Origin of the sequence: Sulfitobacter sediminivivens (assembly GCF_042611115.2) — a bacterium.
In the GTDB taxonomy this organism is placed as follows: domain Bacteria; phylum Pseudomonadota; class Alphaproteobacteria; order Rhodobacterales; family Rhodobacteraceae; genus Sulfitobacter; species Sulfitobacter sediminivivens.
The window spans coordinates 1-55,795 of the sequence record NZ_JBHGAR020000010.1 but is presented as its reverse complement, the minus strand read 5'-3'; the positions used below and the strand labels follow the sequence as shown (position 1 = coordinate 55,795).

At 56.3% G+C, this 55,795-nt stretch carries 58 protein-coding genes, 1 tRNA gene and 1 other RNA gene (1 of these 60 cut by a window edge); 17 read left to right on the top strand and 43 right to left on the bottom strand.

Annotation, left to right across the window (positions count from 1 at the left end):
* The 12 genes from ACEWL3_RS11725 to clpS all read right to left on the bottom strand — a co-directional run.
* Window positions 1-274: the 5' portion of a DUF309 domain-containing protein gene (locus ACEWL3_RS11725; protein ID WP_386183058.1), read on the bottom strand. 182 nt of this gene lie to the left of the window's left edge; only the first 274 of its 456 coding nucleotides appear in the window; its start codon is at window positions 272-274; its stop codon lies beyond the left edge, outside the window.
* Complete coding sequence (locus ACEWL3_RS11720; protein ID WP_386183060.1) at window positions 258-1,082, bottom strand: alpha/beta fold hydrolase; 825 nt, start codon at window positions 1,080-1,082, stop codon at window positions 258-260. The genes ACEWL3_RS11725 and ACEWL3_RS11720 overlap by 17 nt, the downstream gene beginning before the upstream one ends.
* On the bottom strand, window positions 1,079-2,620 hold the full coding sequence (locus ACEWL3_RS11715) for a benzoate-CoA ligase family protein (RefSeq protein WP_386183062.1): 1,542 nt from the start codon (window positions 2,618-2,620) through the stop codon (window positions 1,079-1,081). The genes ACEWL3_RS11720 and ACEWL3_RS11715 overlap by 4 nt, the downstream gene beginning before the upstream one ends.
* 71 nt (window positions 2,621-2,691) lie before the next feature.
* Entirely contained in the window at window positions 2,692-4,509 is a 1,818-nt protein-coding gene (locus ACEWL3_RS11710; RefSeq protein WP_386183064.1) for a feruloyl-CoA synthase, read from the bottom strand.
* 18 nt (window positions 4,510-4,527) lie between these two features.
* Window positions 4,528-5,295 carry a crotonase/enoyl-CoA hydratase family protein gene (locus tag ACEWL3_RS11705; RefSeq protein ID WP_386183066.1) on the bottom strand — a complete coding sequence of 256 codons (768 nt, stop codon included), beginning with the start codon at window positions 5,293-5,295 and terminating at the stop codon, window positions 4,528-4,530.
* A 4-nt stretch (window positions 5,296-5,299) separates the two neighbouring features.
* On the bottom strand, window positions 5,300-6,619 hold the full coding sequence (locus tag ACEWL3_RS11700) for a TRAP transporter large permease (protein WP_114879959.1): 1,320 nt from the start codon (window positions 6,617-6,619) through the stop codon (window positions 5,300-5,302).
* Window position 6,620: 1 nt separating this feature from the next.
* Window positions 6,621-7,202 (bottom strand): TRAP transporter small permease, encoded by a 582-nt coding sequence (locus ACEWL3_RS11695; protein WP_386183069.1) that lies wholly within the window; start codon window positions 7,200-7,202, stop codon window positions 6,621-6,623.
* 78 nt (window positions 7,203-7,280) lie between these two features.
* The gene (locus ACEWL3_RS11690; RefSeq protein ID WP_254693161.1) at window positions 7,281-8,321 is read right to left on the bottom strand and encodes a TRAP transporter substrate-binding protein; all 1,041 of its coding nucleotides are present in this window, start codon (window positions 8,319-8,321) and stop codon (window positions 7,281-7,283) included.
* 267 nt (window positions 8,322-8,588) lie between these two features.
* Window positions 8,589-8,665: transfer RNA gene (locus ACEWL3_RS11685), tRNA-Met, on the bottom strand.
* 111 nt (window positions 8,666-8,776) lie between these two features.
* A complete protein-coding gene (locus ACEWL3_RS11680) occupies window positions 8,777-9,577 on the bottom strand; it encodes an SDR family NAD(P)-dependent oxidoreductase (protein WP_386183071.1) in 801 nt (266 codons plus the stop codon).
* Between the two features lie 21 nt (window positions 9,578-9,598).
* Window positions 9,599-10,591 carry a class I SAM-dependent methyltransferase gene (locus tag ACEWL3_RS11675; RefSeq protein WP_386183073.1) on the bottom strand — a complete coding sequence of 331 codons (993 nt, stop codon included), beginning with the start codon at window positions 10,589-10,591 and terminating at the stop codon, window positions 9,599-9,601.
* Between the two features lie 3 nt (window positions 10,592-10,594).
* Complete coding sequence (gene clpS, locus ACEWL3_RS11670) at window positions 10,595-10,936, bottom strand: ATP-dependent Clp protease adapter ClpS (RefSeq protein ID WP_114879963.1); 342 nt, start codon at window positions 10,934-10,936, stop codon at window positions 10,595-10,597.
* Between the two features lie 91 nt (window positions 10,937-11,027).
* Between clpS and ACEWL3_RS11665 the strand changes: the two genes are divergently transcribed.
* Entirely contained in the window at window positions 11,028-11,747 is a 720-nt protein-coding gene (locus ACEWL3_RS11665; RefSeq protein WP_386183076.1) for an HAD family hydrolase, read from the top strand.
* A gap of 227 nt (window positions 11,748-11,974) precedes the next feature.
* Window positions 11,975-13,432, top strand: coding sequence for a D-alanyl-D-alanine carboxypeptidase family protein (locus ACEWL3_RS11660; RefSeq protein ID WP_386183078.1), 1,458 nt, complete (start codon window positions 11,975-11,977; stop codon window positions 13,430-13,432).
* Between the two features lie 10 nt (window positions 13,433-13,442).
* Here the strand turns inward: ACEWL3_RS11660 and ACEWL3_RS11655 are convergent, their stop codons facing one another.
* Complete coding sequence (locus ACEWL3_RS11655; protein WP_386183080.1) at window positions 13,443-14,321, bottom strand: LysR family transcriptional regulator; 879 nt, start codon at window positions 14,319-14,321, stop codon at window positions 13,443-13,445.
* 254 nt (window positions 14,322-14,575) lie between these two features.
* On the opposite strand from ACEWL3_RS11655, the gene ACEWL3_RS11650 reads away from it, so the two are divergent.
* Window positions 14,576-15,103 carry a cysteine hydrolase family protein gene (locus ACEWL3_RS11650; RefSeq protein ID WP_386183082.1) on the top strand — a complete coding sequence of 176 codons (528 nt, stop codon included), beginning with the start codon at window positions 14,576-14,578 and terminating at the stop codon, window positions 15,101-15,103.
* A 177-nt stretch (window positions 15,104-15,280) separates the two neighbouring features.
* On the opposite strand, the gene ACEWL3_RS11645 is transcribed toward ACEWL3_RS11650, so the two are convergent.
* From ACEWL3_RS11645 to ACEWL3_RS11625, 5 genes are all read right to left on the bottom strand, one after another.
* Complete coding sequence (locus ACEWL3_RS11645) at window positions 15,281-16,861, bottom strand: ABC transporter ATP-binding protein (protein ID WP_386183084.1); 1,581 nt, start codon at window positions 16,859-16,861, stop codon at window positions 15,281-15,283.
* Window positions 16,858-17,964, bottom strand: a complete 1,107-nt coding sequence (locus ACEWL3_RS11640; protein WP_386183086.1) for an ABC transporter permease — start codon at window positions 17,962-17,964, stop codon at window positions 16,858-16,860. The genes ACEWL3_RS11645 and ACEWL3_RS11640 overlap by 4 nt, the downstream gene beginning before the upstream one ends.
* On the bottom strand, window positions 17,964-19,058 hold the full coding sequence (locus ACEWL3_RS11635) for a microcin C ABC transporter permease YejB (RefSeq protein ID WP_386183088.1): 1,095 nt from the start codon (window positions 19,056-19,058) through the stop codon (window positions 17,964-17,966). The genes ACEWL3_RS11640 and ACEWL3_RS11635 overlap by 1 nt, the downstream gene beginning before the upstream one ends.
* 9 nt (window positions 19,059-19,067) lie before the next feature.
* Window positions 19,068-20,999 (bottom strand): extracellular solute-binding protein, encoded by a 1,932-nt coding sequence (locus ACEWL3_RS11630; protein WP_386183090.1) that lies wholly within the window; start codon window positions 20,997-20,999, stop codon window positions 19,068-19,070.
* 192 nt (window positions 21,000-21,191) lie between these two features.
* Entirely contained in the window at window positions 21,192-21,695 is a 504-nt protein-coding gene (locus tag ACEWL3_RS11625) for a c-type cytochrome (RefSeq protein WP_386183092.1), read from the bottom strand.
* 130 nt (window positions 21,696-21,825) lie between these two features.
* Between ACEWL3_RS11625 and ACEWL3_RS11620 the strand changes: the two genes are divergently transcribed.
* On the top strand, window positions 21,826-22,668 hold the full coding sequence (locus ACEWL3_RS11620) for a prephenate dehydratase (RefSeq protein ID WP_386183094.1): 843 nt from the start codon (window positions 21,826-21,828) through the stop codon (window positions 22,666-22,668).
* Window positions 22,669-22,734: 66 nt separating this feature from the next.
* Here the strand turns inward: ACEWL3_RS11620 and ACEWL3_RS11615 are convergent, their stop codons facing one another.
* From ACEWL3_RS11615 to nudC, 3 genes are all read right to left on the bottom strand, one after another.
* Entirely contained in the window at window positions 22,735-23,334 is a 600-nt protein-coding gene (locus tag ACEWL3_RS11615; RefSeq protein WP_386183096.1) for a short chain dehydrogenase, read from the bottom strand.
* 259 nt (window positions 23,335-23,593) lie between these two features.
* Complete coding sequence (locus tag ACEWL3_RS11610) at window positions 23,594-24,061, bottom strand: SRPBCC family protein (RefSeq protein ID WP_386183098.1); 468 nt, start codon at window positions 24,059-24,061, stop codon at window positions 23,594-23,596.
* A gap of 86 nt (window positions 24,062-24,147) precedes the next feature.
* Window positions 24,148-25,116: an NAD(+) diphosphatase gene (gene nudC / locus ACEWL3_RS11605; protein WP_386183100.1), complete on the bottom strand. Its 969-nt coding sequence runs from the start codon at window positions 25,114-25,116 to the stop codon at window positions 24,148-24,150.
* Window positions 25,117-25,279: 163 nt separating this feature from the next.
* Between nudC and ACEWL3_RS11600 the strand changes: the two genes are divergently transcribed.
* Both ACEWL3_RS11600 and ffs read left to right on the top strand, forming a co-directional pair.
* On the top strand, window positions 25,280-27,127 hold the full coding sequence (locus tag ACEWL3_RS11600) for a 5'-nucleotidase C-terminal domain-containing protein (protein WP_386183101.1): 1,848 nt from the start codon (window positions 25,280-25,282) through the stop codon (window positions 27,125-27,127).
* 37 nt (window positions 27,128-27,164) lie between these two features.
* Window positions 27,165-27,262: signal recognition particle sRNA small type (ffs, locus tag ACEWL3_RS11595), an RNA gene on the top strand.
* A 115-nt stretch (window positions 27,263-27,377) separates the two neighbouring features.
* Here the strand turns inward: ffs and ypfJ are convergent.
* Window positions 27,378-28,217, bottom strand: a complete 840-nt coding sequence (ypfJ, locus tag ACEWL3_RS11590) for a KPN_02809 family neutral zinc metallopeptidase (protein WP_386183103.1) — start codon at window positions 28,215-28,217, stop codon at window positions 27,378-27,380.
* A 64-nt stretch (window positions 28,218-28,281) separates the two neighbouring features.
* On the opposite strand from ypfJ, the gene ACEWL3_RS11585 reads away from it, so the two are divergent.
* Both ACEWL3_RS11585 and ACEWL3_RS11580 read left to right on the top strand, forming a co-directional pair.
* On the top strand, window positions 28,282-28,644 hold the full coding sequence (locus ACEWL3_RS11585; RefSeq protein WP_114879978.1) for a YidH family protein: 363 nt from the start codon (window positions 28,282-28,284) through the stop codon (window positions 28,642-28,644).
* 38 nt (window positions 28,645-28,682) lie between these two features.
* Window positions 28,683-30,425, top strand: coding sequence for a DNA polymerase III subunit gamma/tau (locus ACEWL3_RS11580; RefSeq protein ID WP_386183105.1), 1,743 nt, complete (start codon window positions 28,683-28,685; stop codon window positions 30,423-30,425).
* 4 nt (window positions 30,426-30,429) lie between these two features.
* Here ACEWL3_RS11580 and ACEWL3_RS11575 read toward each other — a convergent pair whose 3' ends face one another.
* Window positions 30,430-31,026, bottom strand: a complete 597-nt coding sequence (locus tag ACEWL3_RS11575; RefSeq protein WP_386183107.1) for a histidine phosphatase family protein — start codon at window positions 31,024-31,026, stop codon at window positions 30,430-30,432.
* Between the two features lie 179 nt (window positions 31,027-31,205).
* Between ACEWL3_RS11575 and ACEWL3_RS11570 the strand changes: the two genes are divergently transcribed.
* Together ACEWL3_RS11570 and recR are read left to right on the top strand one after the other, a co-directional pair.
* Window positions 31,206-31,550, top strand: coding sequence for a YbaB/EbfC family nucleoid-associated protein (locus ACEWL3_RS11570; protein ID WP_386183109.1), 345 nt, complete (start codon window positions 31,206-31,208; stop codon window positions 31,548-31,550).
* Window positions 31,551-31,604: 54 nt separating this feature from the next.
* Window positions 31,605-32,198, top strand: coding sequence for a recombination mediator RecR (gene recR, locus ACEWL3_RS11565; RefSeq protein WP_386183111.1), 594 nt, complete (start codon window positions 31,605-31,607; stop codon window positions 32,196-32,198).
* Window positions 32,199-32,288: 90 nt separating this feature from the next.
* Here recR and ACEWL3_RS11560 read toward each other — a convergent pair whose 3' ends face one another.
* The 3 genes from ACEWL3_RS11560 to ACEWL3_RS11550 form a co-directional block, all read right to left on the bottom strand.
* A complete protein-coding gene (locus ACEWL3_RS11560) occupies window positions 32,289-33,467 on the bottom strand; it encodes a type III PLP-dependent enzyme (protein ID WP_386183113.1) in 1,179 nt (392 codons plus the stop codon).
* Window positions 33,468-33,738: 271 nt separating this feature from the next.
* Window positions 33,739-34,839 (bottom strand): endonuclease/exonuclease/phosphatase family protein, encoded by a 1,101-nt coding sequence (locus ACEWL3_RS11555; protein ID WP_386183115.1) that lies wholly within the window; start codon window positions 34,837-34,839, stop codon window positions 33,739-33,741.
* A gap of 124 nt (window positions 34,840-34,963) precedes the next feature.
* Entirely contained in the window at window positions 34,964-35,728 is a 765-nt protein-coding gene (locus ACEWL3_RS11550) for a DUF1013 domain-containing protein (protein ID WP_386183117.1), read from the bottom strand.
* Window positions 35,729-35,852: 124 nt separating this feature from the next.
* Between ACEWL3_RS11550 and ACEWL3_RS11545 the strand changes: the two genes are divergently transcribed.
* Window positions 35,853-36,497 (top strand): ribonuclease T2 family protein, encoded by a 645-nt coding sequence (locus ACEWL3_RS11545; RefSeq protein WP_386183119.1) that lies wholly within the window; start codon window positions 35,853-35,855, stop codon window positions 36,495-36,497.
* Window positions 36,498-36,511: 14 nt separating this feature from the next.
* Here the strand turns inward: ACEWL3_RS11545 and ACEWL3_RS11540 are convergent, their stop codons facing one another.
* Entirely contained in the window at window positions 36,512-37,498 is a 987-nt protein-coding gene (locus tag ACEWL3_RS11540; RefSeq protein WP_386183121.1) for an NAD(P)H-quinone oxidoreductase, read from the bottom strand.
* Between the two features lie 140 nt (window positions 37,499-37,638).
* Here ACEWL3_RS11540 and ACEWL3_RS11535 point away from each other — a divergent pair, with 140 nt between their 5' ends.
* Together ACEWL3_RS11535 and ACEWL3_RS11530 are read left to right on the top strand one after the other, a co-directional pair.
* Complete coding sequence (locus ACEWL3_RS11535) at window positions 37,639-38,871, top strand: ANL family adenylate-forming protein (RefSeq protein WP_386183123.1); 1,233 nt, start codon at window positions 37,639-37,641, stop codon at window positions 38,869-38,871.
* On the top strand, window positions 38,865-39,968 hold the full coding sequence (locus ACEWL3_RS11530; protein WP_386183217.1) for a thiolase family protein: 1,104 nt from the start codon (window positions 38,865-38,867) through the stop codon (window positions 39,966-39,968). Before ACEWL3_RS11535 ends, ACEWL3_RS11530 begins: the two co-directional genes overlap by 7 nt.
* On the opposite strand, the gene ACEWL3_RS11525 is transcribed toward ACEWL3_RS11530, so the two are convergent.
* The 4 genes from ACEWL3_RS11525 to ACEWL3_RS11510 all read right to left on the bottom strand — a co-directional run bounded on the left by ACEWL3_RS11525 (window position 39,957) and on the right by ACEWL3_RS11510 (window position 42,657).
* Window positions 39,957-40,502, bottom strand: coding sequence for a biotin transporter BioY (locus tag ACEWL3_RS11525; RefSeq protein ID WP_386183125.1), 546 nt, complete (start codon window positions 40,500-40,502; stop codon window positions 39,957-39,959). The two genes, ACEWL3_RS11530 and ACEWL3_RS11525, sit on opposite strands and share 12 nt — an antisense overlap.
* A 77-nt stretch (window positions 40,503-40,579) precedes the next feature.
* Window positions 40,580-41,176 (bottom strand): energy-coupling factor transporter transmembrane component T family protein, encoded by a 597-nt coding sequence (locus ACEWL3_RS11520; RefSeq protein WP_386183127.1) that lies wholly within the window; start codon window positions 41,174-41,176, stop codon window positions 40,580-40,582.
* Window positions 41,151-41,885 carry an energy-coupling factor ABC transporter ATP-binding protein gene (locus tag ACEWL3_RS11515; RefSeq protein WP_386183129.1) on the bottom strand — a complete coding sequence of 245 codons (735 nt, stop codon included), beginning with the start codon at window positions 41,883-41,885 and terminating at the stop codon, window positions 41,151-41,153. The genes ACEWL3_RS11520 and ACEWL3_RS11515 overlap by 26 nt, the downstream gene beginning before the upstream one ends.
* A gap of 85 nt (window positions 41,886-41,970) precedes the next feature.
* Window positions 41,971-42,657 carry a COQ9 family protein gene (locus tag ACEWL3_RS11510; RefSeq protein ID WP_386183131.1) on the bottom strand — a complete coding sequence of 229 codons (687 nt, stop codon included), beginning with the start codon at window positions 42,655-42,657 and terminating at the stop codon, window positions 41,971-41,973.
* 114 nt (window positions 42,658-42,771) lie between these two features.
* Between ACEWL3_RS11510 and rpsU the strand changes: the two genes are divergently transcribed.
* Together rpsU and ACEWL3_RS11500 are read left to right on the top strand one after the other, a co-directional pair.
* Window positions 42,772-42,972, top strand: a complete 201-nt coding sequence (gene rpsU, locus ACEWL3_RS11505; protein WP_114879993.1) for a 30S ribosomal protein S21 — start codon at window positions 42,772-42,774, stop codon at window positions 42,970-42,972.
* 240 nt (window positions 42,973-43,212) lie between these two features.
* Window positions 43,213-43,704 (top strand): fasciclin domain-containing protein, encoded by a 492-nt coding sequence (locus tag ACEWL3_RS11500; RefSeq protein ID WP_386183133.1) that lies wholly within the window; start codon window positions 43,213-43,215, stop codon window positions 43,702-43,704.
* 130 nt (window positions 43,705-43,834) lie between these two features.
* On the opposite strand, the gene ACEWL3_RS11495 is transcribed toward ACEWL3_RS11500, so the two are convergent.
* Window positions 43,835-44,296, bottom strand: a complete 462-nt coding sequence (locus ACEWL3_RS11495; protein ID WP_114879995.1) for an Lrp/AsnC family transcriptional regulator — start codon at window positions 44,294-44,296, stop codon at window positions 43,835-43,837.
* 138 nt (window positions 44,297-44,434) lie between these two features.
* Here ACEWL3_RS11495 and ald point away from each other — a divergent pair, with 138 nt between their 5' ends.
* Window positions 44,435-45,553, top strand: a complete 1,119-nt coding sequence (ald, locus tag ACEWL3_RS11490) for an alanine dehydrogenase (RefSeq protein WP_386183136.1) — start codon at window positions 44,435-44,437, stop codon at window positions 45,551-45,553.
* A 56-nt stretch (window positions 45,554-45,609) separates the two neighbouring features.
* On the opposite strand, the gene mscL is transcribed toward ald, so the two are convergent.
* Complete coding sequence (gene mscL, locus ACEWL3_RS11485) at window positions 45,610-46,044, bottom strand: large conductance mechanosensitive channel protein MscL (protein WP_386183138.1); 435 nt, start codon at window positions 46,042-46,044, stop codon at window positions 45,610-45,612.
* Window positions 46,045-46,192: 148 nt separating this feature from the next.
* Between mscL and ACEWL3_RS11480 the strand changes: the two genes are divergently transcribed.
* Complete coding sequence (locus ACEWL3_RS11480; protein ID WP_386183140.1) at window positions 46,193-46,894, top strand: glutathione S-transferase family protein; 702 nt, start codon at window positions 46,193-46,195, stop codon at window positions 46,892-46,894.
* 30 nt (window positions 46,895-46,924) lie between these two features.
* On the opposite strand, the gene ACEWL3_RS11475 is transcribed toward ACEWL3_RS11480, so the two are convergent.
* The 10 genes from ACEWL3_RS11475 to ACEWL3_RS11430 all read right to left on the bottom strand — a co-directional run.
* A complete protein-coding gene (locus tag ACEWL3_RS11475; RefSeq protein WP_386183142.1) occupies window positions 46,925-47,536 on the bottom strand; it encodes a dimethylsulfonioproprionate lyase family protein in 612 nt (203 codons plus the stop codon).
* Between the two features lie 111 nt (window positions 47,537-47,647).
* Window positions 47,648-48,091, bottom strand: coding sequence for a YtoQ family protein (locus tag ACEWL3_RS11470; RefSeq protein ID WP_386183144.1), 444 nt, complete (start codon window positions 48,089-48,091; stop codon window positions 47,648-47,650).
* A 20-nt stretch (window positions 48,092-48,111) separates the two neighbouring features.
* A complete protein-coding gene (locus ACEWL3_RS11465) occupies window positions 48,112-48,540 on the bottom strand; it encodes a GNAT family N-acetyltransferase (RefSeq protein WP_386183146.1) in 429 nt (142 codons plus the stop codon).
* Window positions 48,537-50,936, bottom strand: a complete 2,400-nt coding sequence (gene pheT / locus ACEWL3_RS11460) for a phenylalanine--tRNA ligase subunit beta (protein WP_386183148.1) — start codon at window positions 50,934-50,936, stop codon at window positions 48,537-48,539. Before pheT ends, ACEWL3_RS11465 begins: the two co-directional genes overlap by 4 nt.
* A gap of 147 nt (window positions 50,937-51,083) precedes the next feature.
* Window positions 51,084-51,881: a CE1 family esterase gene (locus ACEWL3_RS11455; RefSeq protein WP_386183150.1), complete on the bottom strand. Its 798-nt coding sequence runs from the start codon at window positions 51,879-51,881 to the stop codon at window positions 51,084-51,086.
* A 586-nt stretch (window positions 51,882-52,467) separates the two neighbouring features.
* Window positions 52,468-53,541 carry a phenylalanine--tRNA ligase subunit alpha gene (gene pheS / locus ACEWL3_RS11450; protein WP_386183152.1) on the bottom strand — a complete coding sequence of 358 codons (1,074 nt, stop codon included), beginning with the start codon at window positions 53,539-53,541 and terminating at the stop codon, window positions 52,468-52,470.
* Between the two features lie 147 nt (window positions 53,542-53,688).
* A complete protein-coding gene (gene rplT, locus ACEWL3_RS11445; protein WP_114880007.1) occupies window positions 53,689-54,054 on the bottom strand; it encodes a 50S ribosomal protein L20 in 366 nt (121 codons plus the stop codon).
* A 15-nt stretch (window positions 54,055-54,069) separates the two neighbouring features.
* Window positions 54,070-54,270: a 50S ribosomal protein L35 gene (rpmI, locus tag ACEWL3_RS11440; protein ID WP_114880008.1), complete on the bottom strand. Its 201-nt coding sequence runs from the start codon at window positions 54,268-54,270 to the stop codon at window positions 54,070-54,072.
* Window positions 54,271-54,549: 279 nt separating this feature from the next.
* On the bottom strand, window positions 54,550-55,182 hold the full coding sequence (locus ACEWL3_RS11435; protein WP_386183154.1) for a hypothetical protein: 633 nt from the start codon (window positions 55,180-55,182) through the stop codon (window positions 54,550-54,552).
* Window positions 55,183-55,474: 292 nt separating this feature from the next.
* Window positions 55,475-55,795, bottom strand: a 321-nt coding sequence (locus ACEWL3_RS11430) for an ankyrin repeat domain-containing protein (protein WP_435000907.1), incomplete at its 5' end; no start/stop codon positions are given.

Genomic DNA, 55,795 nt, shown 5'->3' with positions numbered 1-55,795 from the left:
ATGCCTGCACCATATCGCGTTCCGCAGTGCCGTCTTGCGTCTGCATCCAAACGGCTTCAAGCACCTCATGGCATTCCCAGAAATATCCGGCGTTCAGATACGCAAGGCCTGTTGTCCAGGCTGTGGTATGGTGCAATTGCGCGGCCGGGATTTCAGATGTCACAGTCTGTTTGATCTGATCAAACCAGTCTTCGGGATGGCGCGCGTTCTTGCCCGGGACATAGGCGTGGGTTGGCACCGCGATGCCGTGCGGCAGATCAGCCAACGCGCACATCTGCCTGCTCAATTCGTCCCAGACGGTTGCAAAACTCGAAAATTGCAGCGTCTGTTTCGGCTGGATATTCAAGGTGCGGGGCATGCCCACAGTTGTCCAGAACAAGCGCCTCGAACGGGGAATAGATCCGCGTGTCGATCTCATCAATCTGGGCCAATGTGCCGTAAGGGTCATCGCGGCCCTGAACGGCCAGCACCGGGATGCGCCAGTGATCAATGACATCGGCCACATTCCATTCGGCAAAGTCGGGGTCCATCCACGCATCGTGCCAGCCCCAGAAAGCCACATCAGGGTTCGCGTGATATGGTGCCAACCGCGTCTTGAGGTCCCCGGTCTGATAGGTTCTTCCGGCGGCCGCAATTGTGGCCAATCCGGTTGGTTCGGTAAAGAAATGGGGTGCGATCAGGATCAACCCCCGCACCCGCATATCCGATACCGACCCCGCATAAATCGCAGCGATGGTGCCCCCATCGGAATGCCCGATCAGGATCGTCTGTTGCACACCCAGTTCATCCAGAACGCCACCTAGGACCTCGGTCGCCTCGCGCGTCTGATAGTCAAGCGGTCGCGGTAGATCGGTACTGTCAGATGCACCATACCCCGCCCGCGAATACGCCAGAACCCCAAGACCTGTTGCGGCAACCAAACGTTTCGGCAGGTCGCGCCAAAGGGCCACGGAACCCAATCCCTCGTGTAACAGCACCAGCGTCATAGCTTTGTCAGGCGGCGGCCCCCAGCAGGCATATTCCAGCGTTTTTCCACCCGCGATCAGCCGTGCGTCCTGTTCATTTGTCCAGGCGGCTGTCATGTCCTGTCGCTCCTAAGCTTGAACCGTTGAATTTTACCTGTTGCCGTTTTGGGCAGGTCTTCGACCACTTCAATCCAGCGGGGGTATTTCCATTTTCCGACCTGGGTTTGGACATGGCTCTTCAACTCGGCCAGCAATGCGTCATTTGCCTCGCCCGATTGCAGCACCACAAAGGCTTTTGGTTTGTCCAACCCGTTTTCATCCTGAGCGGCGACAACTGCGGCTTCCAAGACCTGCGGATGGCTGATCAACGCACCTTCGACTTCAAACGGGGACACCCAAATGCCCGAGACCTTGAACATGTCGTCCGTCCGTCCGCAATAGATATAGCGCCCGTCTGCGCGGCGTTCGTATTTGTCACCGGTCCGCGTCCAGACACCCTCAAACGTGCTGCGGCTTTTGTCGCGCTGGTTCCAATAGCCTGTGGCGGCAGAATGCCCGTTTACCAGCAACTCCCCCAGTTCGCCCACACCCACCTCTGCGCCCGCCTCATCCACCAGCCGCAACTCATACCCCGGCACCGCAATGCCGGACGTGCCATAAACGATGTTGCCCGGCGCGTTGCTCAAGAAAATATGCAGCATCTCAGTTGATCCGACGCCGTCCATGATGCCCACACCCATATGCGCTTCCCACCGTTTGCCAATATCTTCGGGCAAGGCTTCGCCTGCGGAAATACACGTCCGAAGCGGTACATTCGGGGCACCCGTTTTGTCCATGTGTGCCACCATGGCGGCATAAAGCGTCGGCACGCCGCAAAAAATCGTCGGCTGATGTGCCGTAATCGTATCGATCATGCCCTGTGGCGTCGGCCTGCCTGTGAACAGGACAGAGGTTGCACCGACAGACAGAGGGAATGTCATCTCATTGCCCAAACCATAGGCGAAAAAGAACTTGGCGGCAGACAGGACGAGGTCATCTTCGGCAATCTGCAACACCTGCGCGCCGTAGGTATCGGCAGTGGCCTTAAGCGCGGAATGAACATGCGCCACACCTTTTGGTTGCCCGGTTGAACCAGATGAATAAAGCCAGAATGCCACCTCATCCGCACTGACAGGCAGCGTGGCTTGCGGCGCAGCGCCTTTCAGAAAGGCGTCATACCGTGTGCCCCCCTGCGCGGCATCGCCGATCACAACGACATGCCGCAGATAAGGATTATCTGTCAGAGCGGGTGCAATCACCTCCCATAGCGGCGCCGAGACAAACAGAATGGCCGCCCGGCAATCGCGCAGGATCACATCATAGACCGGTGTGCCCAGCAACGTGTTCAGCGGCACAGGAACCACACCGGCCTTGATCGCGCCCCAAAACACCTGCGGAAATTCGATCTGATCAAGCACCAGCATCGCTGCGCGTTCTTCTGGGCGAATACCGGCTTGGGTCAGCGCACCTGCAACAATCGCGGCCCCTTGTGCCATTTCGCCATAGCTCAGCGACCGGCCTGTCTCAGCCTCCAGATACGCGCTTTTGTCAGCGCGCCCTTCGTCCAGATGACGGTCGACAAAAAACGTTACCGCGTTGGCTTTGACTGACAGCATATGGTCCCCCTTGAATAGGCATTCTGCATTATGCCGCGCAATTCGCAAATCATCTGCGAAGTTACGGCACTTTAATGCATAACGGAGATGCGCGCGGGCGTCGTCGGATCATAAAGCACTTCAATCAGATCTGCCCGGCGTTCCAACAATTTTGCAAAGTTAATATTGCCTTTTGCTGTCGCTTCGCCAGCAGCCATTGACGGGGGATCAGTTAAGATCAAGGCGCAGGTCACCCGCGTTGCACTGCCCGTCGCTTTTGCTGCAAGGGTGGTCAGGCGCTCTGCAAGCTCTGCGTTCAATGCGTCACAGTGCATCACCCCATCCGCTTCTTTCGCATCCCAGCCCTGCGCTGCGATTGCGGCCCGGTTTGGCACAATCAACGCGCCCAGCGCCGCGCGTCCCTGCCCGGTGATCACGACATCCTGCGCAAAGGGGGCAAGCACCGCCAACAACGCCAGCCGCAGATTGGCGGCCTGAACCCAGGTGCCTGTCGCCAGTTTAAAATCCTCATCAAGCCGACCGTCGAAATGCAGGCCTTTATTGACGTCATCAGCATCAACAAAGCGCATTGCGTCACCCGTCCCAAAGAACCCTTCATCATCAAAAGCTTTCCGCGTCCGGGCCGTGTCATTCAAATACCCGGGCGTGACATTTTCCCCTTTAACGCGCACTTCGCAACGTCCTTGCGCATCCGGTACCAGTTTGAGCGTCACACCGGGCATCGGCACACCCACGATCCCGGCCCCTTTTGCATGGGCGTGGTTGATCAGCGCCGCAGGCGCGGTTTCGGTCAGGCCCCATGACGTGGTGATCAACGGCAACTGCCCGCAGGTGTCCAGTGCCAGCCGTTCAAGCGCCGCCCAGGTGTCCTGAGACAATGACGCGCCAGCATAAAAAATCATATCAAGATCGGCAAAGTATATATCGCGCAATGCCTTTTCGCGCTCCAATGCTGTGACCAGCTGCGTAAATCCGACAGGCACATTAAAGCTGATCGTGGCCGATTTTTGGCCAAGATTTTCAAGCGTCAGGTCGAACAAGCCCGGCGCAGGTTTTCCAGCGTCGATATAAAGGCTGCCGCCGTTGGCCAGCATCAGGTTGAAATTATGTGATCCGCCAAAAACATGGTTCCACGGCAACCAATCCACAATGCAGGGCGGGCGCGTTTGAACAAAGGGCAGACAGGCGGCAATCTGGGCCTGATTGGTCGTCATCATCCCCATCGTCGTCAGCACCCCCTTGGGGTCCGAGGTTGAACCGGACGTCAGCAGGATTTTGGTCAGCGTATTGGAAGCAATCGCCTGAAATGCCGAACCAATGTCAGCGCTGATGGGGCGCAGAAACTGCGCAAAATCCGTTGCACCACTGTCGCCGGGCGTTGAACTCAGCACTTCAACCCCGTCGAAAACTTCCAACGCCAATGCGCCCGCATATTGTGCGGAATCGTCGGCAAACACCATCCCCGGCTGGACCAGACGCGCGGCATATTCCAACCGTGGATGCGCCGCAGGGATCAAGCTGTATTGCTCGGCCACCGGGGCAGTGGGTATGCCGACATACTGCGCTGCAAGGGTCAGCAACCCGTGATCAATGCCATTTCCCGACAAAATCATGATGGGCCGATCAGGCCCCAGATCGCGCGAGATAAGATGCCCCGCGATCGCCTGCACATTTGCAAGCGCCTCACCATATCGGACCTCCCGCCAGCCTTTGCCAGACCGTTCCGCCAGAAACACCCGGTCCGGGGCGATTTCTGCCCAATGATGTAACCAGTCGCCACTGCACCGCGCAACCGGCCCCATTGCATAGGCGGACCGGAGCAGGATCGTGCCATCAGCCCGGTCTTCGCGCAGCACGTTATGTGGTTTCAGGTTGAGATGTGCCGTCATATCAAACCTCTCATTGTGTTATCTGAAGGTCGGTGGCCGCTTCTCCAGAAACGCCGCCAGACCTTCCAGTGCATCCGGGCTGGTCTGCGCCAGAGCGGCACAAAGGCTCTCGGTGAATAACCCGTCGGCGCGGGACATGTCATCAATGCGGCCAATCGCCTGGATCATCATGTAGTTGGCCAAAGGCGCATTGCCTGCAATCTGTGCTGCAATCTTGCGCGCCATCGGCAGCGCTTCGTCCGCACCAACGGCGTAATGAGCAAGCCCCAGTGCAACCGCATCGTCGGTACCGTACTTGCGACCGGTCAACATCATCTCGATCATCCGGTCCGCGCCAAGGATGCGCCCGACCCGTACCGTGGCACCACCTCCCACAAAAATCCCACGCCGCCCCTCGGGCAGCTGAAAGATGCAGTCAGGTTCGGCAATGCGCACATGGGTCGCTGTGGTCAGTTCAAGCCCACCACCGATCACCGCGCCAAACAGCGCCGATACCACAGGCAGTCCAGACAATTGAATGCGGTCCATTACCGCCTGCCACCCCCGCGAATGTTGCAATGTCCCTTCCGCATCGCGGGCCTGATGCTCGCTCAGGTCCAGCCCGGCGCAATAATGCCCACCGGACCCCACCAGTATAGCAACGCGAACGTCCTTGGGTGGATTGGCAAAAAATGAATCAAGCTCAGCCAGCAACTGATCGTTCATCGCGTTGCGTTTGTCAGGCCGGTTCATGGTCAGCGTGGCAACCGCACCATCAATGTCAATTTTCAATGCGCCGTCAGACATGCTGCTACTCCGGCAACAGGAACAAGGTGATTGCAGGGAACAGGACAAGGATGATGACCCGCACGATGTCAGACCCGACAAACCACATTACCGCCTTGTAGGTTTCCGTCATGGGTGTTTGGCGGTCCATGGAATTGATGATGAACAGGTTCATCCCAACCGGCGGCGTGATCAACCCCACCTCGACCACGATCAGCACCAGTATACCAAACCAGATCGCCAGATGTTCGGGCGTCATGCCAAAATCCATCGCCGATATGACCGGGAAAAAGATCGGCACGGTCAGCAGAATCATCGAAAGGCTGTCCATCAGACATCCGAATATCAGATAAAAAATCAGGATCATCGACATGACAAGCAGCGGGCTGAACCCTTGCGTCACAACCCAATCGGCCATGAACTGCGGCACGCCAGACAGCGCCAGAAAACCGTTATAGAACGCCGCCCCCAACACAATGAAAAAGATCATCGCAGTGGTGCGCGCTGTGCCAAGCAGGCTGTCGCGCAAGATACTCCAGTTCAGGCTGCCAGACACCAGCGCCACCAACCCGGTGCCGGCGGCCCCAATGGCAGACCCTTCGGTTGGGGTGAACCAGCCCAGATAGATACCACCCACCACTATAAAGAAAATCACCAAGACGGGCCAGGTATTGGCCAGCGCCTTGAACCGTTCGCCCATGGGGACAGCAGGCCGCGTCCCCGCCGACTTTGGATTCAAGCGCACATAGATCGAGATAGTGATGATGTATCCGATGGCCGCCAGGATGCCCGGAATGAAAGCAGCCAGAAACAGCTTGGCAATATTCTGTTCCGTCAGGATCGCATAGATCACCAGGATCACCGAAGGCGGGATAAGAATACCCAGCGTGCCGCCAGCCGCCAATGTGGCAGTCGAGAAACCACCGGAATACCCATATCGCTTCAGCTCAGGCAACGCGACCTTGGACATGGTTGCGGCGGTGGCCAGTGACGACCCACAGATCGCACCAAAGCCTGCACAGGCCCCAACAGCCGCCATAGCGACTCCACCCCGCCTGTGGCCAAGAAAGCTTTCTGCGGCCTTGAACAGGGCCTGTGACATGCCTGACAGCGTTGCAAATTGTCCCATCAACAAAAACATCGGAATGATGCTGAGCGAATAGCTGGAAAAGGTCGTGTAAGTCTCTGACTTCATCTTCGCCAACAGCGGGGTCGGATTGCCACCCATCGCCATAAACCAGCCACCAAAACCACACAGCAGCATCGCCAGCCCGATCGGCGCACGCAAAAACACCATGATCAGCAGAATGGGGAACGACCAGAAGCCCAGTTCAAGATTGCTCATCTCAATGGCCCCCATGCTCGGACGGCAGGATACTGCGGCCCATCACCGCCTCCCCCAGACGCATCGCGGCGCAATAGACCGCCGTGACACAGGCCACGAGGCCCGCAGCAAAACTAAAGGCGTAGGCCCACCAGACCGGGAACTGCAAAAAGAACGTTGTCTGACCATTTCGGATATAGCGTTCCATCCCGCCAAACAATTGATTGACGATCAGCAATATCACCGCGGCCAGAACGATTTCCCAAAACGCGGCGATCCAGCGATTTGCACGGGGCGGCAGGAAAGAAGTGAAGATGTCGACAGTCGCGTGCGCCCCATAAAGCTGACAGATCGGCAGGAACGAGAAAATCGCAAAGGCAACACCGGCCTCCAGCAATTCATAGTTGCCGTTGATTTCCCCCACGCCCAGATCCAGCAGCCACTGCGCCAACCCGGTCAGATTCTGCTGAAAGAAGTCACCATGCATGAGCTTGTTAAGCGACCGGCCAATGATCGAAAAGGTCGTCATCACGATCAAAACGATCAGCACAAGCCCCCCGGCCAAAGCGGTGACGCGGGCAAGGGTCTGGATCAACCTGTGCATGTGAAGTCTCGCATAATAGTGATAAAAAATCTGCGGCAGGAGGCCCTGCCGCAGATCATGGTCATGTCGTTGAACCGGTTACTTGTCGTAAGCGTCCATCAGCATCCGCGCCTCGTCGATCAGCGCCTGACCGTCGATGCCTTTGGTCTGCATATCCGCAATCCATTCGTCATAGATCGGCTGTGCCGCGTCTTTCCAGACCTGCGTTTCCTCGGCATTCAGGGTCACGATGTTGTTGCCACGGTCCGCTGCCAACTTGCGCGCAGGACCATCAGAATCTTCCTGCGTGCCACCGGCAAAGATCGAAAATTCCAGACCTGAATTGTCATCGATGACCTTTTGCAGATCCGCAGGCATGCTGTCGTATTTGTCTTTGTTCATCGCCAGAACAAAGGTCAGTACGTAAAGCGCGTTACCAGTGAATTCGGTGTGGTTGCTGACCAGTTCCGGCACTTTCAACGCGGCGGTCACTTCCCATGGAATGGTGGTGCCGTCGATCACACCTTTTGACAGACCCTCAGGGATCGCCGGAACCGGCATGCCGATGGGTGTAGCACCGGTGATTTCCAGCAAACGGTTCGCAAGCCGCGATCCACCACGGATTTTCAGACCCTGCATGTCGGCAGGTGTGCGTACTTCCTTGTTGGTGTGGATCAGGCCCGGACCGTGCACCCATGTACCCAGGATGTGCACATCCTTGAACTCGGTGTCTTTCATGTGTTTTTCAAACATCTGCCAGTAGGCAGAAGATGCCGCGCGGGCATTTGTCATCATGAATGGCAGCTCAAACACCTCGGTGCTTGGATACCTGCCGGGCGTATAGCCCACAACGGTCCACACGATGTCTGCAACACCATCAATCGCCTGATCCATCAGCTCGGGTGGGGTTCCGCCCAATTGCATGGAAGGATAACGCTCAACCTTGATGCGCCCTTCACTGTCGGCCTCAACCTTGTCAGCCCAGACATCCAGCACCAACTTGGGCACGTTGGCTTGTGGTGGCAGAAATTGGTGCAGGCGCAGTGTCACGTCCTGTGCCAGTGCCGGCGCTGCACCTAGGCCCATTGCAAGTGCGGCCGCACCCGCCAGACCCAAAAACGCTTTGCGTGTCATTTTCATTGTATTCTCCCTTTATTCGGCATGCGACAGTCGCTGAGGCACTTTCCGACGTTTCGTCTTTTTTTCCTGACGCTAAGCGACTGACTGTTTTTTGTCACCACTCATTTTGAACATAGCCATTATGAACCGCGGCGACGCCATACTCACGTCTGAGAGCCGCATCAAGCGCAGTTGTGTTTGTAACTATCAAGGCCAAACCGGCCTTCAATGTCGCAATTTTCAAGCCTTAAGCATCTGAAATTGCCATGGCGCAATCGGGTGAAAATGTGGTGGCGTTACCTGGATTTGAACCAGGGACCTAACGATTATGAGTCGTTCGCTCTAACCAACTGAGCTATAACGCCATCGGCGCGTGGACTATGCCAGTGCCGGGGTGCCGTCAAGGGCCAAATCCCAACCCGACACAATGATCATCGCCGCGCCAACAATTATTCTGAGTGTTCCCCAACGCGCTACTAGTGCGCTGGCGCTGTCACAGCATCCAGCAGGCTGCGCCCCCCGTCGATCACGATGATCTCTCCGGTCATAAAGCCTGAACTTTCAGCGGCCATAAACTGCACCGCATGGCACAGCTCATTCGGGGCGGCAATCCTGCCCAACGGCGTGTGTTTGCGGATGTCATCACGCCACTCCCGGTTGTCCGCCACAGATTCTCTCAATGACGTGCTCATCACCGATCCAAACGAAATGGCGTTCACCCTGATCCTGTGAGGTGCCAAAGACAGGGCCATAGACCGGGTCATTTGCTGCACCGCTGCCGACGCAATGGAATAGCCCATCAATTCAGGCTGGATCTGACGCGCGGCGATGGAACTTAGGTTGATGATGGAGCCAATTTGCCCTTCAGGCTGATCCGCTGTCCGCTTCATCATCCGTTTGGCCACCATTTGTGACAGCTGCAAGGCTGTCATCAAATTCTGCTCTAGCAAAGTCGCAACCGAAGTGTCTTCCACATCCAAGGCGTCTGTCACCAACAGCAGTCGGGAGGCGTTGACCAGAATATCAACCTCCTCAAAGGCATCTATCGTCGCGGACAGCAGGTTCGCAAGCGTCAGCCGCTGGCGCAGATCGCCTGAAAAGGTCCGTATGTTTCCATCCTCGGGTTCATCCCCCAAGGCTTCCATCAGCTTCTTTTCATCGGAATCCGCGCACATCACATTTGCGCCCTGATCCGCCAGATGCCGTGCAATCGCAAGGCCGATGCCTGCTGCGGCACCCGTTACGATTGCCGTTTTGCCAGTGATCGAAAAAGACATCCTTGATCCTTTCGGGAGATGTTACCGCCGTGCCCGCGTTGGCCGGGCAGCATGAAAGAGCTTAAAGCGCGCGTCGCCGCCCAACTCTTCTACAAACGAAAACCGTTTATTCAACTCGGCTTCATAAGGTAAATGACGGTTTGCCACCATCCATAGATCGCCATGACCTGACAAAATCCGCGCCGCAGTGGCCACAAAGGCCTGTCCAATCCGTGGTTCCGCCGCCCTGCCCGTGTGAAACGGCGGATTCATCACAACCGCATCCATTCGGTGCGGCGGTTCCCATGTTACCGCGTCATCCCAGTAAAACCGCGCACGCTGATCCGTCACGTTATGGCGTGCGCATTCCAGTGCCATATGACCAGCCTCAACCAGATGCAGCGTCTGAACCTTTGGTCGCGACAGGATATGCGCCGACAAAAATCCCCAACCCGCCCCAAGATCGGCAACCTCGCCCGACAACTTTTCCGGCAACGCCTCAACCAGCAAGGCAGAGGCCAGATCAACACCATCCGCTGAAAACACGCCCGGTGCCGTCCAAAAACCGCCTTCTGTCTGCGAAGGGCCTGCGACCCAATCCGCAAAAAAATCGGCTGCAGGGGCGGTGATCCAGAACATCTTGCCATGTGCTTTGGATACCGGACCTTTTACCGTCACGCGCGCCCGCATTTCACGCAGGATCGAATCTGCGCCATCGGTTTTCTGACCGTCAATCACAACCACGCCGTCACTGACGGCACATGCCTCAGCAATCAACGCCCGCGCTTCGACTTTGGAGCGCGGCAGGCAGACAATTGCGGCGGCGTACCGGTCTTTGGTGCTGTGGGCAACATCGTACCCCCGCGCGGCCCAGGCATCAAAATATGGCTTGAAATCATGGATGATCAGGCATCGCTCTACTGGCAGCCCCTCCAGATCTGCATCCACGGGCGGCTGAAAAACTGCGATCCGCCCTTCGTCCGGCAGGTCAAGCCCGCCCCCGTTCAGCGCCAGCTGCATGCGCGCATCAATCACGCGCTATTCTTCTTTTTCCATGGTGCATTGCAGCGGATGCTGATGACGCCGGGCAAAATCCATCACCTGCGCCACCTTGGTTTCTGCGATCTCGTGGCTGAACACACCAACCACGGCCAGACCCTTTTTGTGGACCGTCAGCATAATTTCAAACGCCTGCGCGTGGTTAAGACCAAAAAACCGCTCCAACACATGCACGACAAATTCCATCGGCGTGAAATCGTCATTCAGCAGCATCACCTTATACAGCGGCGGCCGCTTGGTCTTGGGCTTTGTCTTGGTCAAAAGATCGGTCTGATCTTCGTCGCGGGGACCTTGTGCCATCATGTAGTCGTCAAGGCGCATTTCTGCTCCTGATCTGGAAATGGGTTATATGTGAGTCGCTTGGACGTCTATATAACCTGCTTACGGATTTAGAAAAGAGGCAGTACACAAGATGACGCGGCCCCTGACCACCATAGGTTTCGATGCGGACGACACGCTGTGGCATAATGAACGGTTCTTTGCGCTGACGCAGGACCACTTTGCCGAGTTGCTTTCTGATCATACCGACAAGGACCATCTGATGGAACGTCTGCTTGCGTCAGAGCGGCGCAATTTGCCCCATTATGGGTTTGGAATCAAAGGCTTCACGCTTTCCATGATTGAAACAGCCATTGATGTCACCGAGGGCCGCGTGCCCGCCACAGTGATTGCACAGGTGCTGGCTGCGGGGCGTGAAATGTTGTCCCATCCCATAGAATTGCTGCCCCATGTCCAATCAACACTCGATGCGCTCAAAGACGATTACCAACTTGTCCTGATCACCAAGGGCGACCTGATGGATCAGGAACGCAAAGTGGCCCAGTCGGACCTGCGCGATGTATTTGATGCCATTGAAATCGTCTCACAAAAGACCGCTGTGGAGTATTCAGAGATATTCGCGCGGCACGGTCATGGGGCGCAGCGCGGGCTGATGGTGGGCAATTCAATGGCGTCTGATGTGCTCCCGATGATTGCCGCAGGCGGATGGGGCGTGTTTGTGCCACATGGTCTGACTTGGGCGATCGAACATAGGGAGGCACCCGACAATCATGCGAGATTTGCAGAGATCAAAAATCTGGGCGCGTTGACGGGTCTGATTGCCGCGATTCAGGAGGGTCGGCACAGCGATTGAATTGGGGCGCTGACCGCCCCAATGCTGCCATATTCCCGCCACATTGGCCCCCATTGTGCATGCGCTGGCAATACCCCCAACATCTGGATGTCCCACATTAATTTTTTTACCTAATTGCCTTGATTCAAAGGGTTTATCGAAAAAGCGTCTTATGTTAGCCTGTAAACAATCAAAAATATGGCCAGTCGAAAAAATCGGCGGTCTGAGGCAGTAAAAGGCAGATTATAATGAAGGTGCGGCGCATTCAGCCGGCCCGTTTTGGGCTATTTTTCATTGCGGCATTTTGGCTTTTGGTAGTGGTCCCGCTGAGCGCGATGGCAGCGCCCTATGCTGCTTATGTCATCGACGCCCGGACGGGTAAGGTGATCCATTCGCGCAATGCCGACACCCGGTTGCACCCCGCCTCGCTGACCAAGATGATGACCCTCTATATCGCGTTTGAGGCGATTGAGCGGGGCCAGATTTCTCTGGATAGCAAAGTCACCATTTCCAAGAATGCCGCGTCAGAACCGCCCAGCAAGCTGGGTCTGCGCCCAGGTCAAAAGATCGCGCTGCGCTATCTCATCCGTGCTGCTGCGGTGAAATCCGCCAACGATGCGGCCACCGCTATCGGCGAAGCGATCGAAGGGTCCGAGGCCAAGTTTGCCCGCCGGATGAACCGGACAGCCAAAGCGCTCGGAATGACACGCACCACATTTAAGAACGCCCATGGCCTGACCGAGGCCGGACACCTTTCTACCGCGCATGACATGACCATCATGGGGCGGCATCTGCTTTATGATTACCCTGAGTATTACAACCTTTTTTCGCGCATCACGGCTGACGCCGGCATGCGCAAGGTGTCGCACACGAACCGCCGTTTTCTTGCATCCTACAAAGGTGCCGATGGCATCAAAACCGGCTACACCCGCGCGGCTGGCTTTAACCTGACCGCCTCTGCTGAACGTGGCAGTGAACGTATCATCGTTACCGTCTTTGGGGGCCAGACAACCGCATCACGCAATGCCAAGGTGGCCGAACTGATGGACATGGGTTTCCGCCGCGCACCCTCACGCGCGCCCCTGCGCAAACCAAACGCGCCCGTGTATGCCGATGTCGAAAACACACCGAGTGTCGCACCGGGGTCAACAGTGGGCGGCGCGGGAAAAACCATTCGTCTTGTTGGGGCGGTGAAGACCTCCAAGCGGCCCCAGATCCGGCCAGTGCAAGAGCAGGTTGTGGTCGTGGCCACCGCCGAACAACCCAATGCAACCAGCACCATTTTAGATGCCGACATCACCGCAGCCCTGCGTGAGGCGGTCGAGACTCCCGCCCCTGATGTCCCTGTTACATTGGCATCGGCCACCCCCACAGTTAGACCAGCAATAAGGCCCAAAACATCCGCCCCAGTGCGCGCCCAGACGAAAGCCGTCGAACAAGAGATCGTGACCCGTGTCTCTACATCTGGCGGGCGGCATTGGGGCGTAAACGTGGGCCGCTATCCCAGTCGGTTTGCCGCTGAAAAAGTGCTGTTGAAAACCGCATTGACCGAAATGGCAACACTGGATGGCTCCTTGCGCAAAGTTGTCCGCAGGCCGCAGGGATTTGACGCGAATTTCCTTGGCATGACCCGGGAAGGCGCTGATCAGGCGTGCCGCCGCTTGGCCGCACGCAATGTGAGTTGTTTCATGATCGGGCCGGAATGATCAGACTCCATTAACCGAGAGTCCCCTCGCGCCTGATCCAGCGCACGAAATCTTTGAGCACGGGACGCATCACGCCAGGCCGCGTGACGATATGATAGCCCATCTCGGGCCGATCCTCAGTCTCAATGACACGCAACCGGCCCGCAGCAATGTCGCGCTCAACAAAGGCCCGCACCGTCACCGCGACTCCCTGACCATCGCGCGCGCCATCCAGTAACAAATTGCCCGGCACTTGAGTAAGACCAAGCCCGAATTTCAGCTTCACTCCTTGCTGAGCCAACCATCGCGTCGCCTCAGATGTACAGAATTCTTCGAGCCATGGCATGTCTGTCAGGTCCTCCGCGCGCGGTAACTCGCCCTCCCCCACAAGCGAAGGAGCCGCAACAACAACCATCGGTGATCTGAGCAACATCTCTGAATCCAACCCCGGCCAATCGCCCGCGCCATAGCGGATCGCCAGATCAATGCCGTTCGAAGACAAGGTCACGACCTCAGGCGTGGGATCCAGCATCAAATCGACCTGTGGGTGCAGATCGCGAAACTTGGGCAGACGCGGCATCAACCATGACGCGGCAAAGGTCGGTGTTGTTGAAACATGCAATGGCCGTTCATCACGCGCCCCGGTGATCAGGCGCACCGTGTCGATCATGCCGCCAAAACTGTTGTGCAGCGTATTGGCCATTTGTTCGCCCTCTGCGGTCAGGGTCATCGACCTTCCGTCGCGGTTCAGCAATGCCACATCCAGATGCGCCTCAAGGCTGCGCAATTGCTGACTGATCGCTGCATGGCTCACTCCCAGCGCGTCACCTGCCGCTACGACGCTGCCGGTTTCAGCAAAGGCCGCAAAGGATCGCAAGGCCGTCAAAGGCGGAAGGTCGCGCCAATCCATATTAAACCCTATCTTACATGATTAGAATTACAATGACTCGCAGATTTACGCATTTCCTGCAATTTATAAAGGGCAAACTTTGGGACAAGAGGAAATGTCATGTTAAACATTTACGCACAAACTTTAATGACGGCGACACGAACCGGCTGTGTCCGCCTGCGGGACATGCCGCGAAAAACACCCGCAAAACGCCTCAATTGGTTCGCTGGTCGCAAGACCCGCTGCATTGATCCGGCCAAATTGTGAGCACGGTTATGACACCCACCCGCGCGTTGATCCTTGTGGACATCCAGAACGATTATTTCGCGGGCGGGCTTTGGCCCGTCGAGAACATGGACCGCGTTGCCGATGCCGCCGCGAACGTCTTGGATGCGGCACGCAAAGCGGGCGATCTGGTCATTCATATCCGTCATGAAGCCACCAGCGACGCAGCCCCGTTTTTCCGGCCCGGCACGACTGGTGCAGACATTCATCCAAGCGTTGCACCGCTCGGAAACGAATCCATCATTCTCAAGTATCGGCCAAACAGCTTTCACCAAACCGACCTGCAGGACCAGTTGCAGTCTGCCGGGATCCGCGACCTCACAATCATCGGTGCGATGACGCAAATGTGCATCGACGCCACCGCACGGGCCGCGCGTGATCTGGGGTATAACGTCACGTTGGTCGCGGATGCCTGCGGGGCAAAAGCAATGACATTCGGGGCAACCGCGCTTACCGCCGAACAGGTACAGGCGGCCTTTCTGGCAGCATTGGCAATGTCCTATGCAACGGTGATCTGAGCCGATCAAACGCACCCAGTGAATTCAATGACCAAGGGACCCTGAAATAGCCGCAACTTATGAAATTTCAAACGCGCCGCTGGGCGATGCGAGGGTTGCGCTCTCGATCAAGTGAATCGCATCATTCTTTCAGATCGTGGCCTATGGTGCCACTGCCTTTGGCTGAAAATATTTGTTTCAGGTGGTCACCTGCAAAAGGGCACGGGTATAATCGGACTGCGGATTATCATAAAGTTCACCCGCCTCTCCGTATTCCACCACGTCACCGCTTTTCATCACGATCACCTTGTGTGACATGGCGCGAACGACCTTCAGGTCATGGCTGATAAACAGATAAGCCAGCCCGTACTTCACCTGCAGATCCCGCAGCAGATCGACAATCTGAACCTGCACCGTCATGTCCAGCGCTGATGTCGGTTCGTCCAGCACCAGCAAGCGGGGGCGCAACACCATGGCGCGGGCAATCGCGATACGCTGACGTTGACCGCCGGAAAACTCGTGCGGATAACGATCCATCGTGGCCGGGTCGAGGCCAACCTCAATCATCACCTCATGGACCAGCTCGCGCTTGTCGCGCGTTTCGTCGACATTGTGGATGCTCAGACCCTCAGCGATGATCTGAAAACAGGTCATGCGCGGCGACAGTGAGCCAAAGGGATCCTGAAACACAATCTGCATGTCCTTGCGCAACCGCCGCAATTCACGGGTGGACCATTGCCGCACGTCCTGTCCCATAAAGGTGATCGCACCCTCAGATGTAATCAGCCGCATGATTGCCAACGCCATGGTGGTCTTACCCGACCCGGATTCCCCCACAATGCCAAGCGTCTCACCCGCCCTGACGGAAAACGACGCATCATTGACCGCCTTCACATGCCCCACTGTGCGGCGCAGCAATCCTTGGGTGATTGGAAACCAGATCTTAAGGTGATCGGTGCTGACGATCTCTGGGGCATCCTCGGGCACCGGGTCCGGTTGGCCCGTCTGCTCCGCACTCAACAGTTTGATAGTATAGGGGTGCTGAGGGTTTCTGAAAATCTCGGCAGTTGGCCCCTGCTCCACAATCTCGCCTTGCTGCATCACACAGACCCGGTCGGCAATCCGCCGCACGATGCCAAGATCGTGGGTGATGAACAGCAGCCCCATACCCATCGTATCCTTGAGGTCTTTCAGAAGGTCCAGAATCTGCGCCTCAATGGTCACATCCAGCGCCGTAGTTGGCTCATCCGCGATCAGCACGTCAGGCTTGTTGGCCAGCGCCATCGCGATCATCACGCGCTGACGTTGACCGCCGGACAGTTGGTGGGGGTAGGCACCCAAACGACTTTCGGCGTCCTTGATCCCGACCTTATCCATCAGTTCCAGAATACGGCGGCGCGCCTCCGCCCCGACAACGCCCTGATGCAACGCCAGCGATTCCGCCAACTGCTTTTCAATGGTGTGCAGTGGATTGAGCGATGTCATCGGCTCTTGAAAGATAAAGCTGATGTCGTTGCCGCGCACCTTACGCAACAGCGCATCATCGGCACCTATCATCTGCTGGCCGTCATAGGTGACAGAGCCAGAAATCTCAGCACTGTCACCCAGCAAGGACACCGTAGAGAGCGCCGACACAGATTTTCCCGACCCGCTTTCACCCACGAGGGCTACCGTTTCACCACGCTCAACCGTAAAGCTGACACCGCGCACCGCGTGGGTCAACGCCCCGTCCTGACGAAAGCTGACGCTGAGGTCTTTGATTTCCAAAAGTGCGCTCAACTAAATGTCTTTCTGGGGTCAAACGCATCCCGGATGCCTTCGAAAATGAACACCAGCAGCGACAGCATGATGGCAAAGGTAAAGAACGCGGTAAACGCCAGCCAGGGGGCCTGGAGGTTCTGCTTAGCCTGCAGCGTCAACTCTCCCAATGAAGGGGCTGAGGACGGCAGGCCAAAGCCCAGGAAATCAAGGATCGCAAGCGTGCTGATGGTTCCGGTGATGATGAATGGCAGCATCGTCAGTGTGGCCACCATGGCATTGGGCAGCATATGCCGGAACATAATCGTCACGTTACTGACCCCCAGCGCCCGCGCCGCTCGCACATATTCCAGATTGCGCGCGCGCAGAAACTCGGCACGCACCACACCGACCAGCGATGTCCAGCTAAAGAGCACCAACAAAAAGACCAGCAGCCAGAAACTGCGCCCCAGAATCGCGAACATGATGATGATCACATAAAGGCTGGGCGTGGAGGACCAGATTTCTATGATCCGCTGAAAAATAAGGTCCGTCCAGCCGCCAAAGAACCCCTGCACCGCGCCCGCAATTACGCCAATGATGGATGCAAGTCCCGTCACAATCAGCGTGAACAAGATCGACAACCGAAACCCATGGATCACCCGCGCCAGCACGTCACGTTTGGTGCCATCGGTGCCCAGCCAGTTCTGCTCATTGGGCGGCAAGGGGGCTGCACCGGGCCGGTCAACGGCCGTGTTGAATGAATAGGGAATGGGCGGCCAGATCGCCCAGCCCTTTTCAATCTCTGCGCCTGCAATCTCACCATCTTGCGCATCCTCGATGAACGTGTCGGGATCATCAAAACAATCCTCCAGACCGCCGGTCGCGATCAGGCATTTGACTTCAGGGTCGCGGTACACGGCCTCGGTTTCGAAATCGCCGCCAAATGCCGTCTCGGGATAGAAGCTGAATATCGGCATGAAATATTCACCACGATAATTCACCAGGATCGGCTTGTCGTTGGCCACAAATTCCGCGAACAGTGAAATGCCAAACAGCACCGCAAAAATCCACATGGACCAATAGGCACGCCGGTTTCGGGTAAAATTGCGCCAACGGCGCTGGTTGAGCGGGGACAAGGCCATCAGCCCTCCCGCCGTTCAAAATCGATACGCGGATCGACCAGCACATACATCAGATCCGACAGGATACCGACCAACAGACCAATCAAGCCAAAGATAAACAGCGTGCCAAACACAATCGGATAATCCCGCGCCACCGCCGCCTCAAACCCCAGCCGACCCAATCCGTCCAGCGAAAATATCGTCTCAATGATCAGCGACCCGCCAAAGAACACGCCGATGAATACCGCCGGAAAACCCGCAATCACAATCAGCATCGCGTTGCGAAACACATGACCATAAAGCACGCTACGCTCTGACAACCCCTTGGCGCGGGCGGTCATCACGTAGTGCTTCTTGATCTCGTCGAGAAAACTGTTCTTGGTCAGCAAGGTCAGCGTCGCAAAGGCCGATATCGTCGAAGCGAGAACCGGCAGCGTGATGTGCCAGAAATAATCCGCCACTTTGCCCAGCGGGCTTAGACTGTCCCAATTGTCAGATGTCAGTCCGCGCAGCGGGAAAATCTGCCAATATGATCCGCCTGCAAACAGCACCAGCAAAAGGATCGCAAACAAGAAGCCGGGTATCGCATACGCCGCAATGATCGTGCCAGACGTCCAGGTATCAAAACGGCTGCCATCACGCACCGCTTTGGCGATCCCCAATGGAATAGAGATGATATAGGCAATCAGCGTTGACCAAAGCCCAAGGGTGATCGACACGGGCAGCTTTTCCTTGACCAGATCAATCACGCTGATCGACCTGAAATAGCTTTCGCCGAAATCAAACCGGACATAGTTCCACATCATGTTGAAGAACCGCTGCACCGGCGGCTTGTCAAAGCCGAACTCCTTTTCCAGTTCGGCGATGAATTCCGGCGGCAACCCCCTCGCGCCGATGTAAGTGCTGTCTGACCCCCGCGCCAGATCATCGGTTACGCCCGCATCGTTGTTTTCACCTGCAAACCCGCCAAACACGTCACCGCCGCCCTGAATGCGCGCGATGGCCTGTTCCACAGGGCCACCCGGCACAAACTGCACCAGCGCAAAGTTGATCAACATGATCCCGACCAACGTCGGAATGATCAGCAACAGCCGTCGGATAATATAGGCGCCCATGGGTGCGGTTTACCTCAACGCGCCATCTGCACGCAGCTTGGCGGCTTTTTCTTCATTGAACCACCAAAAATCAAGGTACCCCAAAGCATAGGCGGGAGGCGTTTCGGGGTGTTCGTACTGATTATAATAAGCAACCCAATAGCTGTCCTTGTACCAAACCGGAATGATAAAGAATGCATCTCGCAAAGCACGGTCCAGCGCCATGATGGCCGCGGCCTCATCTTCACGTGTCTGGGCGTTCAATGAGGCGTCGATGATCGCATCCACCAATGGGCTTGCCAGTCCAGCCGGGTTAAACAGCGAAAATTCTGCCGCCTCCGACCCGTAGTATTGCGCAAGGCCCGTACCCGTTCCAAGAAAAGCTGCATAACTGTCAAACAGCAGATCATAGTCGCGATCGCGTGACCGCGCAGTGAATTGGGAACCATCCACCTTCTCAAGGGTCGCATCAATGCCGAAGGACTGAAGGTTTGAGACAAAGCTTTCAACCACAGCCGTAGAGGTGGGCGAACTTGCAGAGTTGAATAGAAAGTTAAGCTTCAACGGCTCGCCTTGCGCATTCACTCGTTTTCCGTTTTCCACCGTCCAGCCCGCATCATCAAGCAGCTTGGCCGCCGTACGCGCATTGCGCCGATCCAAAAGCCGCTCTGGCTTTGATGTATGCGGCAGGCTTATTTCCTGGGTCAACATCGCCGTCGGTACCAGATCACCAAGACTCTTCAAAAATTCCAATTCCGCACCTTCGGGCACGCCAGTCGCCATTAACGGCGTATCCTGGGTAAAGGATGCACGTTGCTTGAACAGGCCATATTGCAGCGATTCGTTGGTCCATTCAAAGTTGAACGCCAATGCAATCGCCTCGCGCACACGCTTGTCCTTAAGCGCCTCGCTGCCAAGGTTGAACACAATACCTGATGGAGTTGCAGGGGAACCATCCGCGATTTCTTCGGTCACGATCGCGCCGCTTTCTACTTTCGGAAAATCATACCCCGTCGCCCACTTCTTGGAATCGCCTTCGTTGCGGAACGTATACTCACCCGCTTTGAACGCCTCAAATGCAGCCGTGTCATCGCTGAATATCTCTAACCGGATGCGGTCGAAGTTATTGCGCCCCTGATTGATCGGCAGGTCATTCCCCCAATAATCCGGGTTGCGTTCCAACACGATGCGGCGCGACAGGTCCAGTGACTTGATGACATACGCCCCCGATCCCGGTGGGCCATCAAGCCAGGAATCTTTCAGGCCATTGCCGGTCTTTTCAAACCACGCCTTTGGCCACGCCGGTACACCGCCAACCTGCTCGATCAGGCTGCGCCGTGAGATACCTTCGGCAAAGTAGAACTTGATTGTATGATCGTCGATCACTTCGACATTTGGAATGCGTTTGCGCACCGCTTCCGCATAAGATTTCAGCCCCTCGTCCAGCAAAAGGTTGTGCGAAAAATAGATGTCATGTGCGGTTACGGGCGTCCCGTCTGAAAACCGCGCCTCCGGCCGCATATGGAAGATGACCCATGATTTATCCTCTGGGTATTCAAGCGTTTCACACAGCAGGCAATAGGCCTCGCCATAGACATCCGAAGGCAGGCTTTCATTGCTGGGCGCTTCGCCAAGCAGGCTCTCAAATCCAAAAATCGAAAACAGATGCGCACGCCCCTTGCCGGAATAGGGGTTCATCGAATCCAGCGACCCCACAAAGGCAATCGAAATCTCGCCGCCCTTGGGCGCATCGGGGTTCACATAGTTAAAATGCGGGTAGTCAACAGGATAGGTCAGATCGCCATAAAAGGAATATCCGTGGCTTCTGGTGATCTTGCCTTCGTCAGCCCAGACATGCGTGGCCCAGATCACAGACAGGCCCAAAACCATATACGCGCCCCAGTTCGCCCAGAGTTTTTGATGTAACGTCCGGGTGGCGGCACGGGTCTTTGGCTGGGTCATCAGGCACATCCTTTGTATCGTGTTACGCGCTGGCATTTTTGCTAAACTAGGCTAATGCGGCAATGGGCCAAGGCGCAAGTTGCGAATATGTAATCTTGCCGCACAGCTTATCAAACCCCCGTCATATCGGCGTCAGATATGAAAAAGGCCGCCCCGAAACGGAAGCGGCCTTTGATTCCGGTGGGTATGAAATCAATTGTCGAGGCTGTCGAGATAGGCGATCACGTCCGCGCGTTCTTCGATCTTTTTCAAGCCAGCAAAACCCATTGTGGTGCCCGGCGCATAGCCTTTCGGATTGGCGAGAAAACCATTGAGGTGCTCAGGCGTCCAAACGTCCGCCACCTTTTCTAGCGCGCCGGAGTAGGAAAATCCTTCTGCCGCATCAACCGGACGGCCAACAACACCATAAAGATGAGGGCCAACAGCATTCGTGCCATTTTCAACCTTATGGCAGGCGCTGCATTTCTTGAAAACCTTTTCGCCCTTGGCAATGTCTGCGACCGCCAGCAGTTCGCCAAAGTCCACTTCGGCCTCTTCGCTGTCGCCACCAGCATCAACGACTTCGATCACATAAGAGGGTTCGCCATGCGCTTCGGCATGATACATTTCTGACCCGGCCCATTTGCCGAGCAAAAGGATCAACCACGCCCCGAACAGGCCAGCGGCAACTTTGGTGATGGTCATCGTGTCGAACATGGGCTTTGGTCCACTACTTTGTAACAGGCATCTCTTTCATAGCGTTACTATTGCTTTCCCTTGGCGCGGGCAAGGTGTAGTTACCGCGACCAATTGCCCGACTTACGGAATTTGATCAAGGAATGCGGTTATGAACGCCCAGACAACCCCACGCATCGCCTTTCAGGGGGCCTTGGGTGCCTACAGCCACGAGGCCTGTCTGCAAGCCCGCCCCGAGATGATTCCCGTGCCCTGCACAACATTCGACGGTGTGATCCGTGCAGTGCGCGAGGGGCGTGCCGACCTAGCGATGCTTCCGGTCGAGAATACAACCTATGGCCGTGTCGCCGATATCCACCGATTGCTGCCCGAAAGCGGCCTGCACATCATTGGCGAAGCATTTGTGAGGGTCCGCATTGCGCTGATGGCGCGCCCCGGCGTGGCATTGTCTGACGTGAAACACGTCCGCGCGCATCTGGTCCTGCTGCCCCAGGCCCGCAGCTTCCTTGATCAGCACGGCATCACATCCGAGGCCGCCGCCGACAGCGCCGGTGCCGCCGCGGAATTGGCGGAACTGTCCGGCTCGACAGACGGTGTGCTTGCCAGCGAAGTTGCCGCCGACATTCATGGACTAGAGGTTCTGGCCCGCGATATTGAAGATCTCGACCACAACACAACACGTTTCCTGCTGATGGCCCCGGACATCGACCTGACCCGGCGTGGCGACAAAATGCTGACGACCTTCGTGTTCGAGGTCCGCAACATTCCCGCAGCGCTTTACAAGGCGATGGGCGGGTTTGCCACAAACGGCGTCAACATGACCAAACTGGAAAGCTACATGGTCGGTGGATCATTCACCGCAACCCAATTTTACGCGGACATCGAAGGCCATCCCGAGGATCCGCCGGTCAAACGCGCATTGGAGGAATTGGGATATTTCACCAACATGCTTGAGGTGCTGGGCGTCTATCCGGCCAGCAGAGGTCGCGCGTGAGAGGATGATGTGGGTTACGGGGGGATGGCAGACGTCCCATCAATCTCTACCTCACTCATGGCCCTGTTAACCGATGCTGACAACTTGTCCGGTCTGGGCACCCTCAACACATTTAGCATAGGCCAGCCCGACATCTTGCGATGGCACGGGTTTATGACCCCGAAACCATTCACCGTAACGCGCGGCAGAAACATCCAGCATTCCAGGACTGACCACATTTATCCGAAGTCCGCGCGTCATTTCTATCGCCGCACTCCTCACAAATCCCGCCAGCGCGCCGTTTGCTGTCGCGGCGTTGGTGCCCATGCGGATTGGATCGCGATCCAGAATACCACTGGTCAGGGTGAATGATCCGCCATCTGCGATCACGTCCAATCCCGCGAGAACCAGATTGACCTGCCCCATGACCTTCTGACGAAGACCAACCATGAAGCTGTTCTGATCAAATTCGTGCAGCGGTCCAAAAGTCGCATCGCCTGCACAGGAAACCACGGCGTCAAATCCGCCAACCTTGCGGTACAATGCTTTCACAGCATGCAGGTCGGCCACATCCGCGCGATAGTCACCCCCAGAGCGTCCCACTGTGATGATGTCATGTCTTTCACCAAGTTCTTTGCATGCGGATTGCCCGATATCGCCTGCTGCGCCCACTATGATAATTTTCATCCCTGATCCTCCAGTTTCCGATCATACCAGCTGTGCTTTCGGTCGGGAATTGTGCGGACCGATTTAGTCTGCTCGCGGGCATGTGCCCGGTCCTTCATAAGACCGACTTGTCGAAAGACCAAGACAGGTGCGCTCCGTAGCATCTTCAATCTTCATGCCAATATGGCCGCTCGCCTCAGGTCAAAAACTAAAGTATCGCTTGCCCGGGATTGCCTGCATTTTACTGCGGTCAGTTGACTGGGTCCAACCAGACCCTCCCTCACGCCATCTTCACATACCGCTCTTCCATGCCCTTGGCATATTCCCCGATCCGCAATTTATACTTGCGTGTCAGCGACGCCTTGGCCAGCTTCATGGACTGCACCAAAAGCCGCGCTGACAGGGTCAGCGGTTTGACCTCCAGCGCCACGTTTAGCCGCGTGCGATTGCGCGACAGTGCCATCAATTCAAAGCTCATCTGCCCGACCAATCCAGGCGACGTGCTTTCGACAACAATATCGTTTGGACGGTCAAAGGTGACCATTTCGACCTGCATCTCTCGCCGTTTGCCACGCATGTCAAAGACGGTTTGCCACATCATCCCGACACCGGGGGCAGTCAGACGATCCACACGCTGAACCTCGGCACCACGCCGCATCGCAGACCGCTCAAATCCTTCAAAATCGCATAGCATCTCAAAGACAGAATCTATTGGTGCTTCAATATCTTCTCTGGTCGAAAATTTCATATAGCTGCCTTTTTCGCCGCTGATTTCTCAGGCGCTCAATTGGTGTTGCGCAGAAGCGGGTTAACATTTTATTGATCATTGTTGCGTTAATCAAGCCTATCCGCAAGCCAGTTCTCTAGTAAAAAGTGTGCAATTGCGCCCTTACGAGCCGGCAGGATATTGGCATGATGACCTGCAAAAATCTCCAGCATTTCTTCGCGGCTGATCCAAAGCGCATCCTCAATCTCTACCGGGTCAATTGTAATGTCGCTGCTTGTTGCCACACCGGAACATCCAAACATCAATGACGCCGGGAACGGCCAGGGCTGGCTGGCAAGATAGCTCACGGCACCCACCTGCACGCCGGCTTCTTCAAACACCTCACGACGCACCGCAGCCTCAAGCGTTTCGCCCGGTTCCACAAACCCGGCAAGCAGCGAATACATCCCCTCGGGCCACCCCGGCGAACGCCCCATCAGAACTGAATTTCCATGGGTGATCAACATGATCACAACCGGGTCCGTGCGCGGAAAATGCGCGCCCTGACACGCAGGACAAGTTCTTTGCCATCCCGCCTGAGTGATATTCGTTTCGTGACCGCAACGCGCACAGAACCTGTGGATGTCATGCCATCCCAGGATGGCCTTCCCGGTCGCGGCCAGTTCCGCATCACGGGCATCAAGCCAGGTCATGATACGACGCAATTCCGCAAAAACCATCGTGTCCGGCAACTGCGGATGGTGCTGCTCGCTGGGGTCGAGAAACCCGCCCAGAGCAGTTGCATCCAAGCCCTCAGGCATCCAACTGGATATATCAAATGCGAACAGGGCAGCACCGTCTTCGCGCCCTAACAATATCGGGTCAGCAACAGCCTGCTGAAGTACCGGATGGTCCAGTGCAAGCCGCACCAGCGCCGCAGGCCGTTCCGGCGTGATCAGCGGCTTGCCGCGCCAGAACAGAACGGCACGCGCCTCAGAGTCCGAGCGGGCCGCTTCAACAGCTTTCGCATCATTTCGGATCTCGCCAGCCCGGTCCAGCGCTGAGCCGCCAAAAGTTACCTGCTCCGCGTATTTCATGCGTGGCTCTCACTATTCCATGTTGTTCGATCTATCGCTTTTGCGCAACGGACACGAGGTTTAGGGCAAAGGCAACCCCTGATACCCTTGCACCTTAGGGTTCATTCTGTTGGACTAATTACAACCTAAAGACGACCATCTTGCTGCCATACAGGACTTTATTGTGAGCACAGAAATATCGTTATCCACTTGCAACGCAGTTCGGGGCAGCGATGTCAGCTACGACACCGCAAGTCTTCGGATTCTGGCCACCACCGACATCCACATGCAATTGCTCGGACATGATTATGTGTCGGATCTGCCAACCGCAAATAAAGGTCTGGCAGGTATTGCAACCTTGATCGCCAAGGCCCGCGCAGAGGCAGTGGCAGACCAGTCCGGATGCATCTTGCTGGACAACGGAGACATGTTTCAAGGGACAGTCATCGGTGATATTCTGGCCGCTCACCCGGTAAATCGCGCCCATCCCCTCGTGTCCTGCATCAACGCTTTGCAATATGACGCATTGGGTCTGGGCAACCATGATCTGGATTTCGGATTGGATTATCTTAGGGACATTTCATCGCATTTGGCCATGCCCCTGGTCAGCACGAACCTCAATCTGCACACCCCCGATTTCATACAAAACGCTGTCATAATCAGATGCAAGCTGCCGCACCGCAGCGGCAAGGACGCGCATTTGAAGGTCGGTGTGCTGTCCATATTGCCTGCCAAAACGTCCATCTGGAATCACCATGTCCTTGATGGCAAGGCAGACGTGGCACCGCCCATGCCTTGCCTGCGCGCGGCAATAGCAAAGCTGCGGGCGCGCGGCGCGCAGGTGATCGTCCTGTTGGCACATATGGGCATCGCAGAGGTTCATATGGGTCAGGACAAAAATGCCCTGTCGCTTGCACAAACCCCCGGAATTGACGCCATCATCGCAGGTCATACGCACCGGCGCTTCCCCGGCGGTGATCACACCGGTCTGTCGGGCGTGGATGCAAGCAAAGGCACCATTGCAAAGCGGCCCGCAATCATGCCCGGCAACGCGGCGTCTGATCTGGCCGTGCTTGACCTGTCCCTTACCAAAATGCGGTCAGGTGCCTGGACTGTAACCCGTCACACCAGCAAGCTGCGCGCCAATACGGCCACAACTCCGCCAGACGCCAAGATCACAGCGCTTTGCATGCCCGTCCATCATCGCGCGCAGGAACATCTGTCAGAATGCATCGGGCACACAAACGACGTGCTGCATAATTATTTCTCACTCGCCATGCCCACTGGGATTGCCGCGCTGACAGCGCGTGCAAAGGCACGGGTTGTGCGCGATGCACTGATGGGAACCAGCGACGCCAACATCCCGTTGCTCGCCTCTGTTGCGGCCCATACCGCCGGTGGGCGCGGCGGACCCGACCACTTTTTGTGCATTCCAAAAGGCCCGGTCTTGCGCCGCCATATCGCCGGGCTCAGCCCCTATGCAAACCAGATCTGGGCGGTGCGGATCACCGGCACCGGTTTGCGCGCCATGTTGGAAACCACCGCATCCGTTTTTCATACACTCAAGCGGGATGACCCAAACCAGCCATTGGTCGACCCGCTTATTCCCACGTTCAATTTCGATACTGTGTTTGGTGTGTCATATGCGATCGACCCGACCCAGCCCCCCGGCAAGCGTATCACTGCATTGCACCACAACGGCCTTTCAGTGCTGCCAGACGATCAGTTTATCCTGACGACAAATCAATTTCGCGCCGCCGGGGGCGGAGGTGTGATCGCCACCGCAAACAGCGATATTGTTCTGCGCAGCAGAACCAACATCTCGGACGCCCTGATTGACGCTTTAAAGCATCCCATGGACAATATCTGGCCGTCCCATCAGCCTTGGTCCTTTGACTGCAATAGCAAGGTGCACGCGATGCTCAAAACGTCTCCGGCAGCATTGGATCACTTGGCAGATGCAACACATCTAAGACCAACCGCGACCGGCACCACCGACGATGGGTTTGTCGCAGTGCGCCTGACTTTGTGATCCTTGCGTTTGGTCAAATCCCATCTTATATGACCGGTGAGAGGTTGGTGCGGGCAGGCACCTCGCCAACCTGGTCAGATCCGGAAGGAAGCAGCCACAACGAGTTCCGCTTGGGTCGTTATCAATCTCTCACCTCAGCACATGCGCAAAGCGAATGCGCGCGCAGTCCGGCAGGCGTATCCGCATCATGCCGCCGAAACACGTCGCTTCTGACCCCGTCATCGCTACCGCGTATGTCCGCTCCCAGCCTCTACAACTGATTGGCAGCAAAGGTATCGCACTGCCCGACATTGCCACTGTCATACCCACGCCCGAACCAGCGCGCACGTTGCTCTGATGTGCCATGCGTGAATGTATGTGGCTGCGGAACCTGACCCGCCTGCCGTTGCAAATGATCGTCGCCGATTTTGCGCGCGGCATTCAGCGCTTCATCCAAGTCACCTCTTTCCATCAATCCCTGCACATTCGCGGCCCAAATCCCTGACAGGCAATCGGCCATCAATTCCAACCGCACAGTCAGCGCATTTGCTTCAACTTTTGAAGACTGCCTGCGCGCCGCGTCCACTTTCGGCAAAATGCCAAGCTGATTTTGCACATGGTGAGCAACCTCATGGGCAATCACATATGCGGCTGCAAAATCACCCCCCGCACCCATGCGCTGGCTCAACATTGTAAAGAATGACGTGTCAAGATAGGCCTTTTGATCTGCAGGGCAATAAAACGGCCCGGTGGCCCCGGACGCGCCACCACAAGGGCTTTGCGTGACACCGGAAAACACGACCAAATTAGGCGGCGAATAGGTGCGGTCCAATTGTTCGCGAAACACCTTTGTCCAGACATCTTCGGTTGTGGCCAGCACCTGTGCGCTGAATTGGGTGGCCTTGTCGTCTGCTTGTGAAACCGGGGTGCCTTGCTGGGTCTGGACAGCACCGCCCCCATTCAACAACGGACTGACGTCAATCCCGGTAAAATAGCCGATTGCCAGAACAGCCAACAAACCAACAATACCAACGCCGCCTGCTTTGCCAGCGCGACCACCCCCGCGACGCACCTCAACATTCTTGCTTCGCCGAATACCCCTTAACCGCATCTTAGTTCCCCTCACTGTGTCCTGCGCTATTGTCAGTCGAACGCGCCGCGCGCACAATAGTTCAATGAGCAACAGCAATAAACTTGCAAAAGACCGCACCGATTGGGCCGAAGACCGCACCATTCTGGCGAATGAACGCACCTTCGCAGGCTGGATGCGAACCGGCATGGCCTCACTTGCGGTGGCCATCGGCCTCAGGGCGGTCTTTGGCGCATTTGAACCGACATGGGCGGCCAAAGCTGTCGCAACCATCTTTGTGCTCACGGCTGTCTATATTTTCTGGGCGGCACAGGATTCTGCCTGCGCGACACTTCAACGTCTCGACGACAACGAAGCCCATGCCCAACCGGCGCGGCGGATGAAAACCCTCGCGCTGATCTTTGCCTGCGGGTCCATTGCGGTTGGCGGCATCCTCTGGATGCTTTAGCCTGACATCTTGATCCCCGAATCCGCAACGGAAACCCAATGACCGACCAATCCGCCTATCGCGTGCTAGCCCGCAAATACCGCCCCGAGACCTTTGTCGATCTGGTCGGACAGGATCCAATGGTGCGCACGCTGAAAAATGCGTTTGAGGCGGACCGCATTGCGCAGGCGTTCATCATGACCGGCATTCGCGGCACCGGCAAAACCACAACCGCGCGGATCATTGCCAAGGGCATGAACTGTATCGGGCCGGACGGTAAAGGCGGGCCCACAACCGAACCCTGCGGGCAATGCGAACATTGCGTGGCGATCATGGAGGGCCGCCATGTCGATGTGATGGAAATGGATGCCGCATCCAACACCGGCGTCGCCAACATCCGCGAAATCATCGACTCGGTCCATTACCGCGCCGCATCGGCCCGCTATAAAGTCTATATCATCGACGAAGTGCACATGCTGTCCTCAGGTGCCTTTAACGCCCTCTTGAAAACCCTCGAAGAACCCCCCGAACACGTAAAATTTATCTTCGCCACCACCGAAATCCGCAAAGTACCCGTCACTGTCCTGTCACGCTGCCAGCGGTTCGATTTGCGCCGTATCGAGCCCGAGGTGATGATCGCCCTGATGCGCAAGATTGCGACAGCCGAAGGGGCCGAAATTGCCGACGATGCGCTGGCCTTGATCACCCGCGCCGCTGAAGGGTCCGTGCGCGATGCAACGTCTCTGCTGGATCAGGCGATCAGCCACGGGGCGGGTGAAACAACGGCTGTTCAGGTCCGGGCAATGTTGGGCTTGGCCGATCGGGGTCGGGTGCTTGATCTCTTTGACATGATCCTGCGCGGCGATGCAGCGGGCGCGCTGACCGAACTCAGCGGGCAATACGCTGATGGCGCTGACCCGATGGCGGTCATGCGTGATCTGGCCGAAATCACCCATTGGGTTTCGGTCGTGAAAATCACCCCGGACGCCGCCGAGGATCCAACCATCTCACCTGATGAACGCAGCCGCGGTCTGACCATGGCCGAGGCGCTGCCTATGCGCGTTCTGACCCGCCTGTGGCAAATGCTGCTCAAGGCGCTGGACGAAGTCGCGGCGGCCCCAAACGCGATGATGGCCGCTGAAATGGCGATCATCCGACTGACTCATGTGGCCGACCTGCCCAGCCCCGAAGAACTGGTGCGCAAGTTGCAAAATGCCACACCGCCGCCCTCCGCACCGGCATCAGGTGGCCCGTCCCCATCAACGGGCAGCGCACCGACGGCATACCGACAAAATGCCGACGTTACACAGTCGTCCCATTCCGGCGGCACAGTGACCGCCCTGGCCCCCGACATCGACGCCGCTCTTGCCCGGTTTCCGACCTTTGATCATGTTGTCGAACTGATCCGCGCCAGACGTGACGTCAAATTGCTGGTCGAGGTTGAAACCTGCCTGCGCCTGGACAGCTACCAACCCGGCCGCGTCGCTTTCACCCCTACCGACGCCGCCCCGCGCGATCTGGCGCAGCGTCTAGGTGCCTGCCTGCAACGCTGGACGGGCAACCGCTGGGCCGTGACAATCGTGAACGATGCCACCGCCGAAACCATCGCCGAAATCCGCGATGCCAAAGACCTGAATCTGCGGGCTGAGGCCGAAAACCATCCGCTCATGCAAGCTGTCATCGCGCAATTTCCCAAAGCCAAAATCACCGCCATCCGCACCGCCGAAGACATCGCCGCCGATGCGGTAAGTGAAGCGTTACCTGAGGTCGAAGACGAATGGGACCCCTTCGAAGACAGCTAACGCATTATGATGCGGGCCATGCGTCCGGATCAATATGACCCAGCACCTCAACGCCACCTTTGCCGTCTGATTTCAACACATATGCCACCCCCTGCGGTTCAGGATAGATACCTGTCGCAGCCTCAAATGGATCGTCATGGCCAACGATCACGCGGTTTCCCTGCGCCAGCGTTGGCGCGGTCAGAAAGGGCATGACATTTGTGCGCATTTTTGCGGTCTGTTCAGCTGAATATTCTTCAGCTGGTTCAAAATTCAAAGCCGCCTTTTTTTCATATGAACCAAAGGCAAGGTCGGCGGTCTGCCACGCCCGGCAATATTCACTGCTGAAAACTTCGGAAACAGGGATCGCCAGATCCTTGATTGCCTTGCCAATGACCCGCGCCTGCTGCCAGCCGCTTTCGCTGAGAACCCGCTGTGTCGCGCAATCATTTGGAACGGCTGTCACCTGATCTGCATAATCACTCTCGGTCGACGCATGACGAAGATATATGACATACCCACCGCCCTTCAGAGCCGTAAAAAGGTCACTTTGCTGCATTTCTTCTGCCGAGGCGCTGGTCCCCGCTGCAAGCAGCAACCCAACCCCGATTAACTTGAACATGTCGTATCCTTTCCTTGCGTTTCAGTGGACGTCTACACATCAGAAATCAATTCTTAGTATTTTAGTCAAGATTAAATCTGACTTTTTTACTAAACTATTCGCGCCCGAACCACGCTTGAGGGTCCTGGCACATCAGCGTATCAAGGCTAATGACCGGATTGTGCAAACAGGAGATCACGATGCTCAAAGGACTAGGCGCACTTGGCGATATGGCCGGGATGATGAAAAAGGCGCAGGAAATGCAGGGCAAGATGGCCCAGATGCAAGAAGAGCTGGCCAATATCATGGTAACGGGCGAAAGCGGCGCGGGCCTTGTCAAAGCCACGGCGACGGCCAAAGGTGAACTCAAGGGGCTCAACATCGACCCTTCTATCTTTAACGGCGATGACAAAGAGGTGGTTGAGGACCTGATCCTTGCCGCAATAAAAGACGCCCAAGGCAAAGCGTCCGAACGCGCGAAGGCCGAAATGGCGAAACTGACCGAAGGCATGGGCCTGCCCGCTGATATGAAATTGCCATTCTGACATTTCATTGTTCCCAAAATACACATTGACCAACCGCGCAGCGAAGGACGGCGTTTGAGTAGTACCCGCGACATCGACAACCTGATCGAACTGATGGCCAAACTTCCCGGCCTCGGTCCCCGCTCGGCCCGGCGCGCAGTGCTTCATCTGATCCGCAAACGGGCGCTACTGCTGACACCTTTGGCGGATCTGATGCAGACCGTTGCCGCCACCGCACGCGAGTGCCTGAACTGTGGCAACATCGGCACAGCGGATGTCTGTGACATCTGTGACAGCGAAAAACGCGCCAACGGCGAACTATGCGTGGTCGAAGATGTGGCGGACCTCTGGGCAATGGAACGCTCTGGCGTGTTCAAAGGGCGGTATCATGTGTTGGGGGGCACCTTGTCCGCACTTGATGCCATCGGCCCTCAGGAACTGCGCATTCCGCGCCTGATGGACCGGGTTGCCACCGAAGGGATCACCGAAGTGATCCTGGCCTTGAATGCGACCATAGACGGGCAAACCACAGCGCATTACATCGCAGATCAGCTTGACGGTCGGGTCCGATTGACCTCACTGGCGCAAGGCGTTCCCATCGGGGGTGAACTTGATTACCTCGATGACGGCACGATCACCGCTGCCATGCGGGCCCGCAAAGCGCTTTAGCTTTTACGGCCCGGCCAAAAGCCCGCCCATTAACAGATAGGCCGTCCGCTCCTCCCAAAGCAGACGGCCTTTCCGCGCGATGTTGACCGGTCAGAGAACGATCACATCAAGCGGCGGAAATCCATTAAACCCCACAGAGCTGTAGGTGCTGGTATACGCACCACAGTTCTTGATCATGATCCGATCGCCCGACCGCAGATCAAGCGGCAGATCGATGGGTTTCTTTTCGTACAGGATATCAGCAGAATCGCACGAAGGTCCGGCCAGGACACATGGACCGACCAGCCCGCCATCATGTTCTGTCACAAACTGATAGCGGATCGCCTCACCTTCTGTTTCTGCCAGCCCGGAAAAACGGCCAATATCCAGATACACCCAACGGCGCTGCGCCTCTTCTGATTTTTGTGACACCAGCAACACCTCGGCTGCGATGTGACCCGCCTCGGCCACCATGCCGCGACCTGGTTCAGCCATGATATGAGGCACAGTGCCAAATCGCGCTTCAACCGCTGCAATGACGGCCGCAGAATAGGCGCGTGGTGCCTCGACGGTTTCGCCATAAAACGCCGGAAAACCGCCACCGATGTTCAGCAGTTGCAGGTCGTGACCGGCCTCAATCGCGGCGTGCCAAAGCGGTGCGACCTGATCCAGAACCGGGTTCCAGAATTCCGCCTTGCGGGTCTGCGAACCAACGTGAAACGACAAACCATACGGCACTAGACCAACCGATGCGGCATGATCAAGCAAGGAAGGCAGCATCGAATCTGCACAACCAAATTTGCGGGTCAACGGCCAGTCGGCCAGCGAATTTTCAACAATCACACGGATATATACCCGCGCACCGGGCGCATGTTCCGCGATTTTGTCCAGTTCAGCAACGCAATCGGCAGCAAACAACGTCACACCAGTCGAATGTGCAAACGCAATATCGACGGGCCGTTTGATGGTGTTACCAAAAGAAATGGTCGACGGATGTGCACCCTGAGACAGGACCAGCTCGACTTCCTGACGGGACGCCGCATCAAAACCACAGCCTTTTTCGACCAGCATGCGAATGATCTCCGGTGCCGGGTTAGCCTTCACCGCATAGTGAATGTGCGCGCGGCCCAAACCGTTGTGCAACGCATCATATTGCGCGGCAATCCGGTCACGGCTGACAACCAATGTCGGTTTGTCGAACGTGTTGTTCGCGATGTAATCCGCCGCTTCGTCAAAATTCAAAGGTGCATCGGCGCGCAGTGCCGCGTTGGTTTGTGCTGTCATGGTCATCTCCAAAGAGCCAAGTGGGGAGGTAGAACCCCAACAGGTCGTTTCAAGAGACGTTACCGTCGCTGCATAAACGCGGGTCAGCCAAGTGCTTCCGTGACCGGCCAGAGGCGCGTGCGTTGGCGTCTGTGTGACGCCATTTAAGCGGAATTGAGATTCGTACAAGCTGAAAATGCACTTTGCCGAAATTCGATATCTGACCCAATACACCGTGTCTTGCCTGCATCATTTGCCGTACACGGGATGAAACCCAATTCAAACGATCTCTCGGCCCTCAATCCTCCCAGTCACTGCCAATGGCCTCGCGCGGGCGATCCTGCTCCTCAGCGATCATTTCTTTTGTTTTGCGGGTTTCATTTGCGTCAGCCGGATCGGGTTTCGTCTCGGCTGCCTTTGTTCTGGCAAGCGCCAGAACAAACCACATCGGAAAATGATCAGACCCGATTTTTTCCAACCGCGCCATCTCAACCAATCTGAATTCAGGGTCATGGAACAGATGGTCTAGCGGCCAGCGCATCCAAGGCATCGTTGCGCTGAAGGTATTGTAAAATCCCCGGCCCACACGCGGATCAAGCAGGCCCGACAACCGCTGAAAACGTCGGGTTGTGGTCGACCACGCCACGTCGTTGAGGTCCCCTGCAACGATGGCTGGCAAGTGATCTTTTTCTGCTTCTATTCCGACGAGGGCGATCTCACTGTCTCGACCAATCGTATCATGATCAATGACCGGTGGTTCAGGGTGCACCACATACAGCCGAATGTCCGACCCATTGGGCAAACGCACTGCCGTTCGGATCGATGGCACACCTTCGGTAATCATCTCACGCACATCCGTTTCAGAAAGCGGAAATTTCGACATCAGGCAAATGCCATATCCGTTGTCTTTCGGCACCTCGACCCAATGTGTAAATGTATGATCAAGAGGCACCTTCAGCGCATCAATCCACCCCTCATCCACTTCGATCACCAGCACTACATCAGGGTCGCGCGCCTGAATAAGAGAGATCAGCCTATCGAACTGCCGATTGGATTTCTTGATATTGGCCGCCAGAATCCTGATGTGGCTTTCTGTATCGGCGCGTAATTCTGCCGGTGCAGCGACAGACTGCAGACTCCAGATCGGGGTGAATTTAATGGTATGGATCAGTTGGATCGCGGCAAGCAAACCAAGCGTCATCGCGCCAAACCATCCCCAAGCGTTTGGGTGCACGACCAGCATCAGAACCGCCAGTGCCAGTGCCATCAGGAAAAGCTGTTGGCGCGGAAAGGCGAGCCCCCGAACCACACCATGAGGTATCTTGGAAAAAGGTATCAGGGTCGCGACCAGTACTAGCAGTCCAACAAACCAAAGAAGTCCAATGCCGAGTGTAGTCAATGTGCACACCTGAGAATCACAGTTTACCAATCTGAAAAGCGAAAGGGTGCAGGAAAGACATCATGCACCCCAAATTACTAACAAATGATCGCACCGCTTGGTTCCCCAAAGACGATTGGAACGCTCAGGATTTTTTGTCGGCCTCGTCGTCGTCATCATCATCGTCTGGCAACGAAAAGAAGCTGTCGGCGTCGGAGTAATCACCCTTGTCCTCATCTTCGTCATCTGCCGGATTTCCAGAGAGCGTAAAGGTCTCAAGCCCTTCAATTGCCGTTGGAATCTTCGGCTCTGACTCCATCCCAAGGCTTTGTTCCGTGCTCACCAGTTTGCGCCGCTCATCGTCGTTCATTACTTCGCCAGCGGCAAGCTTCTTGGCGGCTGCCTTTTGCACGGCAGCGTCAAGTTCAGATTGCTTGCACAATCCCAGTGCAACCGGATCAATGGGTTGGATGTTTGAGATATTCCAATGGGTCCGGTCACGGATCGCCTGAATCGTCGGTTTCGTGGTGCCGACCAATTTGCTGATCTGCCCGTCTGTCAGTTCTGGATGGAATTTCACCAGCCAATAGATCGAGGCAGGACGGTCCTGGCGTTTCGACAAGGGTGTATAGCGTGGCCCACGCCGCTTTTCCTCACCCTGCGCCGCGGCATTGAACTTGAGCTGAATGACGTGATTGGGAGATGCTTGTGCAGCATCAATCTCTTCCTGGGTCAGCTGATTGTTTGCAACCGGATCAAAACCCTTCACGCCCTGCGCCACATCGCCATCCGCAATGCCCTGCACTTCCAATTCGTGCATGCCAACAAAATCAGCAATTTGCTTGAAGCTGATGGTGGTGTTGTCCACCAACCAAACAGCGGTGGCTTTGGCCATAATCGGTTTTGCCATTTTATCTCTCCTTTAAACGCAACTTTCCCGTCGCCTGAAAGGCTGTCCTGCGGGGCAGAACGGTTTCCATTGTCGGGGAACTTAACGCCTATATAATGAGCCATGAAACATAAGGAAAGACCCAATGCGCATCCTGCTGATCGGGTTTGTGGCGCTCTTGTTTGGTGCCGCCCACACCGCCACAGCCAAGAATGAACTGGCCGGTGAATTCGACTATTTCGTGCTGTCGCTCAGCTGGTCACCAAATTGGTGTGCCATTGAAGGCGACGCAAAACGATCGCCGCAATGCGCTGAAAAATCCGGCCACGGTTGGATCATGCATGGTCTCTGGCCTCAGTTCCATCGCGGCTACCCCTCCTATTGCCGTACGATTGAACGGGCCCCATCGCGCGGCATGACCAGCGCCATGACCGACATTATGGGCACCAGCGGGCTGGCATGGCATCAATGGAAAAAGCATGGCTCTTGCACCGGCCTTTCCGCACAGGATTACTATGCGCTGTCCCGCCGCGCCTATGCGCTGATCGAACGCCCCGCCATATTTCGCAAACTCGACCGCAGCGTCAGATTGCCCGCCTCAATTGTCGAAGACGCTTTTTTGAGATCCAACCCGGCCATCAAAGCAGACGGCATCACCATTACCTGCCGCAATAACCGCATCCAAGAGGCGCGCATTTGCCTGTCACGTCAGCTCACCCCGGTGCCCTGCGGACAGGACGTGGTGCGAGATTGCCAGATGAAAGACGCTCTGTTTGACCCGCTCCGATGACTGGGGCACCCCGTTCAGCCGGCCACTTTTAATACAATCTTCCCAATATGGCCGCTTGTCTCCATCCGCGCATGCGCCTCGGACGCTGCTTCGAAACCATATTCGCTGTCCATCACCGGGGCCACACTGCCCGATGATAAAAGCGGCCAAACCGCCTCTTGCAGTTCCTGGGCGATGCGCGCTTTTGCCAGATCGCTTTGCGGGCGCAACGTCGATCCGGTCATCGTCAGGCGCCGCGTCATCAGAGTGGCAAAATTCACCTCAACTTTCGGTCCTTGCAGGAATGCGATTTGAACCAATCGACCATCCTCGGCTAACGCCTTTAGGTTTCGGGGAATGTAATCGCCGCCCACCATATCAAGAATAAGATTTGCCCCCCCTTCGGCTTGCAAAACCTCCACAAAATCACTGTCCCGGTAATTGATCGCCTCTTCGGCACCTAGCGTAATGCACGCCGCGCATTTTTCATTTGTCCCGGCGGTCGTAAACACCCGCGCGCCAAATGTCCGCGCCAGTTGGATTGCCGTTGTTCCAATGCCGGATGATCCACCATGCACCAAAAACCGCTCTCCGGCCTTCAGACCGCCGCGCATAAAGACATTTGACCACACGGTGAAAAACGTCTCGGGCAGACACGCCGCCTCTTTCAGTCCCATACCAGACGGGATCGGCAAACAATGCGCGGCAGGTGTCGCAACATATTCGGCATAACCGCCACCGGGCAGCAACGCACAGACATGATCGCCTACTGCAACGGTCGACACACCGGCACCAACACTGACCACCTCACCTGATGCTTCCAGCCCCGGCAGATCACTTGCTGTGGGCGGTGGCGCATACATACCAGCCCGTTGCAGAGCGTCCGGACGGTTTACACCGGCGTAAACGACCTTGATGACAACCTGCCCATAACCGGCTATGGGCATTGGCCGGGATGTAACCTGTAAGACCTCTGGCCCGCCGGGTTTGGTGATCTCAATTGCACGCATCGTTTCAGTCATCGGCTCATCCCCCACGTTACAGATATGATCGTCAACATAGACGCCGCGCGCATCCCATGCACCCGGATATTGTGCGCTTGGCCATTGGCCGCGTGATTTGGTAGGTCAGTGGCAAGGCAATGTAATGTGAGGCACTGAAAATGGCGCAAGCTGCGACGTTTAGATGGGATGAACGCGCACGTCTTTTCGCGGGCGATATCGAAATTGAGCGGCCAAAGACTGGCCAAGACCAGCCATTCAAACAGATTGCCTGCGAACCAACAGCCGCCGCACTGTCCGACATTGGCGCAGCCCTGAGTGGCAATTGCGGTTTTTGCGTTTCTGAAAGACCACTGCCGCCGGACCTTGAAACTGACAGTGACCACTTTCTCACTCTCACGGGTGGATCGTCGGGTCAGCCAAAGATCGTTCGCCGATCACAGGTGTCTTGGGTTTCCAGCTTTGAAGTTAACGCAGTGCAATTTGACTTCACCAAAGAAGACTCCATCGCCGTTTTCGGCAAACTCAGCCACTCACTTGCGCTTTATGGGGTGCTTGAAGCGCTGCATCTTGGTCTGAACGCCTTTGCCTTGGACGGCTTAGGCCCCCGAACGCAGCGGGCGGTGCTGGCGCACCACGGCATCAGCGTTCTTTACGCCACGCCAACACAATTGCGCTTGCTCGCGCATTCACAGGGCGAAGAATTGCCCGACGTTCGGCTGATCCTATGCGGCGGGGGCGACCTGAACCCATCAACCCGGGCAGCGGCCAAGACACTCTGCCCCAATGCAGCACTCCATGTCTTTTATGGTGCTGCCGAGACCAGCTTCATCACTCTTGCGGATGCCAACACGCCTGACGGTTGCGTTGGCCAAACCTATCCCGGCGTGGTCTTGCGTGTACTGGACAAAAAAGGCGTGCCGACAACCGGCGTAGGTGATGTCTGGGTCCAAAGCCCCTATCTCTTTAAGGGCTACATGGCCAATGACCCCGCTGACACAAGGTGGAAAGATGGGTTTGTCACTGTAGGCGAAATGGGTGAGATTGACGCAGACGGCAACCTCTGGATCAAAGGGCGCAAAACGCGGATGATCACCATAGCCGACCAGAATGTATTCCCCGAAGACATCGAAACGCTGATCTCAACCAATCCCCAATTCGGGACATGTGCCGTGATCCCGGTTCCGGACAAGACTCGTGGTCATCGTTTGGTCGCGGTCTTGCAAGGGGGGCAGAATGCAGAGATAGCTCACGCTATAAGAGACTTTTGCCATGAAAAACTAGGCGGATTGATGACCCCCCATAAGGTGCTGTTTCACCCGTCCTTGCCGCTGCTTGGTTCTGGCAAGATTGATCTGGTTAATCTGTCTGACTGGGTGGAGGGCCAATTGTGACAGCCTATGTCATCGCCGCCTGCCGAAGCCCTGTTGCCCCGCGTGGCGGCGCACTGTCACATTTGGAAATTCACGCGCTTGCAGGGCCAGTCTTGCGCGCGGCGCTGTCGCAGGCTGGAATGAATGACAGCAATGTCGCCGAGGTCATCGTCAGCAATGCCCTCGGCGCAGGCGGCAACCCGGCACGCATCATCGCCCTTGCGACGGGCCTGCCGGAACGCATCGCGGGCCTGAGCATTGATCGGCAATGCGCGGGCGGTCTGGACGCCCTGTTGCTGGCCCGTCAGATGATCCGCAGTGGTGACGCGGATGTGATCGTCGCAGGCGGAGTGGAAAGCTATTCACGCCGCCCGGTTCGGATGCAGACCTTTGCGGACGGGCGCGCTCCCGTAGCCTATGATCAGGCGCCTTTCACTCCCTGGCCCGACCGCGACCCTGACATGGCACAAGCAGCCGATACGCTGGCCCAATCGCTGGGCATCACCCGCAAAGCGCAGGATGACTGGGCAATCGCCAGCCATGCCAAAGCACTGGCCTACCATCCGACACCAGCCGAAATCGTTCCGATTGATGGGGTAACCAACGATACATTCACACGCCGCCTAAGTCCTGCACTATGTGAAAGAGCGAAAGCCATTACAGGCGATATCACCGCGGCCAATGCGGCAGTCGCCGCAGATGGTGCCGCATTCTGTGTGGTGGTATCTGAACGTGTGGCCGCACGGCTTTCAGGCCCCAAAGTTGAAATCGTTGCGGGGGCGACATTGGGCGGCGCACCAGATTGCCCCGGCCTTGCCCCCGTTGCTGCCATCACAAAGATCATGGCTCAAACCGGCCTGTCCCCCACTGACCTCACCGCTGCTGAGATCATGGAGGCCTACGCGGTACAGGCCATCGCCTGCGTTCGCGGCGCGCACATTGATCCGGGTATCGTGAACCAAGGCGGCGGTGCGCTGGCGCGCGGCCATCCCATTGGTGCATCCGGTGCAATCAACGCGGTGCGGCTGTTTCATGACCTGCAGAAAAAAGGCGGCACCGGCTTGGCTGCGATTGCCGCAGCTGGTGGGATCGGAACCGCGCTGTTGTTACGTGCGTGACAGCAAACTTGCGGGACGCGCCTTGGCCAATCCCGCCGTGATAAACCCCGCCAAAATGACCTTGATGATGTCGCCGGGTATGTACGCCCCAAGCACGATCAGCGATTCACCCAATCCCTTGTCCAGAACAAACATGAACCCAGTGATGCCGAACAGATATAGCACCAAAATGCCCCCGACCGCAGCAGAGACTCCGGCGGCCAGACCAACCGATTGCCTGCGCATCTGCTCCATCACGAAACCCGTCGTGAATGCCGCGATGGGAAAACCGACGATGAAACCAACCGTTGGCGAGGCAAAGACACCCAAGCCCCCGCGCCCACCAGCAAGCAGCGGTAGCCCAAGTGCAACCAAGCCAACGAACAAGAGCACAGAAAGCCCACCACGCTTGGCACCCAGCACCGTGCCACAGAGCATCACACCAAGGCTTTGCGCCGTGATCGGCACGCCTGTCGCAAGCATCAGATTTGGCATTAGCCCAAGGGCCGCGATCAAGGCAGCAAAAATGGCAATGAGAGCGATTGAGCGTTCCATATGGTATCCCTGATTTGCGCAAACTGCGACTGCCCGCATCGGTAGGCCGTCCATGAAGTGCCGTCAACCGTTTGCCGTTACACACCACCCCGGGCGCGCAAAGCCTCGGCCACATGCTCTGCATCATCAATCGCAAGTACCGCAAAGGGCGTGATGATCCGCCAGCCGACCCGCCGAACCGCGCGCGCACGCCATGCCGTTGCCAAGAGCTGGCCCTTGGCTGCCAATACCGGCGTGAACCGCACCACCAGCGCTATCGCCAGTTCGATCCGTTCGGTCCTGACCCCGAAAAGCCGCAAAGGCGCGGTAAGCCACCGGACGACGCCCATCATGTCCGACAGTCGGGTGGTCATGGTGACCAAATTGGCCAACGCCACTGCCGTCACCATCCGCAGCACGATCACCAGCCCCGCCCCCAGATCGGCTGTGATGAAGTGCCACAAAACGATCAGCACCACAAAGGGCCACAGCACCATCAGACGTTGCAGCCCACTGACCCAAAAACGGTACCCCGGCAGCGCGTAAAGCACCGAGGCGACTCCGATAAATATCAGATGCCACTGCAGCTGCTGCACCGCGAACAACACCATCGTTGCCGCGCAGAGCAGACCAAGTTTCAGGCCAGCGGGCCACCGGTGCGCCCAGGTTTCAACCGGCGACGTAAGAGAGATCATCACCGTCCCCAATCTGTTTCATCCTCGCCTCAAAGATTGGCAAAACCTGCCCCGGTGCTCCGTCTTGGGCAACCTGTCCGCCTTCCAACCACAAAACCCTATCATATCCACCCACCACATCAGGATCATGGGTTATCACCACCAGCGTCACATCCAATCTTTCCAATACCCGGCGCAAATGCATGGCGGTCGGCATATCGAGCCCGGCAAAGGGTTCATCCAGAATGATCACTTGCGGCTTCATGGCGAGTACCGACATCAGGCAAACCAATTGGCGTTGGCCTTGCGAAAGTTGGTGGATGGCCGAAGGTCCCCAATGGGCTTTGTCAAACTGCGTCAGGACGGCAGTGACCTGCGCAGTGACCTCAGTTTTCGACAGACCCAACTGGGTCAACCCAAAAGCGATCTCTTCCCCGACCGTCGGGAAAATGATCTGGTGATCGGGGTTTTGAAACAAGATACCGACATGCCGCAACGCCGCCTTGCGGTCACGGGCGACATCTATTCCCGCGATGCGCGCGTCCCCATTGTGTGGGGAAACAAGCCCCGCCATCACCCGGGCCAAAGACGTCTTGCCAGACCCGTTGCGCCCAATGATCCCAATGCGCCGCGCGCTGGTGCTAAAGGAGATATCCGTCAGAACGGGCACGCCATCAGGGGCGTAATCTATCGCTTCAAGTGCAATCAGCGGCGTCGGTTGCGAGGGCATAGTGCGGGCGGCCTTTGCTCAGGGTATGATCGGGCTTTGCCCTATTACCCGCACCGTCGCAGGAAAACCACCAGAGCCTATGATGTTATCGTCGTGGCGATGTCCACGATCCGGGCAGATCACCCTTGGGGAACCGCGTCGGTGCTTTGATGTGGCTCATCACCCAATTGGGTCCCGCCATCAGTTTGCTCAATGTCGGACTGTCGCGGACCTGCGCTTTTGCCTTTTCGATCTGCATGACATTGTCGATGCGCCGGTCCAGAAACTCCCATGTGTCAGCATGACCATCGCTGGTATCGCCCAGCCAATACAACACCGTAGCGGAATAAACGCCGGAAAGCGTCGCGCGTTTGGTATACCAATTCACATCATCAGATGTATCGCCCAAAGCATCCCATATGTGATCGCAGGTGCCCCAGATCAGCTTGGCCCCATCCGCCAGATACTGCGGCAGGGCAAACAGAGCTGAGCTGCGGCGTATGACCTCTTTGTCCGTGATAACCTCAAGCCGGATGCGCACCGCCGCGGCAATACGATCACGAAACCGCATCGCCCCAAGGTCTTGGGCCTTGAGGCGTTCTAACATCTGGGTGTCACCGCGTAAGTGACAGGCGACAGCCAGATCAATCGCGCCGCGCGGGCACACTGCCCGTGCCACTGTTGCGTCAACCTCACTGTCGCGCACCGCGGCGTCGAACGTCGCGGCGGACCAGCCATCAAACGGCACGTGATCAAGCGCAGCATCCAGCAGTTTGTCTTTGGGATTTGTCATGGGTGGCTCCTTTATTTCACGTCACAGCAGACTCGACAGAGCAGTATCATCTTGATATAGGGCGGCTTCCTGCAAATTATTGCAACTTTATCCTAGAAAGGTGGTGAAAACCACATGCAGGTTAGTGTTCGTGACAACAATGTCGATCAAGCCCTTCGGGCCTTGAAGAAGAAGCTACAGCGCGAAGGTGTGTTTCGAGAAATGAAACTTAAAGAACATTTCGAGAAACCGTCCGAGAAAAGAGCGCGCGAGAAAGCTGAAGCGATCCGCCGCGCCCGTAAACTGGCGCGCAAGAAATTGGAGCGCGAAGGGTGATGTAAATCATCTCGTTGCTCTGACGTACTTCGACCCCCCGTGGCCTGTTGGCAGCGGGGGGTTTTTTTTGTGCCTTCATATAGTGCGGAGTCCCGCGACCGACGCCTTAAATCGGTGATCCCCGGCATATCCAAAAGCCCCGCTCTTTGGTGCCTTTTTCGCCAAATCACATCTATTAATGAACCGATTCCCGCGTCGGTGCGTAACCCCTTCATCGCAACCAACCAAGGGACTTGAATTATGAACCGTAGATCAGCTTTGAAATCAGCCGTTGCCGCAGGCTTTATCGCATTCGTTGCCGGGTGCACCACAGGTGCCGGAACCGGTGGCGATATTATCGATGTCGCTTCTTCGAATGATGACTTCTCAACTTTGGTCGCCGCTGTGTCGGCAGCAGGGTTGGTTGACACCCTGAAAGGGGATGGACCCTTTACCCTCTTCGCACCAACCAACGCGGCCTTTGCGGCCCTGCCTGCAGGCACTGTTGAAAACCTGCTGAAACCTGAAAACAAGGATCAGCTGGTCTCAATTCTCACCTACCATGTTGTCGCGGGCAACTATCCCGCCAGTTCACTCGCGGGCAAGCGCGGGGCGCTGACCAGCGTTCAGGGCGGTGGGCTGCACATCAATGGCACCAACGGCGTCAAAATCGAAAACGCGAATGTCGTCATTGCTGATGTTGCTGCGTCAAACGGCGTGATCCACGCCATAGACAAAGTATTGCTGCCATAAAGATACCCAAACGACCAAGCAAGAAGCCCCAGCCGCGCGCCGGGGCTTCTTTGCCTTGAAAGGCCTTATTTTGAACGCCTGAATTCGCGGCGCGCATGCATCTAAACAACGCGCCCGCATCTCTCACCAGTCAGTCAATCGGCAACGCCGTGGTTTTGCAAACCGTCCTCAGCGCAAAGCTAGATTGCATCTGCCCCACCCCCGGCAGCCGCGCCAGATATTGGCGATGGATACGGGCAAAATCATCGGTGTCTTCGGCAACGACCTTGAGCAGATAATCCGCAGTTCCAGCCATCAGATGGCACTCCAGGACGTCGGGTATCCGGGCGACAGCCTTTTCAAAAGCATCCAATATTTCGTCGGCCTGACCCTGCAAGGTAATCTCGACGAATACAGTTGTCGGCACCCCCACCTTGCGCGCATCAAGCAAGGCCACATAGTCAATGATATACCCGTCTTTCTCAAGACGCTGCACACGGCGGTGACACGCAGAGGGGGACAGATGCACAATCTCTGACACCTCAGCGTTGGACATCCGCCCATTGCGTTGCACGGCGCGAAGTATCCGCCGATCAATCTCGTCCAAGCTCATTTGCGCACGTCCTTCGCGTCAATCGCCAATTTGGCGCAAATATATTCTAAAATATTCACCTTTGGCGACCCTCATTCGCGCTTATTTGCACGGCCATACGCCTAGTTTTGTGCAAATCATGTAACAAGGAAACGTCAAATGAAAATAGGTTGCCCAACAGAGATCAAGCCACAGGAATTTCGTGTGGGATTAACGCCCAGCGCAGCGATGGAAGCCGTCAACAATGGTCATGACGTTATCGTGCAAACCGGTGCCGGGATCGGCGCAGGCTTTGACGATGCCAGCTACGAAGCAGCGGGTGCCAAGATTCTCGGCACAGCAGAAGAAATCTTTGCCGCCGCCGACATGATCGTAAAGGTCAAGGAACCACAGGCAGGCGAACGCAAGATGCTGCGCGAAGGGCAGTTGCTCTTTACCTACCTGCACCTCGCCCCTGATCCTGAGCAGACCAAAGACCTGCTGGCCTCGGGTGCGACCTGCATCGCCTATGAAACCGTGACCGACCGCAATGGCGGCCTGCCCTTGCTGGCTCCAATGTCCGAAGTCGCTGGCCGTCTGGCCCCGCAAGTGGGTGCCTGGACGTTGCAAAAGGCCAATGGTGGCCGTGGCGTGCTGATGGGCGGTGTCCCCGGTGTTGGCCCTGCGCGGGTCATGGTCATAGGCGGCGGTGTCGTCGGAACACATGCGGCACGTATCGCCGCTGGCATGGGTGCGGATGTGACCGTTCTGGACCGGTCATTGGTGCGGTTGCGCTATCTGGATGATGTCTATGGCGGTGTTTTCAAAACCTCCTATGCCTCGGCGCAAAACACCATCGAACTGGCGCGTGAGGCGGATATGATCATCGGTGCGGTGCTGATCCCCGGTGCGGCAGCCCCTAAATTGATCAGCCGCGCACAGCTCAGCGAACTGAAACCCGGTGCAGCACTGGTTGACGTGGCGATTGACCAAGGCGGTTGCTTTGAAACGTCAAAGGCGACAACCCACCATGATCCGGTCTATGAAGTGGACGGCATTATGCATTATTGCGTGGCCAACATGCCCGGTGCCGTGGCGCGCACTTCGACCATCGCGCTGGGCAATGCGACGATGCCATTCATGCTGGCGCTGGCCAACAAGGGGTGGAAAAAGGCCTGTGCCGACGATCCCCACCTCAAGGCGGGGTTGAACGTCCATGCCGGCAAACTGACCTATGCCGCAGTAGGCGAGGCATTGAAGATGGACTTCATTTCAGCCGATGACGCAATAAACGGCTAGGCACAAAATAGAGAAGGCTCGCCAATGGGCGAGCCTTCTCCAAAATCATGGAAACGTCACTTGGCCTTGGCAAGTGAATCGCGGATTTCCAAAAGTACGTCCAGTTCGGATGGACCTGTCTCAACTTCCGGAGCAACGTTCTCCGGGTTTTCTGCGGCGGCCTTCACACGATTCACCATCTTGACCAGCATGAACACCACAAATGCGATGATAAGGAAATTGATCACGGCCATGATGAATGCGCCATAGGCAAAAACCGACGCACCCGCTTCGCGCGCTACTTCGAGTGACGCACCTGCTGGCACTTCCCCGCCCAAGACAGCGTAATTATTGGTGAAATCAACGCCACCAGACACCAGTCCGATAATTGGATTGATAAGATCGCCAACCAGCGATGTCACAATTGCCGTAAAGGCCGCACCGATAATAATACCAACAGCCATGTCCATGACATTGCCCTTGGCGATAAAGTCCTTGAATTCATTGATCATTTTCTCATCCCTTTAGTTGATCTTGGCGACTGTTCGCACCAGCTTGTTCGCCAACGCACATTCGTTAGCACATCGACGCACCTTCGCCAGCCTGTTCTTACGGGGAAAAACGCGTATTTGTTGGCTAAACCAGTCAAGGAGACATCAAATGGCCGACCTTTCCGCATTTCCAATCGCCAAGAAATGGCCAGCCAAGAACGCCGATATTCTGCAGCTCTATTCGTTCCCTACACCCAACGGCGTAAAGGCATCCATCGCCCTTGAGGAAATGGGCATCCCGTATGAGGGGCATAAAGTCACTTTGTCTGACGCGGATGTAAAAAGTGCTGAATATCTTTCATTGAATCCCAACAACAAAATTCCAGCGATCATTGACCCAAATGGCCCTGACGGAACCCCCATTGGGTTGTTTGAATCCGGTGCGATCCTGATCTATCTCGCCGACAAGTCCGGCAAGTTTATCGGCACCTCGGCTCGCGAACGTGCGCAGGTGATACAATGGCTGATGTTTCAGATGGGTGGCCTTGGGCCAATGCTTGGCCAATTGGGTTTCTTTTACAAATTTGCAGGGTCTGACTGGGAAGATAAGCGGCCCCAGCAACGCTACATCGACGAGGCTAAACGATTGCTGAATGTGCTGAACCTGGAATTGGCAGGCAAAGAGTGGATCACCGGAACCGACTACTCCATTGCCGACATCGCCATTGCCCCATGGCTCCGCGCCTTGGATTTTTATGGCGCAAAAGAAGTGCTTGGCTGGGACGATCACACCAATCTGGTTGATTACGTCAAAAGGTTTGAGGCACGCCCCGCCGTTCAAAAAGGTCTGGTGACGCCGGCCCGCGACTGACCGCACCCGGTGGGTCAGTCAGGACCAGACTTAGACTCTTTCGCCGCCCGTCAGGACGGGCGGCGAATCAAACCCATTGCGCCACACGACATAGGCCATCACCGGATGGGCATGGGTCTGCATCGCATGTGGCTGGTTGCTGGCATGCTGGCTTGTGCCGCCCGCCCGCAACACCGCATCCTCACATCCCGCACGCATGAATGTCGCTTCGCCGGCAAGCGTCAGGTACATTTCTTCGGCAGGATGTTGATGCCACGTATAATATAGCCCGGCTGGCATATAGACCACCCATGCGGCCATCGTTGCGCTGGTAAAGGCACCGCCATCGCCGATCAGGCAATAACATCCGAAACGGTCCATAAAATCCGACCCTATATCGGTATCTTTGTAAGTCTCACGCCACTGCGCAACCGCGCCCGCAGCGACAAAAGCATTTCTGGTCTGCACATAAAGATCTGAAAAAAGACCTTGTTCATTGGCCAACAGCGCCGCGGGCGGCACCTGAAATGGCAGCACTCTCTGTGGCCTGAGGTCATCGGGGAACGGGCAAAAAAGGCTCAGTTCGGCATGCCCTTCATGGGCGATGCGAACCTCTTGCAACAACCCGTCCCACAAAATGCGGTCGGCCCCCAGATCCAGCATTGCGTCGCTCCCCCGGCCAGAAATATGTCCGTCGGGGTAAAGCCAATCAGAGCAATCCGCGCGCGTATCTGCGACGCACCACAGGTCGATTTTAGATCAGGAAGTCAGCGGTCAATCCGGTAATGAACCGGTAAGAACATAGCGCAGAATTTGCACGACCTGCGCAGGTTCGGTGGCCACAGCCAGCGCTGCCGCGTCAACTTCTTTCAGCGCATGGGCGTGATCCGGTCCATGCAGAATGATCAGCGATTTGCCCAATGCTGCGGCGTATCCCGCATCAAAGGCGGCATTCCACTGCTTGTACTGATCACCAAACCGCACCACGACGACATCGGCATCCTCGATCCCCTTGCGGGTGCGGATCGCGTTCATCTGCGCGCTTTTGCGGTCGTGCCAGACCTTGTCAGCCTCCGCCCCAAGGATGGCCACACCACAATCGTCACTTGCCGCGTGATCGGTGACAGGACCATCAAAGGTCACATCCAAACCCATGGCACCCTGAGTGATTTGCTCACGCCAATCGGTGTGAATTTCACCGGATAAATAGACTTTCATCGCCGTTCTCCTCTACGCGCTCAAATCATGCGCGACATATACACCTTATCACCTGAACGGCCTGCCTCAACCCACCCGAGATGGGCATAGAACCGCACGTTTTCCGGCATGCCCTTGTGTGTGGCCAAAGAAACGGACGTCACCCCGTCCGCGCCAAGCGCCTCAATCGCTGTATTGATTAATAAGGTCCCGATGCCCCGGCCACCCTGCGCCGGATGCACCGCCAGATTGCGCAGATGCGCGTTGCTTGCTTCGCGGCTGACCACAATGCCGCCGACGATGGCATCCTCAATCTCATACACCCAAACCAAATGGTCGCTGATGTCTTGGCAAACACCACCTGCGACATCGGGCAAAGACAAATTCGCATAACGCGCATAGGCCGCAGAGATACAGTTTGACAGCGCCTTCGCATCATCTGCAACCGCGCGCCGAAACGTACCTGTCATCCGCGCAAAACGCCCCCTGTTGCCTTGGTCACTTTCTCGATGACCTTGGCCCCGACGGCTTCGATATCCGCGTCCTTCAGTGTCTTCTCAACCGGCTGCATCCGCACCGTGATCGCCAGAGATTTTTTGCCCTCGCCCAGTGATCCCCCGATGAACTGATCAAATACTCTCACGTCCTGGATCAATGCTTTATCGGCACCCATCGCTGCGTTCAGCAGGGTCATCGCCTCAACATCTGCGTCCACGACAAAGGCAAAGTCACGTTCAACCGACTGCAAATCATTGAGGGACAAAGCCGCCCGCGTCGCACCCGACTTGCGCGCCATCGGAACCTCGGCAGGCCAGAGCGTAAAGGCCATCGCAGGGCCTTTGACATCCATTGCAGCCAACACTTTGGGATGCACCTCGCCATAGATGCCCAGCACCTTTTTAGGGCCCAGACAAATCATGCCGTGCCGCCCCGGGTGCCACCACGCTGCGGCACCGCGCAGGATCTGGACACGCGCGGGTGCACCCATCGCGGCAAGAACAGCTTCGGCATCGGCTTTGGCGTCAAACACATCAACCGCCCGGGATGCGCCATGTACGTCTTTTGGTCCAGTTCTGCCCACCAGCAATCCGGAAATCAGATTGTGTTGTTCACCCGGCTCTCCACCATGAAAGGCGGGGCCGACCTCAAACAGCGCCATATCGGCAAACCCACGCGCCTGATTGCGCGCCGCAGCCTGCAACAAACCCGGCAACAAGGCGGGCCGCATGTGGCTCATGTCGCTGCTGATCGGGTTTTCCAGCTTGGTCTCATCTGTACCGCCCCCAAACAGCGCCGCAGATGCCTGATCAATAAAGCTATAGCTCACACATTCGTTATATCCGAGCGCCGCGCAGGCCCGCCGGGCCGCCCCTTCGCGTTTTTGCATTGGTGACAGGATCGGGCGGGGCACCCCCGCACTCAGCCGCGGCAACGGTCGCCCTTCCAGCTTGGTCAGCGATGCAATCCGCGCCACTTCCTCCACCAGATCGGCCTCGCCCTGCACATCGGGCCGCCAGCTTGGCACGTGGGCCATATTGCCCTCCAGCCGAAACCCCAGCGCCGTCAACGTCTGGCGCTGGTCACTTTCAGGGATCGTCATGCCCACCAACGACTGAACCCGCGCCGCGTCCAGCTTGTACGCACGGCTGGTGTCGGGAATGGTGCCCGCAACAACAACATCAGAGGCTTCACCACCTGCATGATCAAGGATCATCCGTGTAGCATGTTCGATGCCATAAGGCGTCCATTCAGGGTCAATGCCCCGTTCAAACCGATACCGCGCATCCGAATTGATCTTTAGCGCCCGGCCTGTGTACGCCGTCCGCACCGGATCAAAATAGGCGGCCTCAACAAACACATTCACCGTCTCTGCGGTACAGCTCGACCCAAGCCCGCCCATCACGCCACCGATGCTTTCCACACCCTGCGCATCAGAGATAAGCGTCATGCCTTCGACAAATGTATATTCCTTGTCATCAAGCGCCATCATCGTCTCACCACCTTTGGCACGGTGCACACGCAACGCATCCCCCGCCACCTTGTCCGCATCAAAAACATGCAGGGGGCGGTTCCGGTCATAGGTGAAGAAATTGGTCACATCGACAAGAAACGAGATCGGCCGCAACCCGATGGCGCGCAACTTGTCCTGCAACCACACCGGGCTGGGGCCATTCTTGACACCCCGAATGACCCGGCCAAAGAAAACCGGGCATTGCTCAAGCGTATCATCATCAATTGTCACTGAGATGGGACAAGGGAAGGTGCCCTCAACCGCATCCACATCGCGCACCTTCAGTTTGCCCAAACCACGCGCCGCCAGATCGCGCGCAATCCCCCGCACGCCCAGGGCATCAGGCCGGTTGGGCGTAATCGCAATCTCAATCACCGGGTCCACTTTGGCCGGGTCATTCTCAGCCAGCCAATCGACAAACCGATCCCCGACCGCACCCGAAGGCAACTCAATGATCCCGTCATGCTCCTCTGACAACTCCATCTCGCGCTCAGAGGCCATCATCCCGAAACTCTCAACGCCACGGATTTTGCCAACCCCGATGGTCGTATCAATCCCCGGCACGTATACACCCGGTTTGGCCACAACCACGGTGATGCCCGCCCGCGCGTTGGGTGCCCCGCATATGATCTGCTGAACGCCCTCATCCGTCTCAACCTGACAGACCTGCAAACGGTCCGCATCAGGGTGCTTTTCCGCAGACTTCACATACCCAAGGGTGAACCCAGCCAGCTTGGCACCGCGGTCCTCAACACCTTCAACCTCAAGCCCCAGATCGGTCAGCGCATAGGTGATCTCATCCACAGATGCGGTGGTATCCAGATGCTCTTTGAGCCAAGACAGGGTGAATTTCATGGGCTTGTTCCTCGTACGAATGCTTGGCGCTTTCGGTACCCGCTATCGCGGACAGTTTCAATGACAACGCCCGCAATTTAACAACGCCACCCGTCCATTCATTGCTCTTCAAATACACAAATCAAACGCCGCCACGCGAACCAGCCCTCAGGGATAGCGCGGTACCCGTCCCATCAACTGATCCAATTGCCAGCCGATCCAGCCGTGCGGAATGAAATGACCTCCGGGATGCAGGTCGAGGGTGACCTTGTGACCGTCCGCGCAATCGGTCCAAACGCGGCGATCAAAGGTCAGGAAATCGACGGCACCCCATGGGGCAAGTTTTTGGCCCTGCTGGCAGCCAAACTGTTGCCGCCACAGAGCCACCGGATAGGTTTCATCGCCACCAGGTCCCATGGGAAAGCCCATCACGTTGTCAGCAAAGCCGTGCACATGCCGCACCTCGCGCGGTGCCTGCGGACAGGCCTCATCCTGTCGCAGCGACCCCGACACCGCCAGAAGCGCCGCCACAGAATCCCCGTTTTCGCAGACATAACGCCACGCCATAGCAGCGCCGTAGGAATAGCCCGAGACATAAATCTGTTTACGGTCAATCGGGTATTGCGCTGCCACATTCTCAATCACCGCCGCAGCAAATTCCACATCATCGCTGCGCCCGCCCCAGAAGTCCCAAGACCGCCCGTTGCCATTGGGTGCCACCAACAACACACCCCGCCGACGCGTCGCGCCAGAGATACGGCGGTGTTTGATAATCAGGTCGCCCTGCCTTCCCCAACCGTGGAAATGCAGGAGAACGGGAAGTGTGGTCTCACCGTCCCAATCATCGGGGAGTTTGACGTGGTAGGAGCGGTCTTGAAGCGTGCAGGCATTGGCACCTTCACAGTCTTTCCAAGGTCCCATTGCGGGGAGCAGAAGGATTGCGGCGAGGAAGATAAGCAAGCGCATGATCATAAATGGAAATTACCCAGATTGGGCCAAGTGTCACATCACGATGGCGTAGGGTGGGTGTAACCCACGCGTCAAAACGTGGGTTACACCCACCCTACGTTACTACGTTACATAGCACCGGCCTGCTCCACGAAACGTTTCCATTTTCGGCGATGCTTACTCCGCTCGTATTGAAATCGCGGAGAAAAAAAGAACAGTTCATATTTTAGTACTTCCCGGAGTACACCGAGCGCTTCTGCTAGATCATCATATTCACTGTTGACCTGCCCTTCTTCGAGAGCTTCACACAAAGCCTTGAGGCGGCTGAAAAATATATCTTAAACGCTTATAGCGGTTGGTGACGCCACCAAATTGAATTCGGCCTGAGTGTCATTCATTGTTTTCAATAGCGATTTCAATGTTTCTGGATAGTCGGCTTGGTTCATAGCAGTAATCGGTAACGCTGAGTATTTGCGAAAGTACTCTGAATATGTGGTTTTTCTCAATTCAATTATTTTGTCAGCATTGTCCCACCAACGCTTCAAAACATATCCAATGACAGCGATTAAAAGCGCCGATGGAGATATCGCCAGACCCGCACCACTCACCTACTCAAACCACCATGCAAATTCGGCTGGTCCAGCGCCCCGAACCCATAATGACGCAACCATCGTAAATCTGAATCAAAAAACGCCCGCAAATCCGGTATCCCGTATTTCAACATCGCAATCCGGTCGATCCCCATGCCAAAGGCAAAGCCCTGCCATTGATCGGGGTCCACACCGCCCGCCCGCAACACATGCGGATGCACCATGCCGGATCCCAGAACCTCCAACCAGCCATCGCCTTCGCCAATCCGCAATTGTCCATCAACCCATGAACACTGAATATCGACCTCGGCTGAGGGTTCCGTGAACGGGAAATGCGAGGCCCGGAAACGCGTCTTGATCCCGTCGATTTCAAAGAACGCGGCAAAGAATTCTTCCAGCGTCCATTTCAAATTCGCCATCGAGATGTCTTTGTCGATCGCCAGCCCCTCAACCTGATGGAACATCGGCGTGTGGGTCTGGTCATAATCAGCACGGTACACACCACCCGGACAAATGATGCGCAGCGGTGCGCCCTCGGCCTCCATCGTGCGGATTTGCACAGGCGAAGTATGGGTGCGCAACACATGCGGCGGGCGGTTATCGCCTTCCGCGCGGTGCATGTAAAACGTATCCATCTCGGCGCGCGCCGGGTGGTGGCCGGGAATGTTCAGCGCGTCAAAATTATACCAATCAGTGTCGATGCGCGGCCCCTCGGCCACCGAAAACCCCATCTCCGCAAAGATTGCGGTCAGCTCCTCGGTCACCTGAGACACCGGGTGGATCGAACCCTGCCTTTGCGCACGCGTCGGCAGCGTCACATCCAGCCATTCGGACCGCAGCCGTTCGTCCAAAGCGGCATCACCCAACGCGGCTTTCTTGGCCGCAAGGGCCGAATTGATCTCGTCCTTCAGGGCATTCAGCGCAGGCCCGGCCGTCTGACGTTCTTCCGGTGTCATCTTGCCCAATTCGCGCATTTTCAACGCGACTTCACCCTTTTTACCAACTGCGGCCAGCCGGATATCTTCCAGCGCCGCTTCATCACCCGCACTGGCGATCTGACTTAGGTATTTTTGCTTGAGATCGTCCATCTCTGCCTCGCATCATTATGGTGCGCTGGTGCTAGCAGAAATACGCTCGAACACAAGGCAAGTTGGTCCAAAGGCAACAGGTCTAACAGATAAAGCCGCCCCTGTTTCCAGAGGCGGCTTTGAATTTCATTCTTTGCGACAGTGGCCTCAGGCCGCCAGCGCATCCTGTGCCTGCTTGACGATCATGCCAAACGCTTCGGGTTCATGCACGGCCAGATCGGCCAGAACCTTGCGGTCCACTTCGATACCAGCCAGTGACAGACCGTTGATGAAACGACTGTAGGTCAGCGCTTCGTCGTGGCTGCGCACAGCAGCATTGATCCGCTGGATCCACAGCGCGCGGAAGTTGCGCTTGCGATTCTTGCGGTCACGTGTGGCGTATTGGTTGGCCTTGTCGACCGCCTGCGTGGCGACCTTAAAGACGTTCTTGCGACGACCATAATAACCTTTGGCGGCTTTGATGATCTTCTTGTGACGGGCGTGGGTGACTGTGCCACCTTTTGTACGGGACATCTCGGCTCTCCTTTATCAGCGGTCGTAGGGCATAAAGCCCTTGATGATTTTTGCATCTGGCTCAGACAATGCTGATGTACCGCGTGCGTTACGGATGAATTTCTTGCTCCGCTTAATCATGCCATGCTGTTTGCCAGCCTGGCCGCCGATGACCTTACCGGTCGCCGAGATCTTAAAGCGCTTTTTAGCGCTCGATTTCGTCTTCATCTTGGGCATTTCCGTCTCCTATAGTTCAGATCGGTTAACGCGCATCTCGGCATGCCACTTTGGCCGGACGGGCGGTTGAAAGCTGGCGTATAGGCGGGATGGAAATGTTTGGCAAGTGGTGGAATCCCATCGTTTGGTCGCACCGGGCATGCGTACCGGGGCAATATCCGGCACCAATTGTAAACCACCTGATGGATTGGTGGCTCATCCCTCCAGAATCATGCAGGTCGGCTATGCGGACAGAGTTGCCGAAGAACTAACTGCTTCGAAACCGTTGAAAGCTAGGAATCATGCGGGTGTAGTGGGGCCATTCCAAATCGATGCGATCGGGTGAGTATTTGGTGGAGGATAGACAACCTTTTCCTCAAAAACCACATCTCGGTTATCTGCCTTCAACCATTTGGAGTCTTGGCCAAGAAGTTTGTCGCGAACTATGGTAATGAGATAAAAAGAGAACCGAGCACGTGTTATGAAGTCACGAAGATCCTCCGGAAAAAGGGAATATTTGTCTATTCCACCGCGAGGCTTCACCAAGCAATGCCTTTCAACGTTATCGAATTTTGATATATTAACAATTCCATGAGCAATCTGGTTTCGTATTGCTGTAAGCGCTTTGTATTCTTTGAGTAGCGATTTCTTAAATTGTGGGGAAATATCAGTTAAGTAAGTGTCTAGGCACATACCAATGACTTGCAGTTTTGTGTCCGGATTAAATATTTTTGCAAAAGCATAGCTGGCTACCAAAGCTCTCTGATGATTAATAATGCCCTTTTTTCTTGCTCCCACTGCAAACTCAAAAATTATGTCCAATTGTGTTTCTAAATGAACATATTGGTGGAGCGCTGCTCCAGTCGCTTGATCTATATCGGAGCGAGTAGATTTTGGGTATTTTGAAGCTATATCGTGTTCATGTAATGCCATTTCAACACTCTCGGTTTTTTTGGATACGTCGGGAATTTATTCATAGTCATTCTGGTATCCTGCAATTGTCATCGTTTTTGTCAGGCTATTCCCTCCATCACGTGTAAAAGTGGCTGGGTAACGGCAAGAGTTAAAGTATGGTAGGGCTCCAACCCGACATCGGCTCATAACGACCTGTACCTAGGTAGATTTCTGTCCAGTGGATGACGCCTGCATCGCCTCGCGCAAAATGGCTTCAACCTCTGGCCGCTTGCTGCTTTTGGTACATTCTGCCGGTGCATCGAACCCGTCATCACGATCTCGCAAATTCGGGTTCGACCCAAGGACAAGCAAAGGGCGATGACCAATACGCGACCGCATGCAGGGGAGTCTTGTCCAAAGTTAGACGTTGATTGGTGTCTGCACCGTCGCGCAGCAATAAAGTGACAATCTCAATCACGCGCTTCGCCTTATCCCCGGCTGACAAGCGCGCGTCCTCATCGTCCCACAGGGGGGCATTCACTTCAAATTGAAGCGCGGAGGTAAGGGCGCATTCCCCCTCATCGTCCTGGTAATCGATAACAGGTTTCTTGCACAATACCCATTCGATAGCGGCCAGATTTCCACAATCTAC

Excerpts from the sequence above, each read along its gene's own strand:
- ACEWL3_RS11615 (WP_386183096.1), bottom strand. The coding sequence starts at position 23,334 with ATGAAAATTATCATAGTGGGCGCAGCAGGCGATATCGGGCAATCCGCA.
- ACEWL3_RS11480 (WP_386183140.1), top strand. The coding sequence starts at position 46,193 with ATGGCCGACCTTTCCGCATTTCCAATCGCCAAGAAATGGCCAGCCAAG.
- clpS (WP_114879963.1), bottom strand. The coding sequence starts at position 10,936 with ATGCGCCTTGACGACTACATGATGGCACAAGGTCCCCGCGACGAAGAT.
- ACEWL3_RS11700 (WP_114879959.1), bottom strand. The coding sequence starts at position 6,619 with ATGAGCAATCTTGAACTGGGCTTCTGGTCGTTCCCCATTCTGCTGATC.
- pheS (WP_386183152.1), bottom strand. The coding sequence starts at position 53,541 with ATGGACGATCTCAAGCAAAAATACCTAAGTCAGATCGCCAGTGCGGGT.
- ACEWL3_RS11540 (WP_386183121.1), bottom strand. The coding sequence starts at position 37,498 with ATGACTGAAACGATGCGTGCAATTGAGATCACCAAACCCGGCGGGCCA.
- ACEWL3_RS11695 (WP_386183069.1), bottom strand. The coding sequence starts at position 7,202 with ATGCACAGGTTGATCCAGACCCTTGCCCGCGTCACCGCTTTGGCCGGG.
- ACEWL3_RS11585 (WP_114879978.1), top strand. The coding sequence starts at position 28,282 with ATGAGCAACAGCAATAAACTTGCAAAAGACCGCACCGATTGGGCCGAA.
- ACEWL3_RS11620 (WP_386183094.1), top strand. The coding sequence starts at position 21,826 with ATGAACGCCCAGACAACCCCACGCATCGCCTTTCAGGGGGCCTTGGGT.
- ACEWL3_RS11655 (WP_386183080.1), bottom strand. The coding sequence starts at position 14,321 with ATGGATTGGCGCGACCTTCCGCCTTTGACGGCCTTGCGATCCTTTGCG.
- ACEWL3_RS11495 (WP_114879995.1), bottom strand. The coding sequence starts at position 44,296 with ATGAGCTTGGACGAGATTGATCGGCGGATACTTCGCGCCGTGCAACGC.
- ACEWL3_RS11550 (WP_386183117.1), bottom strand. The coding sequence starts at position 35,728 with ATGGCAAAACCGATTATGGCCAAAGCCACCGCTGTTTGGTTGGTGGAC.
- ACEWL3_RS11515 (WP_386183129.1), bottom strand. The coding sequence starts at position 41,885 with ATGCCCTCGCAACCGACGCCGCTGATTGCACTTGAAGCGATAGATTAC.
- ACEWL3_RS11715 (WP_386183062.1), bottom strand. The coding sequence starts at position 2,620 with ATGCTGTCAGTCAAAGCCAACGCGGTAACGTTTTTTGTCGACCGTCAT.
- ACEWL3_RS11545 (WP_386183119.1), top strand. The coding sequence starts at position 35,853 with ATGCGCATCCTGCTGATCGGGTTTGTGGCGCTCTTGTTTGGTGCCGCC.
- ACEWL3_RS11650 (WP_386183082.1), top strand. The coding sequence starts at position 14,576 with ATGACACCCACCCGCGCGTTGATCCTTGTGGACATCCAGAACGATTAT.
- ACEWL3_RS11640 (WP_386183086.1), bottom strand. The coding sequence starts at position 17,964 with ATGGCCTTGTCCCCGCTCAACCAGCGCCGTTGGCGCAATTTTACCCGA.
- ACEWL3_RS11535 (WP_386183123.1), top strand. The coding sequence starts at position 37,639 with ATGGCGCAAGCTGCGACGTTTAGATGGGATGAACGCGCACGTCTTTTC.
- ACEWL3_RS11630 (WP_386183090.1), bottom strand. The coding sequence starts at position 20,999 with ATGACCCAGCCAAAGACCCGTGCCGCCACCCGGACGTTACATCAAAAA.
- rpmI (WP_114880008.1), bottom strand. The coding sequence starts at position 54,270 with ATGCCCAAGATGAAGACGAAATCGAGCGCTAAAAAGCGCTTTAAGATC.
- ACEWL3_RS11500 (WP_386183133.1), top strand. The coding sequence starts at position 43,213 with ATGAACCGTAGATCAGCTTTGAAATCAGCCGTTGCCGCAGGCTTTATC.
- ACEWL3_RS11625 (WP_386183092.1), bottom strand. The coding sequence starts at position 21,695 with ATGTTCGACACGATGACCATCACCAAAGTTGCCGCTGGCCTGTTCGGG.
- ACEWL3_RS11610 (WP_386183098.1), bottom strand. The coding sequence starts at position 24,061 with ATGAAATTTTCGACCAGAGAAGATATTGAAGCACCAATAGATTCTGTC.
- ACEWL3_RS11690 (WP_254693161.1), bottom strand. The coding sequence starts at position 8,321 with ATGAAAATGACACGCAAAGCGTTTTTGGGTCTGGCGGGTGCGGCCGCA.
- ACEWL3_RS11520 (WP_386183127.1), bottom strand. The coding sequence starts at position 41,176 with ATGATCTCTCTTACGTCGCCGGTTGAAACCTGGGCGCACCGGTGGCCC.
- ACEWL3_RS11660 (WP_386183078.1), top strand. The coding sequence starts at position 11,975 with ATGAAGGTGCGGCGCATTCAGCCGGCCCGTTTTGGGCTATTTTTCATT.
- ACEWL3_RS11680 (WP_386183071.1), bottom strand. The coding sequence starts at position 9,577 with ATGTCTTTTTCGATCACTGGCAAAACGGCAATCGTAACGGGTGCCGCA.
- ypfJ (WP_386183103.1), bottom strand. The coding sequence starts at position 28,217 with ATGCGGTTAAGGGGTATTCGGCGAAGCAAGAATGTTGAGGTGCGTCGC.
- ACEWL3_RS11710 (WP_386183064.1), bottom strand. The coding sequence starts at position 4,509 with ATGACGGCACATCTCAACCTGAAACCACATAACGTGCTGCGCGAAGAC.
- ACEWL3_RS11510 (WP_386183131.1), bottom strand. The coding sequence starts at position 42,657 with ATGACAAATCCCAAAGACAAACTGCTGGATGCTGCGCTTGATCACGTG.
- ald (WP_386183136.1), top strand. The coding sequence starts at position 44,435 with ATGAAAATAGGTTGCCCAACAGAGATCAAGCCACAGGAATTTCGTGTG.
- rplT (WP_114880007.1), bottom strand. The coding sequence starts at position 54,054 with ATGTCCCGTACAAAAGGTGGCACAGTCACCCACGCCCGTCACAAGAAG.
- ACEWL3_RS11455 (WP_386183150.1), bottom strand. The coding sequence starts at position 51,881 with ATGCGCTTGCTTATCTTCCTCGCCGCAATCCTTCTGCTCCCCGCAATG.
- ACEWL3_RS11465 (WP_386183146.1), bottom strand. The coding sequence starts at position 48,540 with ATGACAGGTACGTTTCGGCGCGCGGTTGCAGATGATGCGAAGGCGCTG.
- ACEWL3_RS11665 (WP_386183076.1), top strand. The coding sequence starts at position 11,028 with ATGACGCGGCCCCTGACCACCATAGGTTTCGATGCGGACGACACGCTG.
- ACEWL3_RS11470 (WP_386183144.1), bottom strand. The coding sequence starts at position 48,091 with ATGAAAGTCTATTTATCCGGTGAAATTCACACCGATTGGCGTGAGCAA.
- ACEWL3_RS11570 (WP_386183109.1), top strand. The coding sequence starts at position 31,206 with ATGCTCAAAGGACTAGGCGCACTTGGCGATATGGCCGGGATGATGAAA.
- ACEWL3_RS11475 (WP_386183142.1), bottom strand. The coding sequence starts at position 47,536 with ATGCTGGATCTGGGGGCCGACCGCATTTTGTGGGACGGGTTGTTGCAA.
- ACEWL3_RS11435 (WP_386183154.1), bottom strand. The coding sequence starts at position 55,182 with ATGGCATTACATGAACACGATATAGCTTCAAAATACCCAAAATCTACT.
- ACEWL3_RS11580 (WP_386183105.1), top strand. The coding sequence starts at position 28,683 with ATGACCGACCAATCCGCCTATCGCGTGCTAGCCCGCAAATACCGCCCC.
- ACEWL3_RS11525 (WP_386183125.1), bottom strand. The coding sequence starts at position 40,502 with ATGGAACGCTCAATCGCTCTCATTGCCATTTTTGCTGCCTTGATCGCG.
- nudC (WP_386183100.1), bottom strand. The coding sequence starts at position 25,116 with ATGAAATACGCGGAGCAGGTAACTTTTGGCGGCTCAGCGCTGGACCGG.
- ACEWL3_RS11575 (WP_386183107.1), bottom strand. The coding sequence starts at position 31,026 with ATGTTCAAGTTAATCGGGGTTGGGTTGCTGCTTGCAGCGGGGACCAGC.
- ACEWL3_RS11720 (WP_386183060.1), bottom strand. The coding sequence starts at position 1,082 with ATGACAGCCGCCTGGACAAATGAACAGGACGCACGGCTGATCGCGGGT.
- mscL (WP_386183138.1), bottom strand. The coding sequence starts at position 46,044 with ATGATCAATGAATTCAAGGACTTTATCGCCAAGGGCAATGTCATGGAC.
- pheT (WP_386183148.1), bottom strand. The coding sequence starts at position 50,936 with ATGAAATTCACCCTGTCTTGGCTCAAAGAGCATCTGGATACCACCGCA.
- ACEWL3_RS11635 (WP_386183088.1), bottom strand. The coding sequence starts at position 19,058 with ATGGGCGCCTATATTATCCGACGGCTGTTGCTGATCATTCCGACGTTG.
- ACEWL3_RS11705 (WP_386183066.1), bottom strand. The coding sequence starts at position 5,295 with ATGTCTGACGGCGCATTGAAAATTGACATTGATGGTGCGGTTGCCACG.
- ACEWL3_RS11560 (WP_386183113.1), bottom strand. The coding sequence starts at position 33,467 with ATGACCATGACAGCACAAACCAACGCGGCACTGCGCGCCGATGCACCT.
- rpsU (WP_114879993.1), top strand. The coding sequence starts at position 42,772 with ATGCAGGTTAGTGTTCGTGACAACAATGTCGATCAAGCCCTTCGGGCC.